The organism is Pseudomonas schmalbachii (assembly GCF_017589465.1).
Taxonomy (GTDB): domain Bacteria; phylum Pseudomonadota; class Gammaproteobacteria; order Pseudomonadales; family Pseudomonadaceae; genus Pseudomonas; species Pseudomonas schmalbachii.
The window spans coordinates 170,968-228,241 of record NZ_JAELYA010000003.1 but is presented as its reverse complement, the minus strand read 5'-3'; the positions used below and the strand labels follow the sequence as shown (position 1 = coordinate 228,241).

Annotated in this window: 50 protein-coding genes (2 of these 50 running past the window's edge); 27 read left to right on the top strand and 23 right to left on the bottom strand. The window is 64.7% G+C overall.

Annotated features, from left to right (window positions below):
- The 3 genes from prpR to JFY56_RS24615 form a co-directional block, all read right to left on the bottom strand.
- Positions 1-1,119, bottom strand: the 5' portion of a protein-coding gene (prpR, locus tag JFY56_RS09905; RefSeq protein ID WP_208313488.1) for a propionate catabolism operon regulatory protein PrpR. Its footprint begins 846 nt before the window's first position; only the first 1,119 of its 1,965 coding nucleotides appear in the window; the start codon lies at positions 1,117-1,119; its stop codon lies beyond the left edge, outside the window.
- Positions 1,120-1,233: 114 nt separating this feature from the next.
- A complete protein-coding gene (locus JFY56_RS24405; RefSeq protein WP_236032525.1) occupies positions 1,234-1,329 on the bottom strand; it encodes an acyl-CoA dehydrogenase N-terminal domain-containing protein in 96 nt (31 codons plus the stop codon).
- Positions 1,330-1,448: 119 nt separating this feature from the next.
- Positions 1,449-4,109 (bottom strand): LuxR C-terminal-related transcriptional regulator, encoded by a 2,661-nt coding sequence (locus tag JFY56_RS24615; RefSeq protein WP_208313487.1) that lies wholly within the window; start codon positions 4,107-4,109, stop codon positions 1,449-1,451.
- A gap of 415 nt (positions 4,110-4,524) precedes the next feature.
- Here JFY56_RS24615 and JFY56_RS09895 point away from each other — a divergent pair, with 415 nt between their 5' ends.
- From JFY56_RS09895 to JFY56_RS09875, 5 genes are all read left to right on the top strand, one after another.
- Positions 4,525-5,541 carry a phosphotransferase family protein gene (locus JFY56_RS09895; RefSeq protein WP_236032538.1) on the top strand — a complete coding sequence of 339 codons (1,017 nt, stop codon included), beginning with the start codon at positions 4,525-4,527 and terminating at the stop codon, positions 5,539-5,541.
- Entirely contained in the window at positions 5,538-5,912 is a 375-nt protein-coding gene (locus JFY56_RS09890; RefSeq protein WP_208313485.1) for a DUF6285 domain-containing protein, read from the top strand. The genes JFY56_RS09895 and JFY56_RS09890 overlap by 4 nt, the downstream gene beginning before the upstream one ends.
- 211 nt (positions 5,913-6,123) lie before the next feature.
- Positions 6,124-6,882, top strand: coding sequence for an SDR family NAD(P)-dependent oxidoreductase (locus JFY56_RS09885; RefSeq protein ID WP_208313484.1), 759 nt, complete (start codon positions 6,124-6,126; stop codon positions 6,880-6,882).
- A 150-nt stretch (positions 6,883-7,032) separates the two neighbouring features.
- Positions 7,033-8,013 carry a quinone oxidoreductase family protein gene (locus JFY56_RS09880; RefSeq protein WP_208313483.1) on the top strand — a complete coding sequence of 327 codons (981 nt, stop codon included), beginning with the start codon at positions 7,033-7,035 and terminating at the stop codon, positions 8,011-8,013.
- A 279-nt stretch (positions 8,014-8,292) separates the two neighbouring features.
- Entirely contained in the window at positions 8,293-9,627 is a 1,335-nt protein-coding gene (locus tag JFY56_RS09875; RefSeq protein ID WP_208313482.1) for an MFS transporter, read from the top strand.
- 203 nt (positions 9,628-9,830) lie between these two features.
- Here JFY56_RS09875 and JFY56_RS09870 read toward each other — a convergent pair whose 3' ends face one another.
- Positions 9,831-10,811 (bottom strand): AraC family transcriptional regulator, encoded by a 981-nt coding sequence (locus tag JFY56_RS09870; protein WP_208313748.1) that lies wholly within the window; start codon positions 10,809-10,811, stop codon positions 9,831-9,833.
- Positions 10,812-11,016: 205 nt separating this feature from the next.
- Here JFY56_RS09870 and JFY56_RS09865 point away from each other — a divergent pair, with 205 nt between their 5' ends.
- From JFY56_RS09865 to nudC, 9 genes are all read left to right on the top strand, one after another.
- The gene (locus JFY56_RS09865; RefSeq protein WP_208313481.1) at positions 11,017-11,244 is read left to right on the top strand and encodes a hypothetical protein; all 228 of its coding nucleotides are present in this window, start codon (positions 11,017-11,019) and stop codon (positions 11,242-11,244) included.
- Positions 11,245-11,385: 141 nt separating this feature from the next.
- Positions 11,386-13,035 (top strand): fatty acid--CoA ligase, encoded by a 1,650-nt coding sequence (locus tag JFY56_RS09860; protein ID WP_208313480.1) that lies wholly within the window; start codon positions 11,386-11,388, stop codon positions 13,033-13,035.
- Between the two features lie 205 nt (positions 13,036-13,240).
- Positions 13,241-14,902 carry a PHA/PHB synthase family protein gene (locus tag JFY56_RS09855; RefSeq protein WP_208313479.1) on the top strand — a complete coding sequence of 554 codons (1,662 nt, stop codon included), beginning with the start codon at positions 13,241-13,243 and terminating at the stop codon, positions 14,900-14,902.
- A gap of 249 nt (positions 14,903-15,151) precedes the next feature.
- The gene (gene dnaQ, locus JFY56_RS09850) at positions 15,152-15,913 is read left to right on the top strand and encodes a DNA polymerase III subunit epsilon (RefSeq protein WP_408004394.1); all 762 of its coding nucleotides are present in this window, start codon (positions 15,152-15,154) and stop codon (positions 15,911-15,913) included.
- 138 nt (positions 15,914-16,051) lie between these two features.
- Complete coding sequence (locus JFY56_RS09845; RefSeq protein WP_208313478.1) at positions 16,052-18,307, top strand: Orn/Lys/Arg family decarboxylase; 2,256 nt, start codon at positions 16,052-16,054, stop codon at positions 18,305-18,307.
- A gap of 30 nt (positions 18,308-18,337) precedes the next feature.
- A complete protein-coding gene (locus tag JFY56_RS09840) occupies positions 18,338-19,690 on the top strand; it encodes an amino acid permease (RefSeq protein ID WP_208313477.1) in 1,353 nt (450 codons plus the stop codon).
- Between the two features lie 189 nt (positions 19,691-19,879).
- The gene (locus JFY56_RS09835) at positions 19,880-20,692 is read left to right on the top strand and encodes a crotonase/enoyl-CoA hydratase family protein (RefSeq protein WP_208313476.1); all 813 of its coding nucleotides are present in this window, start codon (positions 19,880-19,882) and stop codon (positions 20,690-20,692) included.
- A gap of 39 nt (positions 20,693-20,731) precedes the next feature.
- On the top strand, positions 20,732-22,417 hold the full coding sequence (locus JFY56_RS09830) for a ferrous iron transporter B (protein ID WP_208313475.1): 1,686 nt from the start codon (positions 20,732-20,734) through the stop codon (positions 22,415-22,417).
- A complete protein-coding gene (nudC, locus tag JFY56_RS09825) occupies positions 22,417-23,250 on the top strand; it encodes an NAD(+) diphosphatase (protein WP_208313474.1) in 834 nt (277 codons plus the stop codon). Before JFY56_RS09830 ends, nudC begins: the two co-directional genes overlap by 1 nt.
- On the opposite strand, the gene JFY56_RS09820 is transcribed toward nudC, so the two are convergent.
- Positions 23,218-23,997 (bottom strand): TSUP family transporter, encoded by a 780-nt coding sequence (locus JFY56_RS09820; protein ID WP_208313473.1) that lies wholly within the window; start codon positions 23,995-23,997, stop codon positions 23,218-23,220. The two genes, nudC and JFY56_RS09820, sit on opposite strands and share 33 nt — an antisense overlap.
- A 99-nt stretch (positions 23,998-24,096) precedes the next feature.
- Here JFY56_RS09820 and JFY56_RS09815 point away from each other — a divergent pair, with 99 nt between their 5' ends.
- A complete protein-coding gene (locus tag JFY56_RS09815; RefSeq protein WP_208313472.1) occupies positions 24,097-24,741 on the top strand; it encodes a hypothetical protein in 645 nt (214 codons plus the stop codon).
- Positions 24,742-24,856: 115 nt separating this feature from the next.
- Here JFY56_RS09815 and JFY56_RS09810 read toward each other — a convergent pair whose 3' ends face one another.
- The 4 genes from JFY56_RS09810 to JFY56_RS09795 all read right to left on the bottom strand — a co-directional run bounded on the left by JFY56_RS09810 (position 24,857) and on the right by JFY56_RS09795 (position 28,162).
- Positions 24,857-25,624: an SDR family oxidoreductase gene (locus tag JFY56_RS09810; protein WP_208313471.1), complete on the bottom strand. Its 768-nt coding sequence runs from the start codon at positions 25,622-25,624 to the stop codon at positions 24,857-24,859.
- A 25-nt stretch (positions 25,625-25,649) separates the two neighbouring features.
- On the bottom strand, positions 25,650-26,717 hold the full coding sequence (locus tag JFY56_RS09805) for a phosphotransferase family protein (RefSeq protein WP_208313470.1): 1,068 nt from the start codon (positions 26,715-26,717) through the stop codon (positions 25,650-25,652).
- Positions 26,718-27,078: 361 nt separating this feature from the next.
- Positions 27,079-27,393 (bottom strand): SCP2 sterol-binding domain-containing protein, encoded by a 315-nt coding sequence (locus JFY56_RS09800; RefSeq protein ID WP_208313469.1) that lies wholly within the window; start codon positions 27,391-27,393, stop codon positions 27,079-27,081.
- Positions 27,394-27,451: 58 nt separating this feature from the next.
- Positions 27,452-28,162, bottom strand: a complete 711-nt coding sequence (locus JFY56_RS09795; RefSeq protein WP_208313468.1) for a histidine phosphatase family protein — start codon at positions 28,160-28,162, stop codon at positions 27,452-27,454.
- 205 nt (positions 28,163-28,367) lie between these two features.
- Here JFY56_RS09795 and sohB point away from each other — a divergent pair, with 205 nt between their 5' ends.
- On the top strand, positions 28,368-29,393 hold the full coding sequence (gene sohB, locus JFY56_RS09790; protein ID WP_208313467.1) for a protease SohB: 1,026 nt from the start codon (positions 28,368-28,370) through the stop codon (positions 29,391-29,393).
- A gap of 40 nt (positions 29,394-29,433) precedes the next feature.
- Complete coding sequence (locus tag JFY56_RS09785; RefSeq protein ID WP_208313466.1) at positions 29,434-30,426, top strand: YhdH/YhfP family quinone oxidoreductase; 993 nt, start codon at positions 29,434-29,436, stop codon at positions 30,424-30,426.
- 320 nt (positions 30,427-30,746) lie between these two features.
- Here the strand turns inward: JFY56_RS09785 and JFY56_RS09780 are convergent, their stop codons facing one another.
- The 5 genes from JFY56_RS09780 to JFY56_RS09760 form a co-directional block, all read right to left on the bottom strand.
- Complete coding sequence (locus tag JFY56_RS09780) at positions 30,747-31,253, bottom strand: DUF934 domain-containing protein (protein WP_208313465.1); 507 nt, start codon at positions 31,251-31,253, stop codon at positions 30,747-30,749.
- Entirely contained in the window at positions 31,237-32,895 is a 1,659-nt protein-coding gene (locus tag JFY56_RS09775) for a nitrite/sulfite reductase (RefSeq protein WP_208313464.1), read from the bottom strand. The genes JFY56_RS09780 and JFY56_RS09775 overlap by 17 nt, the downstream gene beginning before the upstream one ends.
- A gap of 238 nt (positions 32,896-33,133) precedes the next feature.
- Positions 33,134-33,628: a PaaI family thioesterase gene (locus tag JFY56_RS09770; protein ID WP_208313463.1), complete on the bottom strand. Its 495-nt coding sequence runs from the start codon at positions 33,626-33,628 to the stop codon at positions 33,134-33,136.
- Positions 33,629-33,908: 280 nt separating this feature from the next.
- Positions 33,909-34,127: a DUF2970 domain-containing protein gene (locus tag JFY56_RS09765; protein WP_208313462.1), complete on the bottom strand. Its 219-nt coding sequence runs from the start codon at positions 34,125-34,127 to the stop codon at positions 33,909-33,911.
- A 247-nt stretch (positions 34,128-34,374) separates the two neighbouring features.
- Complete coding sequence (locus JFY56_RS09760) at positions 34,375-35,748, bottom strand: MATE family efflux transporter (RefSeq protein WP_236032523.1); 1,374 nt, start codon at positions 35,746-35,748, stop codon at positions 34,375-34,377.
- 194 nt (positions 35,749-35,942) lie between these two features.
- Here JFY56_RS09760 and JFY56_RS09755 point away from each other — a divergent pair, with 194 nt between their 5' ends.
- Entirely contained in the window at positions 35,943-36,440 is a 498-nt protein-coding gene (locus tag JFY56_RS09755) for a prolyl-tRNA synthetase associated domain-containing protein (protein WP_208313461.1), read from the top strand.
- 197 nt (positions 36,441-36,637) lie between these two features.
- Here JFY56_RS09755 and JFY56_RS09750 read toward each other — a convergent pair whose 3' ends face one another.
- On the bottom strand, positions 36,638-37,027 hold the full coding sequence (locus tag JFY56_RS09750) for a 50S ribosome-binding protein YggL (protein WP_208313460.1): 390 nt from the start codon (positions 37,025-37,027) through the stop codon (positions 36,638-36,640).
- Positions 37,028-37,045: 18 nt separating this feature from the next.
- On the bottom strand, positions 37,046-40,738 hold the full coding sequence (gene metH, locus JFY56_RS09745; RefSeq protein WP_208313459.1) for a methionine synthase: 3,693 nt from the start codon (positions 40,736-40,738) through the stop codon (positions 37,046-37,048).
- A 175-nt stretch (positions 40,739-40,913) separates the two neighbouring features.
- Between metH and JFY56_RS09740 the strand changes: the two genes are divergently transcribed.
- Entirely contained in the window at positions 40,914-43,202 is a 2,289-nt protein-coding gene (locus JFY56_RS09740) for a fatty acid cis/trans isomerase (protein WP_208313458.1), read from the top strand.
- A gap of 205 nt (positions 43,203-43,407) precedes the next feature.
- The gene (gene nfuA / locus JFY56_RS09735) at positions 43,408-43,992 is read left to right on the top strand and encodes a Fe-S biogenesis protein NfuA (RefSeq protein WP_208313457.1); all 585 of its coding nucleotides are present in this window, start codon (positions 43,408-43,410) and stop codon (positions 43,990-43,992) included.
- A gap of 61 nt (positions 43,993-44,053) precedes the next feature.
- Here the strand turns inward: nfuA and JFY56_RS09730 are convergent, their stop codons facing one another.
- Together JFY56_RS09730 and JFY56_RS09725 are read right to left on the bottom strand one after the other, a co-directional pair.
- On the bottom strand, positions 44,054-44,299 hold the full coding sequence (locus JFY56_RS09730; RefSeq protein ID WP_208313456.1) for a DUF1272 domain-containing protein: 246 nt from the start codon (positions 44,297-44,299) through the stop codon (positions 44,054-44,056).
- Positions 44,300-44,392: 93 nt separating this feature from the next.
- Positions 44,393-44,662 (bottom strand): hypothetical protein, encoded by a 270-nt coding sequence (locus tag JFY56_RS09725; RefSeq protein ID WP_208313455.1) that lies wholly within the window; start codon positions 44,660-44,662, stop codon positions 44,393-44,395.
- 242 nt (positions 44,663-44,904) lie between these two features.
- Here JFY56_RS09725 and JFY56_RS09720 point away from each other — a divergent pair, with 242 nt between their 5' ends.
- The 4 genes from JFY56_RS09720 (at position 44,905) to JFY56_RS09710 (ending at position 47,701) form a co-directional block, all read left to right on the top strand.
- Positions 44,905-46,032, top strand: coding sequence for a M14 family metallopeptidase (locus JFY56_RS09720; protein ID WP_208313454.1), 1,128 nt, complete (start codon positions 44,905-44,907; stop codon positions 46,030-46,032).
- A gap of 200 nt (positions 46,033-46,232) precedes the next feature.
- The gene (locus JFY56_RS24515) at positions 46,233-46,367 is read left to right on the top strand and encodes a hypothetical protein (RefSeq protein WP_268968854.1); all 135 of its coding nucleotides are present in this window, start codon (positions 46,233-46,235) and stop codon (positions 46,365-46,367) included.
- A 268-nt stretch (positions 46,368-46,635) separates the two neighbouring features.
- Positions 46,636-47,088, top strand: a complete 453-nt coding sequence (locus tag JFY56_RS09715) for an ester cyclase (protein ID WP_208313453.1) — start codon at positions 46,636-46,638, stop codon at positions 47,086-47,088.
- A 4-nt stretch (positions 47,089-47,092) separates the two neighbouring features.
- Entirely contained in the window at positions 47,093-47,701 is a 609-nt protein-coding gene (locus JFY56_RS09710) for a TetR/AcrR family transcriptional regulator (protein WP_208313452.1), read from the top strand.
- A gap of 213 nt (positions 47,702-47,914) precedes the next feature.
- Here the strand turns inward: JFY56_RS09710 and JFY56_RS09705 are convergent, their stop codons facing one another.
- Complete coding sequence (locus JFY56_RS09705; protein ID WP_208313451.1) at positions 47,915-48,412, bottom strand: hypothetical protein; 498 nt, start codon at positions 48,410-48,412, stop codon at positions 47,915-47,917.
- Between the two features lie 149 nt (positions 48,413-48,561).
- Between JFY56_RS09705 and JFY56_RS09700 the strand changes: the two genes are divergently transcribed.
- Complete coding sequence (locus JFY56_RS09700; protein ID WP_208313450.1) at positions 48,562-49,404, top strand: IclR family transcriptional regulator domain-containing protein; 843 nt, start codon at positions 48,562-48,564, stop codon at positions 49,402-49,404.
- Between the two features lie 7 nt (positions 49,405-49,411).
- Here the strand turns inward: JFY56_RS09700 and JFY56_RS09695 are convergent, their stop codons facing one another.
- The 3 genes from JFY56_RS09695 to JFY56_RS09685 form a co-directional block, all read right to left on the bottom strand.
- Positions 49,412-50,548, bottom strand: a complete 1,137-nt coding sequence (locus JFY56_RS09695; protein WP_208313449.1) for a catalase family protein — start codon at positions 50,546-50,548, stop codon at positions 49,412-49,414.
- A gap of 271 nt (positions 50,549-50,819) precedes the next feature.
- The gene (locus JFY56_RS09690) at positions 50,820-52,718 is read right to left on the bottom strand and encodes a di-heme-cytochrome C peroxidase (RefSeq protein WP_208313448.1); all 1,899 of its coding nucleotides are present in this window, start codon (positions 52,716-52,718) and stop codon (positions 50,820-50,822) included.
- Between the two features lie 142 nt (positions 52,719-52,860).
- Positions 52,861-53,793, bottom strand: coding sequence for a LysR family transcriptional regulator (locus JFY56_RS09685; protein WP_208313447.1), 933 nt, complete (start codon positions 53,791-53,793; stop codon positions 52,861-52,863).
- Between the two features lie 172 nt (positions 53,794-53,965).
- On the opposite strand from JFY56_RS09685, the gene JFY56_RS09680 reads away from it, so the two are divergent.
- On the top strand, positions 53,966-55,174 hold the full coding sequence (locus tag JFY56_RS09680) for an acyl-CoA dehydrogenase (protein ID WP_208313446.1): 1,209 nt from the start codon (positions 53,966-53,968) through the stop codon (positions 55,172-55,174).
- A gap of 284 nt (positions 55,175-55,458) precedes the next feature.
- Here the strand turns inward: JFY56_RS09680 and JFY56_RS09675 are convergent, their stop codons facing one another.
- Positions 55,459-56,532 (bottom strand): TerC family protein, encoded by a 1,074-nt coding sequence (locus JFY56_RS09675; protein WP_208313445.1) that lies wholly within the window; start codon positions 56,530-56,532, stop codon positions 55,459-55,461.
- A 564-nt stretch (positions 56,533-57,096) separates the two neighbouring features.
- Here JFY56_RS09675 and JFY56_RS09670 point away from each other — a divergent pair.
- On the top strand, positions 57,097-57,274 hold the beginning of the coding sequence (locus tag JFY56_RS09670) for a YadA-like family protein (RefSeq protein WP_208313444.1). 2,624 nt of this gene lie beyond the right edge of the window; 178 of the gene's 2,802 nt are visible here — the first part of the coding sequence; it begins with the start codon at positions 57,097-57,099; its stop codon lies beyond the right edge, outside the window.

Below are 57,274 nucleotides of genomic sequence, written 5' to 3'. Positions count from 1 at the left end.
CGCGAGCAACTCCTTGCCGGTGCCGCTTTCCCCGGTGATCAGCACGGTGGAGTCGGTCTGGGCATAGAGCTGCGCCAGATGCACGGTTTCCCGGAAGGCTGGTGCATCACCCAGGATCTGCTCGAAGCGGTAGCGCGCGGTGAAATGGCGCGGCCTCGCCAGGCTGCGGATGTGCCGGTCGGCGCGCTGGATGGCATTGGCTTCCCGGCAGGTGATGACCATGCCGTCCGTCTTGCCGTCTTCGATAATGGGCGTCAGGTTGGCGGCCAGGGTTTTCGTGCCGATCCTGATCAGCTGGTTCTCCTGGCTTTCGCTGCTGCATGGCAGTGCTGCCGGTTCCAGCGCCGGCATGACTTCGCGGAGTGGCCGTCCGCGGGCCCAGTCCGCGGAAATCTCCAGCAGGGTGGCCATCCTGGGGTTGAGTGACTGCACCAGGCCGTCGGCGTCCACGGCGATCACTCCGTCGCTCAGGTTGCGCATCACCGCGTTGAGGCGTTGCTGCTGGATCAGGCTCTGGACCCGGCTGCGACAGATGGACAGGGCGTTATCCAGGGCACGCCGGATGCTGTCGACATTGAGTGCCAACACCCCCTGGACGCCCGCCTCATCGGCGAGCTGCACGACCGTCGAGGAGCCGACGATGACCCGGTAACCCTCGCTCGCCAGGAGCTGGACCTGCTGGCGGGCCTCTTCGAAGCTGGCGTAGGTGGCCTCGCGGATAGCGACCGTGAACAGCGACTGCAGCGCCGCGAGCTCGGGGTAGGTATGGCGAAAACTCAGGATGCCGACCCTGGTGGCTCTGGTCCTGGCCAGGTCCAGGGCGCGGATAAGGTCGAACTCGCCCATGTGGATGGATAACACCGAGGTCGAGATATTCTGCCGCAGGTAATCGGCTGAGGCCCCGGAGCATATGAAGATGTCCGCGCGCTGGTTGCTTTCCAGCTCACGCGCCTCGTCCAGCAGACGCGTGAGCGTGGTTTCGACGATCTCGATCCGTGCCCGGCCGTGAAAGTCGGGAAGCGCCTGCTGGATGATGCGCGCCATGCGGCTCGGTTGTTGCGGCTGGCGACGATGCGTGATCAGGACAACTACGCGCGGCAGGTAATGCTCGACAGACATGTTTGGCTCCACGGGCCGCCAGCGGCGACCCTGAACTCCGGGGGATACAGGCGCTTGAAAGGGGGGAGGCGCGTCTTCACGGATCGCCCGGCGATGATCCGCGGGCGAGGAACGTCACTCAGCGTTGAGCGGCGCGAGTCGCTGGCTCAGGTCGGGCATTTCGTGTGCGACGAAGGCGATGTCGCGCAGAGGGGCGTTGTAGCTGGGCATGCGGCGTTCCCGAGGCTGAACGAAGGATGCCCCGTTGTAGCAAGCAGGCTGTGCCCCGGCATCCAACCCCCCGGTGGATTGGGGGGTGGAATCGGTACCAGGGGGGATGGAGCTCGCAGTCAGTCCAGCAGTTCGAGTTCGCGGGCCGAGCGCAGGGCGCCATTGCGGTCGACGACATCGAGCTTGCGGAACAGGTTGTTGATGTGGGTCTTGACGGTGCTGAGGCTGATGAAGAGTGCGTCGGCGATCTGCTGGTTGGTCTGCCCGCGGGCCATGCGTTGCAGTACGTCCAGCTCACGGCGCGATAGCGGGATCATGAGCGCGGCGCCGGCCCGTTCCATGCCGGCAAGCAGCGGGCGGAACAGCGTGTTGAGCCGTTCGCGGGGCGGTGCCGGTTCGAGCAGTCCGAGCTGCTCGCGGGTGTGTGGGGTCAGCAACTGGCGGAAGGACTCCAGATGGTCGCCGCCCTCGTACTGCAGCATCTGTCCCAGGGCGAAGCGGCTGGCCAGCTGGAGCGCCTGCTCGAGGCTGCCGAGCGCCTCCTGGTGCTTGCCGCGATGCTGGTCGAGGCTGGCATCGAGCAGCAGCGCATCGAGCAACACCCGGTAGTTGGACTGCGCTTGCACCTGCTCCTTGAGATTGGCGTTGATCCGGCGTGCCTTGGCATGCTGTCCCAGATGGCTCTGTACCCGGGCATAGGCCAGCCACTCCTCGGGCAGCAGGCTCTCGCCGTACTGGCGGAAACACCAGTGCCACTCGGCGAGCCAGTCGAGGAGGAAGTCCTGATCGTCCTCGTGCACGGCCAGGCGCGCCCGCCAGGCTCCGGCCTGGCGATAGAGGGTGAAGAGGCGGTATTGCCGGGACATGCGGCGCACCTCCTGCCAGCGGGCCTTGGCCTGGCGCGTATCCCCCTGCGCCCAGCACAGGCAGGCCTGATGGTGGATGACCCAGGCCAGGGCGGCACAGTGGGGGAAGTCGAGCGCCAGTACCTCGGCCTGCCTCAGGCACAGGCGGGCTTCCTCCAACTGGTTGGCCTGGAGCAGGACCAGGCCCTTGCCCAGATGATGGAACAGCTCGTAGAAGCTCCCCGAGGTGCCGCCCTGCGGCTGGCTGGACATGCCGAGGAAACGTTGCCAGGCCTCCTCGCCGCAGCCCTGGGCCAGTTCGATCTGGCCGAGCAGCAGTTGCAGCAGGTTGGTGTAGCCGCTGAGGCCGAAGCCCTGCAGTTCGCCCAGGGCCCGTTCGGCTTCGCTGCGGGCCTGGTCCAGGTATCCCAGCGCGAACAGGCAACTGGCGCGGTCGAAGCGCAGCACCGAGCTGGCCGCGTTGTGCTGGGGGAAGCGCTGCAGGGCGCGGTCGGCCACTTCCATTCCGTGCACCAGGTTGCCGCCGAGGCAGGCCAGGCGGCTGCGCAGGAATGCGATGGTCTGCTGCACCCGCTCGGGATGGCGGGGTACGCCCTGGCTGCGTAGCAGCCCCTGCAGGCGGCGGATGCACTGGCTGGTCTGGGCGATGTCATTGGTGACGATGACCGTGGAGGCCTCGGTGATAGCCAGGGTGAAACTGTCGCCGCCGGCATGTCCGGCGACGTCCCCGAGGAAGTCGACCAGGGTATTGACCTGGCCTTCGCGCAGCAGGTCGAAGGCATGCAGGTCGACGATCGCCAGCACCGCGTCGAAATCCCTGGCCCGACCCAACTGGTAGATGGCTTCGGAGAAGCGCCGCTGTTCCAGCAGCCAGTCCGCGGCCTGGCGATGCAGCTTGCGCAGGCGCTGCGGATCGCGCTGCTCCATACGCTGGTAGAGGCAGTTGCGCAGGACGGGGTGATAGCGGAATTCGCCGCGCTCACCCGCCCGCGCTTCGATGAACAGATCCAGGCGTTGCAACTGGCGGATCGACTCGCCAGCCTCCGCGCGTCCGCCGAGTTCCCTGGCCAGGTTGATGTCGAAGGACTGGACGACCGCAGTCCGTTCGAGAAAGCCCAGGAGATCGGGTTTCAGGCGGCGCAGGCGTTCCTCCTCGAGGAACTGCCGGGCATAGGCATAGGACTGCTGGGTGATCGGCCTCAGGTCGGCCGGTGGAGGCCCGCCCGGTCCTACCGCCTCGCGATAGGCGTCGAGCCAGAACAGCGCACCGCTGATCCAGCCTTCACTGCCGGCGCGCAGCTGGTAGATCGACTCGGCGTCCAGGTGCACGTCCCGGGCCACGGCCAGCTGCCGGGTTTCCTCGCTGTCCAGGGCCAGTTCCTTTGCGCCGATCAGCGTCAGCCGTGCGTCGCGGCGCAGGTGCGCCAGGGGAAGCCGCGGCGGGCCTTCGCTGGCGGCCAGCAGACGCAGCGACGGTGGCGGGAAGTGCAGCAGCTGTTCCAGGTACTGGTAAGCGAGCGGCGAGCTGAGCACCTGCAAATCGTCGATCAGCAGGGTCAGGGGTTCGCCACTGTTTTCCAGGGACTGCTGGATCTCGCTCCACAAGCCGTCCGCGTCCAGCGTCGCGCGGCTGTTGGCCGGCAGCTTGAGTGCCGCGTGCAGGTGGGTGAGCAGGTTGAGCGGCTGGTTTTCCGCAGCGGTCAGCCGCAGCCACGCACAAGGGCCGGGCCGGGAGCGGGCGAACTGGCCGAGCAGGACGCTCTTGCCATAGCCCAATGGAGCCTGGAGCAGGGTGAAGCAGTTTGCCTCGACTGACCTGGCCAGCTGTTGCAACAGGCGTGGGCGCGCGAGCGCCCTGGCTGGCTCGGCGGGCAGGCGTAGCTGGTTCGGCTTGAGCGGCGGTAGTGGGGGCATCGCATTCGATTTCCTAGCAGGCGGCAACCGATCTTTGCCAGACCTGTTCGACGACCGGGCATGTCTCGGAGCGCGCTGGCCCGATCATCTTATCCGAGAGACGTGAGCAAGCGGGTAGAGATAACACTCCATCGTTGCGACCGCGGAGGCCTGTCCCTGCGCTTCCCGTTGCAGGGATGAAACCGAATTTCCCTTCTGCATTTCTGCAATTTCAAGTGTGAATGAAGAGCCGCCGCAAAGCCTTGCACGAATAGCCTGCATGTTGCTCAACCTGTTGATTTTAAATAACTAATAAAACGACGTAGTGAGGCTGGCGCAACTCTTGCCTAGAGGCTGGTGGGAATGAGCCTGCGAGACCGAGTCGACCATGACAACAAGCAACAACAATTCGCTGCGTGAAAGCGCCCGAATCGAGATGGCACATGCGAATGACGCGCTGTCCGCCTACCTGACCGAGCAGCTGGATGGCCAACGCGTCGTCGTCGAGCGGATCGAACGCCTGTCCGGCGGAGCGATCCAGGAGAACTGGCTGCTGGAAGCCCGCGTGGATGACGGCCGCGCGCAGACGCGCCGACGCTGGGTATTGCGCACCGACTCCGCGTCCTCCGTTGAGGTGAGCATGAGCCGGGCGCACGAGTTCGCAGTGCTCAGCGCTGTCCACAAGGCCGGCGTGAAGGTGCCCGAACCGTTGTGGCTGTGCTGTGATCCGCAGGTGATTGGCAGGGACTTCTTCGTGATGGAAGCGCTGTCCGGTACCGCCAGTGGCTATCGCCTGACCACCGACCGCTCGTTGGAGAATCGACGCAGCGCGCTCTGTGCCCAGTTGGGCGCCAACCTTGCACGGCTGCATCGGGTCAGTCCGCCACAGCCCGGTCTGGAGTTCCTTGCCGAACCGGCAAGCGACCCGCTGCAGGCCAGCCTCGACCAATACCGGCGTTTCCTGGACACCCTGCCCGACAGCTATCCGGTGCTGGAGTGGGGGCTGCGCTGGTGCGAAGTGAACAAGCCCGAGGCATTGAGTCCCTGCCTGGTCCACCGCGACTACCGTACCGGCAACTACCTCGTCGAAGACGGAACGCTGACCGGGGTACTGGACTGGGAGTTCGCCGGTTGGGGGGACCCGCGCGAAGACCTTGGCTGGTTCTCCGCACGGTGCTGGCGCTTCGCTCGTCCCGACCTCGACGCCGGCGGCATCGGTCGCCTGGAGGATTTCCTCGAGGGCTATTGCAGCGTTTCCGGCCAGACCCTGACTGCCGATGAACTGGTCTTCTGGCAGGTTCTGGCCCATCTGCGCTGGGCGGTGATTGCGCTTCAGCAAGCCGAACGCCACCTGTCCGGCCAGCAGCGTTCCCTCGAACTGGCCCTGACCGGGCGCCTGGTTCCTGAACTGGAGATCGAGATCCTGGCCCTCACCACCGGAGATAAAGCATGAGTCAGTCCGATGCCCGCGATCTGCTCGCCACCGCCCGGGAACTGCTGCTCAAGCAGCTGTTGCCCGCACTGCCGGAGAGCCTGCACTACGAGACGCGCATGATTGCCAGCGCGATGGCCATGGCGCTGCGCGAGATGGAGCTGGCGCCAGCCATCGCCGAGGCCGAGAAAGAGCCCCTCGTCCGCCTGCCGCACCTGCATGACACGGACGGGTTGACCCTGGAGCAGATACGCGCCCAGGTCGCCCGCAACATCCGCCAGGGCTTGTACGACGAGCCCGGGCCGGCTCAGGAGCGGCTGCTCGATGCCTTGCGGGCGATCACCCGCGGGCAGCTACGGATCAGCAATCCCAAGGTAGTGGCCAACGACTGAGTGCTGTTGGCAGACGCTGCGCCGAGGTCGTCGCTGTCTCGTCCGCCACGGCCATGTGAGCTACTGCGATAACGAAGCGCATCGGATGATGCCTGGCGGCACCGCTCGCCTGAGCCACGCCTTTTCGACGTTTCCCACCGCGGCCACGGCCCGGAGCATTCGCTGCCGGGCCTGCATGGCCGCGCCCCAGTACTGCGATAGAGAGAACGGCATGAGTTTCGACAGTTACAAGGACCAGGTAGTGATGATCACCGGTGCCGCCAGTGGCTTTGGCGAATTGCTTGCACGGCGCCTCGCCGTGGTGGGCGCCAGGCTCGTGCTCGGCGACCGCAATGCGTCGGGCCTGGCGCAGTTGGCCGGGGAGCTGCGCGAGGGCGGCGCCAGCGTCGTCGCCCAGGCTTGCGACGTGACCCGTGAAGCCGAGGTAAAGGCGCTGGTCGAAGCGGCGGTCGGTACCTTCGCGCGACTGGATGTCGGCATCAACAATGCCGGCATTCTCACGCCGATGAAGAGTTTCATCGACACCGAAGAAGACGAGTTGGACCTCAGCTTCGCGGTCAACGCCAAGGGCGTGTTCTTCGGCATGAAGCACCAGATTCGGCAGATGCTCGCGCAAGGCGGCGGGGTCATCCTGAATGTCGCCTCGATGGCAGGTCTCGGGGGCGCGCCCAAGCTGGCGGCGTACGGCGCTGCCAAGCATGCGGTGGTGGGGCTGACGAAAACGGCGGCGATCGAGTACGCCCGCAAGCAGATCCGCATCAATGCGGTCTGTCCGTTCTACACCGCGACCCCGATGGTCACGGCAAGTGCTGTGGGCGAGAAGAGTGACTTCCTCGCCCAGGGTTCGCCGATGAAGCGTCTCGCCACACCCGACGAGATCGTCACGGTCATGCTGATGCTGTGCGCCCGGGAGAATAGCTACATGACCGGGCAAGCCGTTGCTGTCGACGGCGGGATATCGGCCTTTTGAGTCACCCCGTCGTGCCGGTCAGATCGGCGGTGGGTGTCATGAAATGGAAAGAAACCTTCGCCCGATGAGACGCGCAGGCCGGTCCAACGCCCTAAATTTCCCCTACGCCGTGATTGGACATTCAACAAGAACAAGTACTGGAGATCTGCTATGGCCAAAGTCGTACGCTTCCATGAAACCGGTGGGCCTGAAGTCCTGCGCTACGAGGATGCCGAGGTCGGCGATCCCGGTCCGGGTCAGGTCCGGATGCGCCACGTGGCGGTCGGACTCAACTACGCCGATACCTACTTCCGCAACGGCACCTATCCGGTCGACCTGCCCAATGGCATAGGCGTCGAGGCAGCCGGCGTGGTGGTGGCATTGGGCGAGGGCGTGGACAACGTCGCCGTCGGCGACCGCGTGACTTACACCGGCTTCATCAACACTCTCGGCGCCTACAGCACCGAGCGGCTGGTGCCGGCTGCACCGCTGATCAAGCTGCCGGAAACCATCGCCTTCGAGACCGCCGCGGCGATGACCATGCGCGGGCTGACCTCCGCCTACCTGATGCGTCGCATCCATGACTTCAAGGAAGGCGACAGCATCCTCCTGCACGCGGCCGCCGGCGGTGTCGGCCTGATCGTCTCGCAGTGGGCAAAACTGCTCGGCCTGAACGTGATCGGCACCGTTTCCACGGACGAAAAGGCGGAGATAGCGCGCGCCCACGGCTGCGACCACATCATCAACTACAGCCACGAAGACATCGCCAAGCGCGTGCGTGAAATCACCGATGGCGTCGGCGTCAACGTGGTCTTCGACAGCGTCGGCAAGAGCACCTTCATGGCTTCGCTGGACTCGCTCAAGCGTCGTGGCCTGCTGGTCTGCGTCGGCACTGCCTCCGGCCCGATCCCGGCCTTCGATCCGGTGCTGCTGGCAATGAAGGGTTCGCTGTTCGTCACCCGTCCGGCCCTGGCCGACTACATTGCCGACCCGGCCGAAAAGGCTGCGCTGGTCGGCGAGCTGTTCGACCACGTCGGCAGTGGCCGTATCCGCATCGACATCAACCAGCGCTACGCACTGGAGGATGCCGTCCAGGCCCACCGCGACCTGGAGTCGCGCAAGACCACCGGTTCTTCGATCTTCGTCATCTGAGGGGCCGGCCGGATACGTGGCCTTCGCCCGACAAGCGCCTGGCGCTGAGGGCCATGTACCCGGCAGTGCGTACGCGTCGCCCAGGAACCGGGCCGCAAGGTGGCAAACGGCAAGGAAGCAGGTGAGATCTATCGGATCGGCGTGCACTACAGGGATGTCGAAGAAACCCTGCGCAGAACCGGCACCGCGATCGAGGTGGGCAGGAGCTCCGGTTCCTGCGCTATCTGGTCAGGCTTGACCCACAACAACAATACATACTCCAGTCAAAAAGGAGGCAGCATGGCCGCCTACCATCACTCCGCCGCGGACGACGGCGAGGACACTTCAATCGGCATATCGCGTCGCTATGCCTGGATCGTCTTCGCGCTCACCTTTGGTCTCTTGATTTCCGATTACATGTCACGGCAGGTGCTCAATGCCGTGTTCCCCTTGCTCAAGGCCGAATGGACCCTCTCGGACAGCCAGCTCGGCCTGCTGAGCGGCATCGTCGCGATAATGGTCGGCCTCCTGACCTTCCCGCTTTCGCTGGTCGCCGACCGCTTCGGCCGGGTCAGGAGCCTGGCGTTGATGGCCGGGCTCTGGAGCCTGGCGACCCTCGGCTGCGCTCTGGCTGAAAACTACCAGCAGATGTTCCTCGCCCGATTCCTCGTCGGCGTCGGCGAAGCCGCCTATGGCAGTGTCGGCATTGCCGTGGTGGTCGCGGTGTTCCCGCGGGAAATGCGCGCCACCCTGGCAGGCTCCTTCATGGCGGGCGGCATGTTCGGGTCTGTGCTGGGCATCGCCCTGGGTGGCGTGCTGGCCCAGCACCTCGGCTGGCGCTGGGCGTTCGCCGGCATGGCACTGTTCGGGCTGCTGCTGGCCATCCTTTACCCGCTCATCGTCAAGGAGGCCCGCATCGCGCCCAGGCGCCAGGCCGATGAGGCCGGCAAGGCGGCACTCAAGTCCCGGCGCCCGCTGCGTACCCTGTATTCCAGCCGCTCGGTGATCGGCGCCTACGTCGGCAGTGGCCTGCAACTGTTCGTCGGCGGTACCGTGATCGTGTGGATACCGAGCTATCTGAATCGCTACTACGCCATGGGTACTGACAAAGCTGGCGCCGTAGCCTCCATCATCGTGCTGTGCAGTGGCGTAGGGATCATTCTCTGCGGCATGCTCTGCGACCGCCTGGGACGCAGTCGCCCGGACCGCAAGATCAGCCTTGCCATCGGCTACTGCCTGGGCAGTTGCCTGTTGCTGTCCCTGGCATTCTCCCTGCCGCCCGGAACTGCCCAATTGGTACTGATCTGCCTGGGCATGATGGTCGCGGCTGGCACCAATGGCCCTTCCAGCGCCATGGTCGCCAACCTGACCCACTATTCGGTGCACGGCACGGCCTTCGCTACCCTGACCCTGGCCAACAATCTGCTCGGCCTGGCCACCGGGCCGCTGATCACCGGCAAGGTTTCCGACCTGATCGGCCTGGACAAAGCGTTCCAGCTGGTGCCACTGATCAGCATCCTGGCGGCGGCCGTGTTCTTCTATGCCAGGGGCCACTATCACAACGACATGGCCCGGTTGAAGGACGAGAAAGCCGGAGAGACGCCGCGTAATGCCGCATTGGAGAGTCATGCGTGAACCTCCAGCCGTTGGCATTCAAACGCTAATGTGGTCAATCCGCTAAGCGTGGCCTTGCTGCTGGTGATTCCATGTGCCGCCATGATCACCAGCAGGCAGGGCGCTGACCTGGCTGGCAAGCGCCCGCAGCTGCTGCCGCTGTTCTAGTCCAGTACCCCAGAGCGGAACGTCGAGTGTCCGTGCTCCGGGTACAGCAATCGCCTTTACCTTTCCTTGCGCAGCACTATGCCGTGCTGCGCACGCCATGCCGCCGGTGGCGTGCCGAACTGGGCGATGAACCAGCGAGTGAAGGAACTGGGAATGGAGTAACCGAGCATGCCGGCGACGCGCCCCAGCGCGTAGCTGGGGTTCTCCAGGTAGCGGAAGACCATTTCACGGCGCACGCTGTTGAGCAGGTCGCTGAAAGTGGCGCCGCATTCCTCCAGGCGGCCTTGCAGGGTGCGCACACTCATCCCCTGGGTCTGGGCTACCTGCTCGATGGTGGCGCGTCCCATCGGCAGCAGCAGAAAGAGCGTCTTGCGCACTTTGAACACCAGCGAGAGCTCCCCCTCCGTGGGCAACGAGTCGAGATAGTGCCTTACGATGCGCGCCATGGCTTCGTTCGCCTGCGGATTGACTGCGTCCAGATCGGCGGCAGGGCAGACAATACCGTTGAACTCGACGTCGAATTCCAGCCTGCAGCCAAAAATGCGTCTGTGGATGTTCAGGCTTGCCGGGGCGGAGTGGGTGAAGTTCGCGCTGATCGGGCGCCACTGCGCGCCGAGCATGGCGGCGCAGAAGCGGTGCATGATGCCGATCGCCAGTTCGGTAGCCTGGCGACTGTACTCATGCGTGTCGGTGACAACCTCCTCGCGGATGACCACCGTATTGCCGGTCTCCTCGACGTGGATTGCCAATGCGTCGCTGAGCAGATGGCTGTACTGCACGATCACCTGCAGAGCGTCACGCAGGGTGCGCTGATGCCTGAGCAACAGGCTGACTTCGCCGAAGTCCGACAGTTGGCGTAGTTCGGCCATACGCAAGCCGAGGGTCTCGCAACCGCTGACTCGCGCGGATTCATTGAGCAGGGCGACGGCGGCTGTTACCGGGATGCGCTGGCCGGGGGCGTCGAAAATCGTGGAGCTGAGCCCCAACTGCGCCAACAGGCCGGGGGCATCCAGACCCAGGTGGCGAGCGACTTCCATGTAGTTGCTGAGAGTGGCTGCGGGGGCGAGGGCGAGGGGGGCCTTCGTATCGATTACCACGCGTTCTCCATTGGCGACATGCCGCACTGGTAGACGGCAATTTATAGCTTCTGCGTCTCGAAGCGGAAAGCCGTTTCCGCCTGCATCGTGGATGTCGGACTTCTCACCCACTGGGCCTACTGTGCACCATCTGCATGAGTAGCGATTGCCTCTGTCATCAAATGAAAAGCGCGTTACGCCGTATGTGAAGCGCTGGCGGGGGGCGGCATTTACCGTTGCTGTCGAAGCAGTCGGCCGCGCGGCCGATCTGCATTCCGACGGCAAGGGCGCCGACGTGGAAAAACTGCAAACCGCCGCTACCACCCCGATCGTTCCCGCCCCCAACGTCGCCGGATTCCCCTGCAGGGGCTGGCATCCGCTCGCCTCTGCATGACGAGTCCCGTCCACCCCGGCATTCCCCCCGGATGCCGGGGCGGGCGAAGGCTGGCTGCTGCCGGCCGATGATCCGGAAGCCGGCAACGGCCTCCCGTTTGTTGAACACAAGAATCGAAGAGTGAAGCCAGGAGCAATGATCATGGCGAAGACAAAAATAATTCCCCCGGCGCCAGGCGCCTACGACTACCCGCTGCTGATCAAGCGTTTGCTGCTGTCAGGTGTGCGCTACCAGCCCGACCAGGAAATCGTCTACTCCGACAAGCTGCGCTACAGCTACCGGACTCTCAACGAACGCATCCAGCGCCTGGCCAACGTGCTGACGGCAGCCGGCGTCAAGGCTGGCGATACCGTCGCTCTGCTGGACTGGGACAGCCACCGCTCCCTGGAGTGCTTCTTCGCCGTGCCGATGCTTGGCGCGGTGCTGCATACGGTGAATATCCGCCTGTCGCCGGAACAGGTCACCTACACCATGAACCATGCCGAGGACGACATCGTCCTGGTGCACGACGACTTCGTGCCGCTGATGGAGGAGATCCACGGCGATCTGACCTCCGTAAAGGGTTATGTCCAGCTCACCGAGGGCAGCGCCAGGCCGACGCAACTCCCTGTGCTGGGCGAGTACGAGGCGTTGCTGGCCGGGGCCGGAAACCACTTCGAATTCCCCGATTTCGACGAGAATTCGGTGGCGACGATGTTCTACACCACCGGCACGACCGGCAATCCGAAGGGCGTGTTTTTCACCCATCGCCAACTGGTGCTTCACACGCTGAATGAACTGGGCACCTTCGCGGCATATGAAGACCAGGCGCTGCTGCGCTCCAATGACGTGTACATGCCTATTACGCCAATGTTCCATGTGCATGCCTGGGGCGTGCCGTACGTGGCCACGGCGATGGGCGTCAAGCAGGTCTACCCCGGCCGCTACGAGCCGAACATGCTGGTCCGCCTGTATCGCGAGGAGCAGGTGACCTTCTCGCACTGCGTGCCGACCATCCTGCAGATGGTGCTGGACTGCGAGGAAGGCAAGGGCACCGACTTCACCGGCTGGAAGATGCTCCTGGGCGGCAGCGCGCTGACCATCGGCCTGGCCAGCCAGGCGACGAGGAAGGGCATGCGTGTGCACTGTGGCTATGGGATGTCCGAGACCTGTCCGCTGCTGTGCCTGACCTACCTGCGCGAGGACGATCTCGCCCTTTCGATGGAAGAGCAGCTACCCCTGCGGATCAAGACCGGTGTGCCAGTACCCATGGTCGATCTGCGCATCGTCGATGGTAACGGCACCGATGTGCCACACGATGGCGAATCGGTGGGTGAGATCGTCGTCCGTGCGCCCTGGCTGACCCAGGGTTACCTGAAGGAACCCGAGAAGGGCGCCGAGCTCTGGGACGGAGGCTGGCTGCATACCGGCGACATGGCTTCCATCGACAGGCGTGGAGTGGTGGAAATCAAGGACCGCATCAAGGACGTGATCAAGACCGGCGGCGAGTGGATCAGTTCGCTGGAGCTGGAGAACCTGATCAGCCAGCACGCGGGAGTTGCCTCTGTCGCCGTTATCGGCATTCCTGACGATCAGTGGGGGGAACGGCCCCTGGCGCTTGTGGTCTGTGCATCTGGCGAAAACCTCGACCAGGAGGCTATCGAGGCACACCTGCAGCAGTTCGTTGAGTGTGGGCGCATCAACAAGTGGGCAATCCCCCGACAGATCCAGTTCGTCGCCGAAATTCCCAAGACCAGCGTTGGCAAGATCAACAAGAAGCTGATCCGTGAAGCCGTGCTGGCTAAGCTTTGAATGGTGACCGCACGGATTGGTCGATAGGCGACCGAGGGAGTCATGTTGTCGACTTCCACTTGTTGGCTCCCTCACGTTCGCTCGCACGATCCCGCCCGGAGACCCTGGAACGAGAGCAAACCCTCATCAAAGCGGACCATGTGCCAACGACAGGCCTGCTCTACGGTCTTCAAGGCCCAGCTCGTCCCAAACAGGAACCCATGTCATGAACAAAAAAGGAACGTGCAATCCGGCCATTTTTGGCCCGCCGCGTAAAAGAGCCCAGGCCAAGGCAACCAGGAAGGAGTCGCTTTTCGCACGCCTGGCGCGTCTGGCAAAAAACAGCGCCGAGGTCGTCTCGGCCGGTGCCGAACTGACGACCCAACTGGCTTCGATCGGTCTTGGCACTTCACAGATTGAGCCCGAGAAATCCGATAGGCGTTTCAACCACCCGGCCTGGCGTGGGCATCCCGGTTACCGCCGTCTGGGCCAGAGCTATCTGGCCTGGTCACGCAGCGTCAATGGCCTGGCCGATCGACTGGAAATACCTGATTGGCGTGCCAGGGAACAACTGCGCTTTGCCCTCGATCTATGGACCAGTGCCGCCGCACCGACCAACAACTTGCTGGGTAATCCGGCGGCGTTGCAGAAAGCCTTCGAGTCGGGCGGAACCAGCCTGCTGCGAGGGACCAGGAACTGGCTCAACGACCTGCTGCACAATCGCGGCATGCCAACTCAGGTGGACTCCAGCCAATTCAAAGTCGGCGAGAATCTGGCGGTCACCCCCGGCTCGGTGGTGTATCGCAGCGAGGTGTTCGAGCTGATCGAGTATCGCCCGGTCACCCCGACGGTGCGTGAGCGTCCGGTCCTGCTGGTGCCGCCGATGATCGGCAAATACTACTTCCTCGACATGGCGCCGGGACGTAGCTTTATCGAATACGCGGTCAGCCGCGGCTTGCACTTCTTCACTATCAGCTGGCGCAACCCGAATCCCGAACAGGCCGCATGGAATCTCGACACCTATGCCGCCGCCGTGCTCGAAGCGCTGAAGGTGGTGCGGGAGATTGCCGATGGCGCCGAAGTGAATGCCCATGGTTTCTGTGCCGGTGGCCTCATTCTGAGCGCCGCATTGAACCACGGTGTGGCACAGGGTGAGTGCCCGGTGAATGCCGTGTCCTTTGGTGTGATGCTATTGGACTTCGATCATCCAATGTCTCTCGGCGCGTTTTCGCCGCCATCCTTGCTGAAGTTGGCTCGTCGGCGCTCTGCCAAATCCGGCGTGATGAGTTCGAGCGATATGGCCGCGGCTTTTGCCTGGCTGCGTCCCAACGACCTGGTGTGGAATTACTGGCACAACAATTACCTGATGGGTGAATCGCCACCCGCTATCGATGTGATGGCCTGGAATGCCGATGGCACTCGCCTGCCTGCGGCATTGCACAGTCAGTTCCTCGATATCTTCAGCGATAACTCCCTGGTCGACGGGCCATTGACGGTGCTCGGCTCACCCTTCCAGGCAGGCGCTATCCAATGCGACAGCTATTTCATGGCGGCACAGGGAGACCATTTGACGCCCTGGCAAGGCTGTTATCGCTCGGCCCAGCTATTTGGTGGGGAACGTAGTTTCGTGCTCAGCAACGCGGGGCATATTGCCAGCCTGGTCAATCCGCCGAGCAACCCCAAGGCACGCCACTTTACCGGCCCGGCTCCGACCCTGGACGCAGACGACTGGCTGGCACAGGCCAGTGAGCAATCCGGCACCTGGTGGAAACATTGGGCTGACTGGGTTACCGAGCGCGCCGGAGCAGAACGACCGGCACCGGAAATGGCTGGGCGCAAACGCCATGGTGAACTGGAGCCCGCTCCAGGCAGCTACATCCATGAGTGAGAAAGCGGGCTCACAGGCGGGTTGCACAAGAATTCGTACACCCTCGCTCGAGCGTGCCCCTCGAAAGCACTTGCTTCGAAGTTCCCGCTGAGCCCGATCTCTACCTCGTCCCCCGGACGATCTGCCCAAGGGCTGGAACAGCCTGCCGGCGGATCGTCCGAACATGGCATTTGCATCTGATCGTCGGTCGTTGCGAGGGTTTTCGCCCGGCATGTTAAGATTCGGCGCGCGTTTACAGGGGGAAAAACGATGACGGTTTACAAGCCATCTACTAACCGGATGGTAGTACTCGATACCGAAACCACCGGCATGCCGGTCACCGACGGTCACCGGATCATCGAGATCGGCTGCGTCGAGCTGGAAGGGCGCCGCCTCACCGGCCGGCATTTCCACGTCTACCTGCAGCCGGACCGCGAGGTGGACGAGGGCGCCATCGCGGTGCACGGCATCACCAACGAGTTCCTCAAGGACAAGCAGCGCTTCCGTGACGTCGCCGACGAATTCTTCGAGTTCATCAACGGCGCCCAGCTGATCATCCATAACGCCGCGTTCGACGTCGGCTTCATCAACAACGAATTCGCCCTGCTCGGCCAGCAGGAACGCGCCGAGGTTTACGACTACTGCGGCGTGCTCGACACCCTGCGGATGGCCCGTGAGCGCCATCCGGGGCAGCGCAACAACCTCGACGCGCTGTGCAAGCGCTACGGCGTAGACAACTCCGGCCGCGACCTGCACGGCGCACTGCTCGACGCCGAGATCCTCGCCGACGTCTACCTGGCGATGACCGGCGGGCAGACCAGCCTGTCGCTGGCCGGCAATGGTTCGGACGCCGACGGCAGCGGCCGCCCGCAGGCCAGCGCGATCCGCCGCCTGTCCGCCGATCGCGCGCAGACCCGGGTGATCCGTGCCAGCGAGGAAGAACTGGCCGCCCACCTCGTGCGTCTCGCCGTGATCGAAAAATCCGCCGGCGCCCCGGCCCTGTGGGCGCAGATGGAAGCACCGAAGGAATAATCGGTGTGCTGACCCCGTTGGGTTTCGCTGTTCGTAGGTTGGGCTTCGCTGCGCTCAGCGCCAACCTACGGACTTGATTCACGCACTTGCCCGCCGAGCTTCTACCCTGAAAGGAACGATGGAAGCGCGGTACCGGCAATGTACAAAGACCTCAAGTTCCCCATCCTCATCGTTCACCGCGACATCAAGGCCGATACGGTCGCCGGTGATCGGGTCCGCGGCATCGCCCGCGAGCTGGAGCAGGACGGCTTCAGCATCCTCTCCACCGCCAGCTCCGCCGAAGGCCGCATCGTCGCCTCCACCCATCACGGGCTGGCCTGCATCCTGGTCGCGGCCGAAGGGGCGGGGGAGAACCAGCGCCTGTTGCAGGACGTGGTCGAGCTGATCCGCGTAGCACGGGTGCGGGCGCCGCAGATGCCGATCTTCGCGCTTGGCGAGCAGATGACCATCGAGAACGCGCCGGCCGAGTCGGTGGAGGACCTGCACCAGTTGCGCGGCATCCTCTACCTGTTCGAGGACACCGTGCCGTTCCTCGCCCGCCAGGTCTCGCGGGCCGCGCGCACCTATCTGGAGGGCCTGCTGCCGCCGTTCTTCCGCGCGCTGGTCGAGCACACCGCGCAGTCCAACTACTCCTGGCACACGCCGGGGCACGGCGGTGGCGTCGCCTATCGCAAGAGCCCGGTGGGGCAGGCGTTCCACCAGTTCTTCGGGGAGAACACGCTGCGCTCGGACCTCTCCGTCTCGGTGCCGGAACTGGGCTCGCTGCTCGACCACACCGGTCCGCTGGCCGAGGCCGAGGCGCGCGCGGCGCGCAACTTCGGCGCGGACCATACCTTCTTCGTGATCAACGGCACCTCGACGGCGAACAAGATCGTCTGGCACTCGATGGTCTGCCGCGACGACCTGGTGCTGGTCGACCGCAACTGCCACAAGTCGGTGGTCCACGCGATTATCATGACCGGCGCCATCCCGCTCTACCTGTGCCCGGAACGCAACGAGCTGGGCATCATCGGGCCGATTCCGCTGTCCGAGTTCAGCCGCGAGTCGATTGCCGCGAAGATCGCCGCCAGCCCGCTGGCCCAGGGGCGCGAGCCGAGGGTCAGGCTGGCGGTGGTGACCAACTCCACCTACGACGGCCTCTGCTACAACGCCGAGATGATCAAGCAGGCGCTGGGCGACAGCGTCGAGGTGCTGCACTTCGACGAAGCCTGGTACGCCTATGCGGCGTTCCATGACTTCTATTCCGGGCGCTACGGCATGGGCACCAGCCGCAGCGCGTCCGGCCCGCTGGTGTTCGCCACCCATTCGACGCACAAGATGCTCGCCGCCTTCAGCCAGGCGTCGATGATCCACGTGCAGGAAAGCGGCGACCGGCGCATCGACCGCGCGCGCTTCAACGAGGCCTTCATGATGCACATCTCCACCTCGCCGCAGTACGGCATCATCGCCTCGCTGGACGTGGCCTCGGCGATGATGGAAGGGCAGGCGGGCAGTTCGCTGATCCAGGAAACCTTCGACGAGGCGCTGAGCTTCCGCCGTGCCCTGGCCAATGTGCAGCGCAACCTGATCGCCGGCGACTGGTGGTTCAGCGTCTGGCAGCCGCCGGGCGTGGAGGGCACCGACGAGGTGCGCACCCGCGACTGGATACTGGAGCCGAACGCCGACTGGCACGGTTTCGGCGACGCGGTGGAAGACTACGTGCTGCTCGACCCGATCAAGGTCACCCTGGCGACTCCCGGCCTTACCGCCGGCGGCAAGCTGGACGAGAAGGGCATTCCGGCGGCGGTGGTCAGCCGCTTCCTCTGGGAACGCGGGCTGGTGGTGGAGAAGACCGGGCTGTACTCCTTCCTGGTGCTGTTCTCCATGGGCGTGACCAAGGGCAAGTGGAGCACGCTGGTCACCGAACTGCTGGAATTCAAGCGCTTCTACGACCGCAATGCGCCGCTGGGCGAGGCGCTGGCCTGCGTGGCCCAGGCCAGTCCGGCGCGCTATGCCGGCATGGGCCTGCGCGACCTGTGCGACGAACTGCACGCCTGCTATCGCCAGCATGGCACCGCCAAGGCGATGAAAAAGATGTTCACCACGCTGCCGGAAGTCGCCATGCGCCCGGCCGATGCCTACGCGCAACTGGTGCGCGGCGAGGTGGAATCGGTGCCCATCGGCCAGCTCATGGGCCGCGTCGCCGCGGTGATGCTGGTGCCTTATCCGCCGGGCATCCCGCTGATCATGCCGGGCGAGCGCTTCACCGAGGCGACCCGCTCGATCCTCGACTATCTGGCCTTCGCCCAGAGCTTCGAATGCATGTTCCCCGGCTTCGATTCCGACGTTCACGGCCTGCAGGCACAGGACGGCGACGGTGGGCCCTGCTATACCGTTGAGTGCATTAGGGAATAATCACGCCAAGCCAGCAGCTAAGGGGAACAGATGACGGGGGAGAGCGCAGCCAAGAAGGGCAGCATGGGGTTCTGGAGCTGCACGGCCTTGGTGGTCGGCAACATGGTCGGTTCCGGCGTGTTCCTGCTGCCGTCCAGTCTGGCGGCCTTTGGCGGGTTGAGCCTGCTCGGCTGGCTGGTTTCCACCACCGGCGCAGTGCTGCTGGCCTTCACCTTCGCCCGCCTGGCGCGGCTGAATCCCGGTGCGGGCGGGCCGTACGCCTATACCCGCGACGGCTTCGGCGCCTTCGCCGGCTACCTGTGCGCCTGGACCTACTGGAAAGCGGCGTGGATCGGCAACGCGGCCATCGCGGTGACCCTGGTCGGCTATCTGCGGGTGTTCATCCCGGCGCTCGCCGATCCGATGCTGATGGTCGCCACGGCGATCGGCGCGATCTGGTTCTGTACCTTCGTCAACCTGCGCGGCATCGCCGCCTTCGCCGTGATGCAGAACTTCCTCACCGTGCTCAAGCTGGTGCCGCTGCTGCTGGTGGGGATTCTCGGCTGGTTCCATTTCAATCCCGAATACCTGCGTATTCCGGCTCCGGCGGAGCTGCCGGGCATGGGCTACGCCCAGGCCATCGCCACCACGGCAGCGCTGACCCTGTGGTCGTTCATCGGCCTGGAGTCGGCCACCGTGCCGGCCGACGACGTGCGCGACCCGAAACGCACCATTCCGCGCGCCACGCTGTTCGGCACCCTGGCGGCGGCGGCGGTGTACATCCTGTCGATCACCGCGGTGCAGGGCCTGATGGCGCCGGAAGTGCTGGCGCGTTCCACCTCGCCGTTCGCCGACGCGGCGCGCATCCTGCTCGGCGACTGGGGCTACTACTTCGTCGCCGCTGGCGCGGTGATCGCCTGCCTCGGCGCGCTCAACGGCTGGGTGCTGCTGCAGGGCCAGATCCCGGTGGCGCCGGCGCGCGACGGGCTGTTCCCCGAGTCCCTCGGCAAGCTGAACAAGAACGGCGCCCCGGCCAACGGCCTGTGGTCCTCCGGGCTGCTGGTCACCGCGCTGGTGATGATCGACGGCCATGGCGACCTGGTCGACGTGTTCAACGTGATCATCCTGCTCGGCACCATGACCGGCGTCGTGCCCTATGCCTTCTGCACCGCCGCGCTGCTGCAGCAACTGGCGGTCAAGCCGGACGATTTTTCGCCGCGCTCGCGCTCGCGCCTGGTGGCCATCGGCGTGCTGGGTTTCCTCTATTCCATCTGGGCGCTCTACGGCACCGGCCAGCAGGCGATCTTCTGGGGCTTCCTGGTGCTGATGGCGGGGATTCCGATGTACACCTGGCGGCAATGGCGCAATCGCCTGAACGGCGTGCCGGTGATCTCCGACGACTGATCCGTGGCCCGCATGTCAAGAGCCGGACGCCAGATTCGCTGGCTGGTGTCCGTTTTGCTGCCCTCGTCGCAATTCTCCCGGGGTTGTGTCACACCGCCCGACATCGACTTTTGTCCTTGCCTTGTTATAGTGGCGCGACCTTCATCACTATAAGAACTGCCGCCAATCGCGGTGCCGAGGATTGCTGTCGTGTCCGAATACAAAGCCTTTCGTGTCGAGCTTTCCGACAAGATCGCCCATGTGACGATCAACCGCCCCGATAAAGCCAATTCGATGAACGCGGATTTCTGGACGGAAATCATCGACATCTTCCGCTGGGCCGACGAAACCGACGAGGTCCGCGTGGTGGTTCTTTCCGGCGCCGGCAAGCATTTCTCCGCCGGTATCGACCTGATGTTGCTGGCCCAGGCCGGCAGCCGTCTCGGCAAGGACGTCGGCCGCAACGCCCGCGCGCTGCGCAAGGTCATTCTCGACATGCAGGCTTCCTTCAATGCCGTGGACCGCTGCAGCAAGCCGGTGCTCGCGGCGATCCAGGGCTACTGCCTGGGTGGCGGCATCGACCTGATCGCCGCCTGCGACATGCGCTATTCCACGGTGGACGCACAGTTCTCCATCAAGGAAGTCGACATGGGCATGGCCGCCGACGTCGGCACCCTGCAGCGCCTGCCGCGCATCATCGGCGACGGCATGATGCGCGAGCTGGCCTACACCGGGCGCATGGTCGATGGCGAGGAAGCGCGCCAGATCGGCCTGGTCAACCGTACCTATGCCGACCAGTCGGCGCTGCTGGATGGCGTGTTCGAGCTGGCGCGGCAGATCGCGTCGAAGTCGCCGATCGCCGTGCGCGGCAGCAAGGAGATGATTCGCTACGCACGCGACCACCGCGTCGAGGACGGCCTCGAATACATTGCGACCTGGAATGCCGCCATGCTGCAGTCGGTCGACCTGCAGGCGGCAATCGCTGCCCACATGGGCAAGACGCAGCCCGAGTTCGCCGATTGAAGCAGTTGCAGTCATGCGCACAGGAGGCGCACTAGGTCGATGGTTACAGGAGCAACCTCCCTCAATCTGGTACGCGATGAGCTGTTCGCCACCATGGAGCAGGCCGAGCAGAACCTCGAGCACTTCATTGCCGAACGGCAGAACGGCAGTCTGCTGCAGCACGCAGTGGAATGCCTGGCGCAGATCCGCGGCACGCTCAATCTGATCGAACTGATGGGCGCCGAGCTGCTGGCGCAGGAAGCCCTGCGCCTGGCCACCGACATTCCCGCCGACGCCGGCGAGGATCGTGACGGCCAGCTCGCCGCGCTGAGCAATGCGCTCTTCGTGCTGCGTCGCTACCTGGAAAATCTCGAGGTTCAGCAGCAGGAAATTCCCGAGCTGCTGCTGCCGGCGATCAACGAAGTGCGCCAGGCGGCGGGGCATCCGCCGCTGCCGGAAAGCTTCTTCTTCAGCGCCCGGCTCGACAAGCCGCGCCCGCCGGAAGCCTCGGCGCCCGCCGTGCAGGTGTCCGACCTCAACCATGAAATCCGCCGCCTGCGCCACATGTACCAGGTGGGGCTGCTCGGGCTGGTGCGCGAGCAGAATCTCTATCCCGGCATGAAGCTGATGGGCCGCGCCCTGGCGCGTGTTGATGCGCTGCTGGGCGGCACTGCGCGGACCCGCCTGTGCTGGATCGGCGCCGGTGCGCTGGAAGCGCTGGTGGATGCCCGCATGCTGCCGCGCAAGACGCGCAAGCAGCTGTTCGCCCGTATCGACCGCGAACTGCGGCAATTGCTGGCCAACGAGCGCTACGAGGCGCCGCGGCAATTGCTCAAGGAATTGCTCTACCTGACTGCGCTGGCCTGCAGCAACGGGCCGCGCGCCAGCCAGTTGCGCGAGATCTTCGACCTGGAGCGGATGCCGTTCACCGACCAGATGCTGGAGGAAGAATCGCAGCGCCTGTCCGGCCCGGGGCGGGCGGTGTTCCGCTCGTTGTCGGTGGCGATCCGCGAGGAGCTCACCGCGGTCAAGGATCAGCTCGACCTGATGGAGCGCGGGGCGCACCAGGCGGATGCCCTGGCGACCCTGCACGCGCAACTTGGCAAGCTCGGCAAGACCCTGGGCATGATCGGCCTGAAGAATCCGGAGCAGGTCCTGCAGGCCCAGCTCGCGCCGGTATCCTCGTGGGTCGCCAGGGGCGAGGTGGAATCGCCGGCGGCGCTCAACGCCCTGGCCGAGGCGCTGCTTTACGTGGAAAGCGTGATCGGCGGCCTCGAACGCGGCAGCGAACGCCTGTCCGCCCGCAACGAACCGCTGCCGTTGCAGCAGGCCGACTCCTTCGCCAGCCACCAGCTCGCCGAGGCGCGCATCGTGGTGATCGAGGAAGCGCGAGCCGGACTGGCGCTGGCCAAGCGGGCGATTTCCTCCTACCTGGAATCCGATGGCGACAAGCTCCATCTGGCCAACATCCCCGGCAGCCTGCATGCGGTGCGCGGCGGCCTTTGGTTCCTCAGCCAGGAACGCGCGGGCCTGCTGCTCGGCGCCTGCGCGGACTACATTCAACGACACATGATCGAGACGACCCAGATGCCATCCGAGCAGATGCTGGAAACCCTGGCCGACGCGCTGACCGGGCTGGAGTACTACCTGGAAGGCGGCGCCGTGCGCGGCATGGAAGGCCAGCCGGATGTGCTCGACGTCGCCAGTGACAGCGTCAAGGCGCTGGGTATGGAGGTGCCTGCCTGATGCGTACCGGTCGTTGGCAATCCGCACTGATCGACCCCGCCGTTTCCGGAGGCTGGGCGGTCGCCCACTGCCGGCAGCAGTTCCTCGGCGACAGCAATGGCGTGCTGTTCCCCCGCGACTGGCTGAAGCGCCAGGACTTGCCGCTGCTGTCCGAGCACGGCATCGGCCATTTCGATGGCGATCCGGTGTTCCTGCTGGAGATCGACCAGCCCTGTCCCATGGACGGCTGCAGCTGGATCAGTCTGCGCCAGTTCCTGATGGAGGCGGAAAGCGACATCTTCGCCATGCTCGGCTTCGCCACCCAGATCGGCACCTGGGCGCGGGAAAACCGTTTCTGCGGTGGTTGCGGCCAGCCCACGCAGCGCATGCCGCGTGACCGCGCGATGCTCTGCGAGAGCTGCGGCATCCAGCGCTATCCGCTGCTGTCGCCGAGCATGATCGTGCTGGTGACGCGCGGCGACGAACTGCTGCTGGCGCGCTCGCCACGCTTCGTGCCGGGCATGTACAGCACCCTGGCCGGCTTCGTCGAACCGGGCGAGTCGGTGGAGCATTGCGTGGCGCGCGAGGTGCGCGAGGAAGTCGGGCTGGAGATCGGCAACATCCGCTACATGGGCAGCCAGCCCTGGCCGTTCCCGCATTCGCTGATGCTGGGTTTCCACGCCGAATACGTCAGCGGCGAGATCGTGCCGCAGGCGGACGAGATCGAGGATGCCGCCTGGTTCAGCATGGACGCGTTGCCGCGCCTGCCGGCCGAGCGTTCCATCGCCCGCTATCTGATCGATCTGTTCCTGGCGCGCCGCTCAGGCCGCGCTGAACCAGTGCTGCCAGGCTAGGCGCGCAGTCAGCGCCAGCACCACGAGGATGAACACCGGGCGGATGAACTTCGCACCGCCGCCGATGGCGGTGCGCGCGCCAAGGTAGGCGCCGACCATCAGCGAGCCTCCCATGCACAGGCCCATCAGCCAGATCACCTTGCCCGAGGCGATGAACACCGCCAGCGAGACGATGTTGCTGACGAAATTCATGCTGCGCGCCACGCCGCTGGCGCGCACCAGGTCCAGCGGGTACATGAGCAGGGTGCTGACGGTCCAGAAGGCGCCCGTGCCCGGGCCGGCCACGCCATCGTAGAAGCCCAGCGACAGCCCCTGCGGCCACTGGCGGCGCTGCGCCACGTCGGGATTGGCGTCCAGCGGCGCTTCCGGCGTCTTGCCCAGCAGCAGGTAGACGCCACAGGCGAACACCACGACCGGGAGCATCCTGTTCAGCCATTCCGCCGGCATCAGGTGCACGCTCCAGGCACCGACCGCCGCGCCGATGGCGGTGGCGACCAGCGCATTGCGCCACTTCTGCGGGTCGAACAGCTTGCGCCGGTAGAAGGTGAAGCTGGCGGTCGCCGAACCGAAGGTAGCGCTCAGCTTGTTGGTGCCGAGCGCCAGGTGCGGCGGCACGCCGGCGGTGAGCAGGGCAGGGATGGTCAACAGCCCGCCGCCACCGGCGATGGCATCGATGAAACCGGCGAGGAAGGCGACGGCGGCGAGAATGGCGAGCGTGACGGGATCGACGGCGAGTTCGAAGGGCATGAAAGGCAGGTCCTGCATCCGGGCTGCGACGGTCTGGCTGGCCGTACTTCAGCGGGGTGCGCATAATGCCGACAATTCTAGATGGAAGGAACTGACTCCATGCAGTACGACGGTCTCGCCTGGGCATTTGTGCTGATTGCCGTCCTGGCAGTGCTGGTCGCCGCGCGCATCCTGTTCGACCGTCACTGGTTCCTCGGCTGGCTGCGCGGTTGTGCGGGGCTGGCCTTCATTGCCGTGGCAGTGCTGCTGGCGCTGGTCGCCCGCGACCTGCTCAGCTATTCGCCGCTGTCGGAAGAGCGCCCCATAGTGACACTGAGTTTCCACCGGGAAGGGCCGCAGCAGTTCAAGGTGAAGCTGCTGGAGGGCAACGACGAGCGAACGGTCGATCTGGCCGGCGATCTCTGGCAACTGGATGCGCGGATCATGCAGTGGAAGGGACTGGGATCGCTGATCGGGCTGGCGCCGGGCTATCGCCTGCAGGCGCTGAGTGGGCGCTTCCTGGCGATCGAGCAGCAGTACCGGGCACGCCGGGTGCCGCTGGCCGACGGCAAGTATCGTGTGGACCTGTGGCGCTGGCTGCGCGACGGCCGCCACGACCTGCTGCTGTTCGAACCGAAGGCCGGACGGGTGACCTTCCTGCCGATGGCCGACGACGCGGTATTCGCCGTGCGCTACGGGCCTGCCGGACTATCCGCCGAACCGCTCAACCAGGCCGCCACTCAAGCCCTGAAAGACTGGAACTGAACGGTAGGGCGGGTGAAACCCGCCAGCTCAGGCGTATGTGGCGGGTTTCACCCGCCCTACCTCTGGAACTGAAAAAGGGAGCCATGCGGCTCCCTTTTTCATTGTCCCGCTGCAATCAGGCGAGGAAGCCGCCGTCCACGTTCAGCGAGACGCCGGTGGTGTAGCTGGAGGCATCGCTGGCGAGGTAGAGCACCGCGCCGGCCATTTCGCTCGGATCGGCCACGCGCTTCAGCGGGATGTGCTGCATCGCCTCGTTGCGGATCGCGTCGTTGCTCACCAGGGCCGAGGCGAACTTGGTGTCGGTCAGGCCCGGCAGCAGGGCGTTGCAGCGGATGCCGAACTGCGCGCACTCCTTGGCGAACACCTTGGTCATGCTGATCACCGCGGCCTTGGTCACCGAGTAGATGCCCTGGAAGTCGCCGGGGGTGACGCCGTTGATCGAGGCGACGTTGATGATGCTGCCGCCGCCGTTTTCCTTCATCAGCTTGCCGCCTTCGATGGACATGAAGTAGTAGCCGCGGATGTTCACGTCCACGGTCTTCTGGAAGGCCGTCAGGTCGGTATCCAGCACGTGGGCGAACTGCGGGTTGGTGGCGGCGTTGTTGACCAGGATGTCGAGGCGGCCGAACTGCTCGCGGATCTGCGCGAAGACGCTCTGGATCTGCTCCATCTCGCCGATGTGACAGGCGATGGCGGTGGCCTTGCCGCCGTCGGCGATGATCGCGTCGGCTACCGCCTGGCAGCCGTCGATCTTGCGGCTCGATACGATCACATGGGCGCCTTGCTGGGCCAGCAGCTTGGCGATGGCTTCGCCAATGCCGCGGCTGGCGCCGGAAACGAAGGCGATCTTGCCGTCGAGGTCGAACAGATGGGTCTTGGACATGAGATTCCCCTTGTTTTGATCCGGGTTACAGCTGGGATTTGGCGATGACTTGCTGGCTCATCTGCTCCAGCAGCTTGTTCATGTGGATGAACCTGGCGAAGCGCTGATCCTTGGTCTGGCCGTGGAAGAAGCGGTAGTAGATCTGCTGGACGATGCCCGCCAGGCGAAACAGGCCGAAGCAGTAGTAGTAGTCGAAGTTGTCGATGCGGATGCCGGCGCGCTCGGCGTAGTAATCGACGAACTCGCGGCGGGTCAGCATGCCCGGCAGGTGGCTGGGCTGCATGCGCATGCCGTGCACCGGCTGCGGGTCGTTAGCCTCGATCCAGTAGGCGAGGGTGTTGCCCAGGTCCATCAGCGGGTCGCCGATGGTGGTCATCTCCCAGTCCAGCACGCCGATGATTTCCATCGGGTTGTTCGCGTCGAGGATGACGTTGTCGAAGCGGTAGTCGTTATGCACGATGCCCGGTCTGGGATGGTCGGCCGGCATCTTCTCGCGCAGCCAGGCGATCACGTTTTCCCAGCTCGGCGCATCGGGAGTCAGGGCCTTCCGGTAGCGGTCGATCCAGCCGTTCACCTGGCGCTCGACATAACCTTCCGGCTTGCCCAGGTCGGCGAGGCCGCAGGCGTTGTAGTCGACGTTGTGCAGGTCGACCAGCTTGTCGATGAAGCTCTTGCACAGGGAGTGCGCCTGCGCTTCGTCGAGCTGCAGGCCCTCCGGCAGTTCGGAGCGCAGGATGATGCCGTTGACCCGCTCCATCACATAGAACTCGGCGCCGATGACCGACTCGTCGGTGCAGTGCACGTACGCCTTCGGGCAGTACGGGAAGCCGGCATTGAGGCGGTTGAGGATGCGGAACTCGCGGCCCATGTCGTGGGCCGACTTGGCCTTGTGGCCGAACGGCGGGCGGCGCAGGACCAGCTCGTGGCTGTCGTACTGCAGCAGATAGGTCAGGTTCGAGGCGCCGCCGGGGAACTGGCTGATCCGCGGTGTGCCCTGCAGGCCGGGGATGTGCTCCTTGAGATAGGCATCGATAACGGCGGCGTCGAGTTCTTCGCCTTCGCGGCTGCGGATGGTCTGGTCGGTAAGCGACATGCTGGGCCCTTTTGTTATCTGTCAGGCTTCTGGCGGCACGCCCGCCAGGCTGGAAAGCACCACCCGCCGCATCAGTAATGGCAATGATGGCGGCAGGTGATAATTGACTAATCTAATGTCCGTGCCATGCCCTCACAAGCGCGGCGGGCCTTTATTGGCGAGCGTGTTGCAGCCCGATCAAACAGCCTGATTCACTTCCCGCACAATGCTGCGGACGGGAGAAGTTCACCGCGGAAACCGGGTAGGGCGGGTGCAACCCGCCAGTCCGGAAGAGTCATGGCGGGTTGCACCCGCCCTACGGACATAAAAAAACCGGAGCTGGGGACTCCGGTTTTTCTGGCATGGCTCGGCGACTACCGAATCACACCGGGAACAGTTCGCTCAGCTTGAGCGCCAGCATCATGTCGCCTTCGGCGCGCAGCTTGCCGGCCATGAAGGCCTGCATGCCATCGGTCTCGCCGCTGGTGATGCCTTTCAGGGTCTCGGTGTCCATGATCAGGGTGACGTTGGGGTTCTCCGCGTCGCCTTGCTGGACTTCGCAGGTACCGTCCTTGACCACCAGGTAGTGGTTGTCGCCGTCTTCGATGTTGAACTGGAACACCAGGTCCAGGCCGGAGGCCGCGCTGGCGTTGAACTTGCTTTGCATGGTGGAGACGATGTCAGCAACGGAGGTCATGTTCTTTTCCTTTTTCAGGTTTATAGGTGCGATCCGTGACGTCGCAACAGGCCGGTAGTCATCGATAGGTGATGAGCTCCGGCGCCTTCAACAGTTCCAGATGTACGTGACTGTTGAAGGAAGCCAGGGACACTTCGCTGCCACGGAACTTGAGGCGGCTAAGCGAAGTATTGACGATCTGCCAGTTGAGTTCGAACGCCTTCAGCGGCGGAATCCCGGTGACCAGCTGGAGCATGGCGGTGATGGTGCCGCCCGAGGTGAACACGCCGATCCGCTGCCTGCCGCTGGCCTCCTGCAGCAGACGCTGGAGGCCGCCATGCACGCCTTCGACGAAGTGCTGCCAACTGACCAGTCCGTCCTTCTCGTGCTCGCCGGAGGTCCAGCGGGCGATCACCAGGGAGAACAGGCGCTGGAACTCGGCGCGGTTTTCCGCGGCGTGGCGCATTACATGCAGGGCATTCGGCTCGTCGTGGAGCAGGTCGGGCAGGTGCGCGCGGATCACCGCGTCGGCGTCGAACTCGTTGAAGGCCGGGTCGATTTCCAGTGTCGGCATGCCGAAGTCGGCATTGCCCATGCCGGCGAGTGCAAGCTGTGCGGTGTGCTGCTGGCGTTCCAGATCGCCGCTGAGGCAGCGGTCGAAATGCACGCCCAGGCTGGCCAGGTGATTGCCAAGGACTTCAGCCTGCTGGATGCCGGTCGGCGACAGCTTGTCGTAGTTGCTGGCGCCGAACGAGGCCTGGCCATGTCGAATCAGATAGATAGTGCCCACTCGCGAATCTCGGCCGGATTGAAAGTTTCGCGAGGTTATGAGGATCACCTGGGGCTGTCAACGGAAATTCATACGTTTGTTTGAATTGCTGTTTCCATCCGATTCGGCGGGGGGAGGGCGCTGGTCGCTGCGGGGTGGCGTGGTTATGCTTGCTGGATGGAATCGCCCGGTAGACGGGCGCGGGACAGTTGCACGAGGAGGAAGTGTGGAGTTTCTAGCCGATTACGCAAGTTTCCTGGCCAAGACGTTCACCGTGCTGGTGGCGGTGGTCGTGGTGCTGGTGGTTGTCGCGGCCTTGCGGGATCGCGGGCGGCGCTCCGGCGGCGGTCATCTCGACGTACGCAAGCTGAATGACTTCTACAAGGAGCTGCGCGAGCGGCTGCAGCACAGTGTGCTGGAGAAGGACAAGCTGAAGGCCCTGCACAAGGCCGAGGCGAAGGAAGCCAAGCGGGCGAAGAAGGAAGGTATACAGAAGCCACGGGTCTACGTGCTGGACTTCGATGGTGACATCAAGGCGTCCGCCACCGATCACCTGCGCCACGAGGTGACTGCGCTGCTGAGCATGGCGACCGCCGAGGACGAAGTGGTGCTGCGCCTGGAAAGCGGCGGCGGCATGGTGCATGGCTACGGCCTGGCCGCCTCGCAGCTGGCGCGCATCCGCGACGCCGGGGTGCCGCTGACGGTCTGCGTGGACAAGGTCGCGGCCAGCGGCGGCTACATGATGGCCTGCATCGGCCAGAAGATCCTTTCCGCGCCGTTCGCCATCCTCGGCTCCATCGGTGTGGTCGCCCAGTTGCCCAACCTGCACCGGCTGCTGAAGAAGCACGATATCGATTTCGAGGTGCTCACCGCCGGCGAATACAAGCGTACGCTGACCGTCTTCGGCGAGAACACCGAGAAGGGCAGGGAGAAGTTTCAGGAGGACCTGGAAACCACCCATGAACTGTTCAAGGGCTTCGTCGCCCGCTATCGCCCGCAGCTCTCCATCGACGAGATCGCCACTGGCGAGATCTGGCTCGGCCAGGCCGCGCTGGGCAAGCAACTGGTGGACGAGCTCCAGACCAGCGACGAATACCTGGCTACGCGCGCCCGCGTGGCGGATATCTACCAGTTGAGTTTCGTGCGCAAGAAAACCATGCAGGAACGCCTCGGCGTGAGCGTCAGCGCCGTGATCGACCGGGTCCTGGTGACCTGGTGGGAGCGCCTGGGGCGAAGCCGCTTCTGGCAATGAATCCGCGTGCCGACCGAATAACGACAAAGAGGAAGTGGAAATGGGTGCATTCAAGGCACTGTGGGTGACCGAAGGCGAGAACGGCGCATTCGCCCAGCAGGTAGTCGAGCGGCAGATCGCCGATCTGCCGGCAGGCGAAGTGCTGGTGCGGGTGAAGTATTCCTCGCTGAACTACAAGGACGCGCTGTCCGCCAGCGGTAACCGTGGCGTTACCCGCAAGTATCCGCACACGCCGGGGATCGATGCCGCGGGTGTGGTGGAGGAATCGTCGGTAGCGCAGTTCGCCGCCGGCGACGAGGTGATCGTCACCGGTTACGACCTCGGCATGAACACGCCGGGCGGTTTCGGCCAGTACATCCGCGTGCCGGCGGCCTGGCTGATCAAGCGCCCGCAGGGTCTCAGCCAGCGCGAGTCGATGATGCTCGGCACCGCCGGCCTGACCGCCGCACTGTGCGTCGACAAGCTGGAACGCGCCGGAGTGACGCCGGCTTCCGGGCCGGTTCTGGTTACCGGTGCCACGGGTGGCGTGGGCAGCATCGCAGTAATGCTGCTGGCGAAGCTCGGCTACACGGTGGTCGCTTCCACTGGCAAGCCGGAACAGGCGGAGTTTCTCAAGCAGCTTGGCGCACAGGAGATCGTCGACCGTGCTGCGCTGGCTGAAGGCGGGGAACGGCTGCTGCTCAAGGAACAATGGGCCGGCGCGGTCGATACCGTCGGCGGCGACATCCTCTTCAACGTGGTGAAGTCGCTGCAATACGGCGGCAGCGTCGCCGCCTGCGGCCTGACCGCCGGGGCCTCGTTCAAGGCGACGGTTATGCCGTTCATTCTGCGCGGCGTGAACCTGCTCGGCGTCGACTCCGTGGAGCTGCCGCTGGCGGTGAAAATCGCCATGTGGGAGAAGCTGGCCGGCGCGTGGAAGCTGGATGGTCTGGAAACGCTGGTGCGGGAAGTGGGTATCGATGCACTGCCGGCGGAGATCAGGAAAATTCTCGCGGGTGGGCAGACGGGGCGGGTATTGGTCAGCCTTGGTTGAATAGCGGTCGCGGGCATGGCCCGCTCCTACGGTCGGCTGGGGCAATGTCCTGTAGGAGCGAGCTCTGCTCGCGAAGCTTTTGCAGGGCCGATGTTCGCGAGCAGAGCTTGCTCCTACAAAAAATCACCATCGGCGGCAAGACAGTTTTTTATCGTTCCCACGCTCCTGCGTGGCGAATGCAGCCCTCGACGCTCCTGCGTCGAAAAGGGACGCGGGAGCTTCCCCGGATGGGTTCCCACGCGGGAGCGGGGGAACCATGAAATGCCCGCGAATCCCCAAATGAAAACGCCCCGCAATGCGGGGCGTTTTCATTCGTTGCCTCAGGCCGGCTGGTGGCGGCGGCGGAACAGCGGTTGCGGCTGCGCCACGGAGGTCTGGTAGACCTCGCTGAAGTCGTCGAAGCTGGCCAGCGCGGCATGCGGGTCGCGGTCGGCGCGGATGGCGAAGGCGTCGAAGCCGCAGCTGTGCATGAAGAACAGCTGGTCGCGCAGCACGTCGCCGATGGCGCGCACTTCGCCCTTGTAGCCGAAGCGTTCGCGCAGCAGGCGTGCGCTGCTGAAGCCGCGGCCATCGGTGAAGGCGGGGAAGTTCACGGCGATCACCTGGAACTTGTTCAGGTCGCCGGCGATGGCTTCCGGCTCTTCGTCGGCGTCCAGCCAGACGCCCAGGCCGCCGTCGCGGCCGCGCAGGGCGGGGCCGTGTTCGAGCCACAGGGCCAGCGGGATGATCACGTCGTCGCAGTTCGGCACGCTTTCCAGGGGCGCGTCCTTGGGCAACAGGTGCCAGCGGTCGTCGACGACCTCGCGGTTCTTAATGATTCGCTGCATATACGCGCTCCTTGAACGGGTCGATGCCGATGCGGCGGAAGGTATCCAGGAAGGCCTCGTCTTCGCTGCGTTGCTCGACGTAGACCTTGATGATCTTCTCGATCACGTCGGCCATCTGATCCTGGGCGAACGACGGGCCGAGGATCTGCGCCAGGCTGGCGTCGCGCGCGGAGCTGCCGCCGAGGGATACCTGGTAGAACTCCTCGCCCTTCTTGTCCACGCCGAGGATGCCGATGTGGCCGACGTGGTGGTGGCCGCAGGCGTTCATGCAACCGGAGATGTTCAGGTCGATTTCGCCGATGTCGAACAGGTAGTCGAGGTCATCGAAGCGACGCTGGATGGCTTCGGCCACCGGGATCGACTTGGCGTTGGCCAGGGAGCAGAAGTCACCGCCCGGGCAGCAGATGATGTCGGTCAGCAGGCCGACGTTCGGCGTGGCGAAGCCGTTCTCGCGCAGTTCGCCCCAGAGGGTGAACAGCTGCGACTGCTCGACGTCGGCGAGGATGATGTTCTGCTCGTGGCTGTTGCGCACTTCGCCGAAGCTGTAGCGGTCGGCCAGGTCGGCGACGGTATCCAGCTGCTTGTCGGTGAGGTCGCCCGGCGCCACGCCGGTGGGCTTCAGCGACAGGGTCACGGCGACGTAGCCGGGTTTCTTGTGGGCGAAGGTGTTGCGCGCGCGCCAGCGGGCGAAGCCGGGGTGTTCGGCATCGAGGGCGGCGAGGGCGGCATCCTGGTCTTCCAGGGCCTTGTAGGCCGGGTCGACGAAGTGCGCGGCGACGCGCTGGACTTCCTCGGCGGTCAGGGTGCTCGGGCCGTCCTTCAGGTTCGCCCATTCGGCGTTGACGCGCTCGGCGAAGACTTCCGGAGTCAGCGCCTTGACCAGGATCTTGATGCGCGCCTTGTACTTGTTGTCGCGACGGCCATAGCGGTTGTACACGCGCAGGATGGCGTCGAGATAGCCCAGCAGGTGCTGCCAGGGCAGGAATTCGTTGATGAAGCTGCCGACGATCGGGGTACGGCCGAGGCCGCCACCGACGGCGACGCGGAAGCCCAGCTCGCCAGCGGCGTTCTTCACGGCTTCCAGGCCGATGTCATGCACTTCGATGGCAGCGCGGTCGCTCGCGGCGCCGTTGACGGCGATCTTGAACTTGCGTGGCAGGTGGGCGAATTCCGGGTGGAAGGTCGACCACTGGCGGATGATCTCGCACCACGGACGCGGGTCGACGACTTCGTCACGGGCGATGCCGGCGAACTGGTCGGTGGTGGTGTTGCGGATGCAGTTGCCGCTGGTCTGGATCGCGTGCATCTGCACGGTGGCCAGTTCGGCGAGGATTTCCGGTACGTCTTCCAGCTCCGGCCAGTTGAACTGCACGTTCTGCCGGGTGCTGATGTGCGCGTAGCCCTTGTCGTAGTCGCGGGCGATCTGCGCCAGCTTGCGCACCTGGCGCGAGGACAGCAGGCCATAGGGCACGGCGATACGCAGCATCGGTGCGTAGCGCTGGATGTACAGGCCATTCTGCAGGCGCAGCGGGCGGAATTCCTCGCCGGTCAGTTCGCCTGCCAGGTAACGGCGGGTCTGGTCGCGGAACTGCTTGACGCGGTCCTCTACGATCCGTTGATCGTATTCGTCGTATACGTACATGGATGATCCTGTTGTCAGGCTGTTGCAGCGCGCACGGCTACGCGCTCCACGCGGAGTGGGGCGCAAGATACCAGTAAGGGAATATGCGTAAAAGTGATGTTTGAGTATATGGCGAGAACTTAAAGTTCTAAGTCCCCGCCACTAAATGAACGAGTCTGTCGAATCCTGCCGGATTGCCGCCGATGAATGACCGATCCGGCGCTGATCGTGGGCGGAACCGTCCCGATGAGCGGGCGCGTCAGGCGTCCCGGTCGTGTGCAGTATCCGCCAGTTGCCCGGTATCGACACGGACGAAGACCGAGTCGCCCACCGCGGTCAGCACTTCGCCGGCGTAGATCTCGCAGATCACCCGCGTCTTGCGGCCCACCTCGCCATCGACCCGCGCACGCAGGGTCAGCGGCACGCCCATGGGAGTGGGCTTGATGTACTTCACGCCAAGGCTGCCGGTCACGCACTCGATGCGCGGCTGGCTGCCGGGTTCGCGGCCTTCGGCGCGGTAGTGGTAGGCCATGGCGGTCCAGTTCGAGTGGCAATCGACCAGCATGGCGATCAGCCCGCCGTAGACCAGGTCGGGCCAGCCGGTGTACTTGGCTTCCGGCAGGTGCTCGGCCATGACGTGGATGCCGTCTTCGTGCCAGTAGCTCTTGATGTGCAGCCCGTGCGGGTTGCGGCCGCCACATCCGTAGCAGACGCCTTCCGGCGCGGCAGCGTCCTGTAGAGAAACGATTTCCATTGCCTGACCTTCGTTCGCGGAGAAAAGGCGAGACTAGCGTTTTTGCCTCGGGAATTGAAACCACGCTGCCTTGAGGGGCGTGCGCGGCTGGTCTTTACTGCTGGTGTGGTCCGACAACAAGCACAACAGGGGGGAACCATGAGCGAACAATCCAGCAACGATCGCGACAGCGTGGTCGACGCGCGCGCGGCATTCATCCTGATCCTTCTGGTGGTAGCCACCGCCGTTTTCTGGGTCAGCCACCAGTAGGAAAACCCGAGCCCCGCAAGGGGCTCTTCAGTTATATCCCGCTCAGCTTCAGCACCAGTTGCACCACGCCATAGAGCACCAGCACGAAGATTGCCGTGAACAGCAGTCCCAGGCCGATGAAGTGACTGGGCTTGCCATGGCTGAAGTCGCGCGCGCGGTTCTTCCCGCTCTGCACACCGAACGCCGCGGCCAGCACGCTTTGCAGCATCTGCCAGAAGGTTGGCGGTTTGTTCTGGGGATCGTCGTTCATTGTCGCCACTCGTTTCTCCTTCTCTTAATGGTCTCTGATTTCCATTGTAGGAGCGGGCCATGCCCGCGAAAATCCGTGCCGCGTCATTTCGCGGGCATGGCCCGCTCCTACAGGTGACGCTACGTAGGGTGGAAAACGGCGAAGCGGATGGCCGCCCCGCCTTTCCACCATCAAGCGCGGCGCGGCGGTGGACAAGCTTCGCGTTGTCCACCCTACAAAAAGACCCTCGGTCGCAAGACAGTTGCTCCTACAGTTCGATCTGCGTCCACTGCCGCTTCTGCCACATTACCGCGAAGATCAGCGAGGCCACGCCGCGCTGGATGATCTGCATGCTCCAGATCGCCAGCAGCCCGCCGCCCAGCACCGGTCCTACAAGATAGGCCAGCGGCAGGAAGAACAGCCACTGGTTGCCCAGGCTCACCGCCATCACCGTGCGCGTGGCGCCGGCGCCGAGCAGCGCCTGGGTGAGCACCAGTGCGGTGGCGTCGATGACCATGCCGATGCCGGTGATCATCAGCGGCAGGCGCCCCAGTTCGATCAGCCCGGGATCGCTGATGAACAGCCGCAGGACAGTCTCCGGGAACAGCCAGAACGGCGTGCCGAGCAGCGCCAGCCCGCAGGCGGCGACCTTCACCACATCCCAGCCCCAGCGATGGGCGCTGTCGAAGTCGCCTTCGCCCATGCTCTGGCTGACCAGGGTGGTCGCAGCCATGCCCAGGCCGATGCCCGGCAGGATCAGGAACAGCGCCAGGTTGATCAGCACATGGGCCACTGCCAGTTCGCGGGTGCCGACCTGGCCGATGATCCAGAACAGCAGGGTGATGCCGGCGGCGAAGAAGAACTGCTGCAGCGAGTTGGGCAGCGACAGCCGCAGCATGCTGCGCACTTCGCGCTCACATGGGCGCCGGGAGAGGAAGCCATGCTGGCGGGCGTCGCGCCAGGTGATCGAGGCGTAGGTGAGGGTGCCCAGGTACAGCGCCAGGGTGGTGCCGAATCCGCTGCCCACCGCGCCCATGCGAGGCAGGCTGAACAGGCCGTGGATCAGGCTGTAGCTGATCGCCGCATTGGCCAGGTGCATCACCACCAGCGTGCGCATGTACATGCCGGAGCGACGCGTGCCGTTCCAGTAGCCGCGGAAGGAGAAATTCAGGCCGACCGCCAGCACGGACAGCGCCCGCCACTCGAAGTAGGGGGTGGCGACCGCGAGCACCTCGGGATCGCTGGACAGGCTTTGCACGATGGGACCGGCGAACAGCATGCAGATCAGCGTGATCGGCAGGGACACGCCCAGCGCCACCAGCAGGCCGCAGTTCAACGGCCCGGCCAGCTCGCCCAGCCGCCCCTCGCCGCGCCGCCGCGCAACCAGCGCCTGCACCCCGGCACCGAGCCCCATGACCAGCGAGATGGCGACGAAATTGGCGTAGCTGCCGATGCCCACTCCGGCCAGGGACTTCTCGCCGAGGTGCCCGACCATGGCGGCGTCCACCAGGTTGAGCAGGCTCTGGCTGAGCATCCCGCCGATGATCGGCAAGCCCAGACCGAGGATGTTCTGAAGGCGCTGGCGTTCGAGCATGATTCCCTGCCGCTCGTCACTGGTTTCCGGTGTGTTGTCGCTACGCATCGCAGCAGGCCGGTCGCTGCGCGCTTGCCTTGAGCTTAGCCGACAGCTCGGCGACGGGAATGATCCTGGCTGGGTGAATCGACCGGATGGCCTGGATCAATCACCTGTGGAATTTCCGCTGGCGCGCTTTGTCGGTCGGGAGGTCCATGTGATGTACTCCGCCCGGTCATGAGTCATGAAGTGAGCAGGAAACGATGAGCGCGAAGGTCGACGAGCAGGCGCTGCTTTCGATTCTCAGGGAGCTTCGCATCGACAGCGTGCGGGTCGAGCACCCACCGCTGACGACGATCGAGGCGTTCTACGAGCGAGGGATCGAATTGCCCGACCAGGGCATCAAGAATCTCTTCCTGCGTAATCGCAAGGGCAGTCGCTACTACCTGGTGCTGCTGGGGGAGCGCAAGGAGGCCGACCTGTCGGGCATCGCCGAGCAGATCGGCGAGTCGCGGCTGTCGTTCGCCTCGGTGGAAAAGCTGCAGGAGTACCTGGGTGTCGACCTCGGCGGCGTCACGCCATTCGCCCTGCTGAACGATCCGCAGCACAAGGTGACGGTGCTGATGGACGACGAGATCAGCCAGGACGAACTGCTCGGCTTCCACCCGCTGGTGCTTACCGCCACCCAGTGCATCAGCTACGCGGATTTCATGCGGTTCCTCGGCTACACCGGGCATGCGCCGAGGACGATCAGGGTCTAGGCGCCACGCCCTGCAGGAACAACAGTCTTGCATCCTATGTAACTACGTGGCTGTGCCATAACTCGCGTAGGTTGGTGCTGAACGCAGTGAAGCCCAACGATGGCGATGTTGGGCTTCGCGTTGCTCAGCGCCAACCTACGGTGGGCATCGCTCATGGTTCCCACGCGGGAGCGTCGGAACGATAAGAAGCCTCCAGATCAGGCTACGACCTCGTCCGCCTCTTCCCAATCGAAGAAGTTGTGCCAGCAATCGCTCAGCGGGCCGATCTCGAAGCCCTTGCACCACGGCTGCGCTTCCATCCACTCGCGGGTCTTTTCCCGGTCTTCTTCGGTCAGCGTGCCGACGCCAGCCTGGCAGAGGTATCCGGTGACTTCCGTCTCGTCCGGATTGCCGCCGCCACCGAAGGCCCAGCCCTGGGCTTCGACGAAGTCGATCAGCTTGTCCAGCGCGTCATCGAGGTCGATGGCGGCGCTGTCATAGGTCAGTTCGAAGCTGAAGCCGAACTCCTGGAATTCGGCCAGGCGCAGCTTCTTGCGCAGGCGGCGCTTGCGGGGTTTTTCCATTTGTTCGGGGGTGAGGAATTTCATCGCTATCGCTCCTGCGAATCAGTTGTCGTAGCCGAGGTTCGGCGACAGCCAGCGCTCGGTCACCGACAGGTCCTGGCCCTTGCGCGCCGTGTAGCTTTCCACCTGGTCCCTGTCGATCTTGCCGACGGCGAAGTACTGCGCCTGCGGGTGGGCGAAGTACCAGCCGCTGACGGCGGCGGCGGGGAACATGGCGTAGTGCTCGGTGAGGGTCACGCCGGACTGGCCTTGCGGGTCGAGCAGCTGGAACAGCGTGCCTTTCTCGGTGTGGTCCGGGCAGGCCGGGTAGCCGGGCGCCGGGCGGATGCCGACGTACTGCTCCTTGATCAGCGCCTCGTTGTCGAGGTGCTCGTCCTTCGCGTAGCCCCAGTACTCTTTCCGCACGCGCTCATGCAGCCACTCGGCGCAGGCCTCGGCGAGGCGGTCGGCGAGGGCCTTGACCATGATCGCGTTGTAGTCGTCGCCCTTGGCCTCGTAGGCCTTGGCGACTTCCTCGGCGCCGATGCCGGCGGTGGTAATGAAGCCGCCGACGTAGTCGGTCAGGCCGGTTTCCTTCGGCGCGACGAAGTCGGCGAGGGAGAAGTTCGGCTTGCCGTCCGGCTTGATGGTCTGCTGGCGCAGGTGGTGCAGGCGGGCCAGCTTCTCGCCGTTCTCGCCGTAGACTTCCAGGTCGTCATGCTCGACCTGATTGGCCGGCCAGAAGCCGAAGACCGCGCGGGACTTGATCAGCTTCTCGTCGATAAGCTTGCGCAGCATGGCCTGGGCGTCGTTGAACAGTGCGGTCGCCGCTTCGCCCACCACTTCGTCGGTGAGGATGCGCGGGTACTTGCCGGCCAGGTCCCAGGAGATGAAGAACGGCGTCCAGTCGATGTACTCGGCCAGCACGTTCAGGTCGATGTCTTCCAGCACCTTCACGCCGGTGAAGGAGGGGACCGGCGGCTGATAACCCGCCCAGTCGAATGCCGGCTTGTTCTCCACCGACCTGGCGTAGCTCAGGCGCTCGGTGCGCGCGCTGCGGTTGGCGGTGCGCTCGCGGACTTCGGCGTACTCGGTGCGGGTCTTCTCGATGTAGGCCGGCTTGAGTTCCTTCGACAGCAGGGTGGTCGCCACGCCCACCGCGCGGGAGGCGTCGGTGACGTAGACCACCGCGTCGTTGCTGTACTGCGGGTCGATCTTCACCGCGGTGTGCGCCTTGGAGGTGGTGGCGCCGCCGATCATCAGCGGCAGGTTGAAGCCCTGGCGCTGCATTTCCTTGGCGACGTGGACCATCTCGTCCAGCGACGGCGTGATCAGGCCGGACAGGCCGATGATGTCGCACTTCTCGGCGATGGCGGTCTGCAGGATCTTCTCGCAGGGCACCATCACGCCGAGGTCGACGATGTCGTAGCCATTGCACCCAAGTACGACGCCGACAATGTTCTTGCCGATGTCGTGCACGTCGCCTTTCACGGTCGCCATCAGGATCTTGCCCTTGGCTTCCGGCTTGTCGCCTTTCTCCGCCTCGATGAACGGGATCAGGTGCGCCACCGCCTGCTTCATCACGCGGGCGGATTTAACCACCTGCGGGAGGAACATCTTGCCGGCGCCGAACAGGTCGCCGACCACGTTCATGCCGGACATCAGCGGGCCTTCGATGACCTCGATCGGCCGTGCGCATTTCTGCCGGCACTCCTCGGTGTCCTCGACGATATAGGTGGTGATGCCCTTGACCAGCGCGTGCTCCAGGCGCTTCTCGACGCTATGGCTGCGCCATTCCTCGTCCTCGGCTTCCTTGACCGCGCCGCCGCCCTTGTAGTTGTCGGCGATGGCGAGCAGGGCCTCGGTGGCGTCCGGGCTGCGGTTGAGCACCACGTCCTCGACCTTGTCGCGCAGCTCCTTCGGGATCTCGTCGTAGATCTCCAACTGGCCGGCGTTGACGATGCCCATCGTCAGGCCGTTCCTGATCGCGTAGTAGAGGAATACCGAGTGGATCGCCTCGCGCACCGGGTTGTTGCCGCGGAACGAGAACGACACGTTCGACACCCCGCCCGAGGTCAGTGCGTGGGGGAGGTTGTCGCGGATATAGGCGCAGGCGTTGATGAAGTCGACCGCGTAGTTGTTGTGTTCCTCGATGCCGGTGGCGACGGCGAAGATGTTCGGGTCGAAGATGATGTCTTCCGGCGGGAAGCCCACTTCGTTGACCAGAATGTCGTAGGAGCGCTGGCAGATTTCTTCCTTGCGCGCCTGGGTGTCGGCCTGGCCGGCTTCGTCGAAGGCCATCACCACCACGGCGGCGCCGTAGCGCTTGCACAGGCGGGCGTGGTGCTTGAACTGCTCGACGCCTTCCTTCATGGAGATCGAGTTGACGATGCCCTTGCCCTGGATGCATTTCAGGCCCGCTTCGATCACTTCCCACTTGGAGGAGTCGATCATGATCGGCACGCGGGAGATATCCGGCTCGGAGGCGATCAGGTTGAGGAAGGTGACCATGGCCGCCTTCGAATCCAGCATGCCTTCGTCCATGTTGATGTCGATCACCTGGGCGCCGGCTTCCACCTGCTGCTGGGCGACTTCCAGGGCTTCCGCGTAGTTCTCTTCGCGGATCAGCCGGGCGAACTTCGCCGAGCCGGTGATGTTGGTGCGCTCGCCGACGTTCACGAACAGCGAGCTGCGGTCGATGGTGAACGGCTCCAGGCCGGACAGGCGGCAGGCCTTGGGAATCTCCGGAATGACGCGCGGCGGGTATTTGGCGACGGCCTTGGCGATGGCTTCGATGTGCGGCGGGGTGGTGCCGCAGCAGCCGCCGATGATGTTCAGGAAGCCCGATGCGGCGAATTCCTCGACCACTTCGGCCATCTGTGCCGGGGTCTCGTCGTACTCGCCGAAGGCGTTCGGCAGGCCGGCGTTGGGGTGGGCGGAGACGTGGGTCCCGGCCTTGGTCGCCAGTTCTTCCAGATACGGGCGCAGTTCCTTGGCGCCGAGGGCGCAGTTCAGGCCCACGGAGATCGGATTGGCGTGGCGGATCGAGTTCCAGAACGCCTCGGTGGTCTGGCCGGACAGGGTGCGGCCGGAGGCGTCGGTGATGGTGCCGGAGATCATGATCGGCAGCTCGAAGCCGACTTCCTCGAACACGCCCTGCACGGCGAAGATCGCTGCCTTGGCGTTGAGGGTGTCGAAGATGGTTTCGATCAGGATCAGGTCGGACCCGCCCTCGATCAGGCCGCGGGTGGCTTCGCTGTAGTTCTCCACCAGCTCGTCGAAGGTGACGTTGCGGAAACCGGGGTCGTTGACGTCCGGGGAGATCGAGCAGGTGCGGCTGGTCGGGCCGATCACGCCGGCGACGAAACGCGGCTTGGCCGGGTTCTCGGCGGTCTTGGCGTCGGCCACTTCACGGGCCAGGCGCGCGCCTTCGACGTTCAGTTCGTACGCCAGTTCTTCCATGCCGTAGTCGGCCTGGGAGACGCGGGTGGCGTTGAAGGTGTTGGTTTCCAGGATGTCCGCGCCGGCGTCGAGGTAGGCCTTCTCGATGGCCTGGATCACGTCCGGCCGGCTGAGCAGCAGCAGGTCGTTGTTGCCCTTCACGTCGCTCGGCCAGTCGGCGAAGCGCGCCCCGCGGTAGTCCTCTTCCTGCAGCTTGTAGCTCTGGATCATGGTACCCATGCCACCATCGAGGATCAGGATGCGTTCCTTCAGGGCTTGCTGGAGTAATTGCTGGCGGACGGCACGGTCGGACATGGGAACTACCTGGAATTTGGCGTTTTAAGAATGGCGCTGATCATAGCAAACCTGCATGGTTTTTTAGCGGTCAGGCGGTTTTCATGAATTTCATTCATGTTGTTTGGCGCGCCGGCTTTTCATGGCGTGCGGCGATGGGGCTAGAATCAGCCTTTCATGCTGTCTGGAGATTTTCATGCGAGTGCGCGCTGCCGCTGCGATGTCTGCTGTTTTCATGCTGTTCGCTGCATCTTCCGCGGCTCGCGAAATCTCCTACAGCAAGGATGTGCAGCCGATCTTCACCGAGAAGTGCGTGGCCTGCCATGCCTGCTACGACTCGCCCTGCCAGCTCAACCTGAGCGCCGCCGAAGGCTCCCAGCGCGGGGCGAACAAGCTGCCGGTGTACGACGGTACGCGGACCCAGGCGCAGGAAACCACCCGGCTGTTCCTCGATGCCCATGGTGCCGATGCCTGGCGACGCAAGGAGTTCTGGTCGGTTCTGGACGGCCGTGGCAGCCAGGCGGCGCTGCTGGCACGAATGATCGACCTGGGCCACGCGCATCCACTGGAGCCCAACGCGAAGATCCCAGCGGACCTGGATATCTCCATCAACCGCGCCAACCAGTGCCCGACGCCGGACAGCATCGACGAGTTCGTGCAGAAGAATCCGCGCGCCGGCATGCCGTTCGCCGTAACCGGCCTTACCGAGCAGGAGACGGACACGCTGAAGACCTGGCTGGCCCAAGGCGCGCCGGTGGACGAGCAGCCGCTGCAGCCGGGCGCCGGCGAGTTCCGCCAGATAGCCGAGTGGGAAGCCTTCCTCAACCAGCCCGGCGCGCGCGAATCGCTGGTGTCGCGCTGGCTGTACGAGCACCTGTTCCTTGCGCACCTGTACTTCGCCGAGCAGGGCGAGCGGGGGCATTTCTTCCAACTGGTGCGTTCGCGCACGCCCAGCGGCCAGCCGATCGACCCGATCGCCACCCGGCGGCCGAACGACGATCCCGGCAGCTCCTTCTACTATCGCCTGTGGCCGATCCAGGGCGTGATCGTGCACAAGACCCACATCACCTATCCGCTCAGCCCGGCGAAGCTGGAGCATACCCGCCAGTTGTTCTTCGGCAGTGCGTGGGAGGCCGACAAGGTGCCGGGCTACGGTCTGCAACACCGCGCCAACCCGTTCGAGACCTTCGCCGCGATCCCGCCACGAGCGCGTTACCAGTTCATGCTGGACAACGCCGAGTACTTCGTCCGCACCTTCATTCGCGGGCCGGTCTGTCGCGGGCAGATCGCCACCGATGTGATTCGCGACAACTTCTGGGTGTTCTTCCAGGACCCGCAGCACGACCTTTACATCGCCGACCCCGACTATCGCCGCCAGGTCACGCCGCTGCTGGCGCTGCCCGGACAGATCGACGACGTGAGCAAGATGCTCGGCCAGTGGACCTACTACCGCGACAAGCGCAACCGGTACGAGGAGCTGCGCCTGGACGCCTACGAGGAGGCGCCGGCGCCGACCTGGGCGGATATCTGGAGCGGCAACGACAACGCGCTACTGAGCATCTTCCGCCAGTACGACAGCGCCTCGGTGCGCAAGGGCCTGATCGGCGGCGTGCCGCAGACCCTGTGGTGGATGGATTACCCGCTGCTGGAGCGCACCTACTACGGGCTGGTGGTCAACTTCGACGTCTACGGCAATGTTTCCCACCAGGCGCAGACCCGCCTGTACTTCGACCTGATCCGCAACGGCGCCGAGCAGAACTTCCTCCGCCTGATGCCCGTGGCCGCGCGCCAGCCGCTGCTGGACGACTGGTACCAGAGCAGCGGCAAGCTGAAGATGTGGGTGGATTACCAGAAACTCGACAACGATGCGCCGAGCGGGCTGTTCCTGCCGGAGGAGGGCGCGAAGGAGGCTTTCGCATCGCAGCTGCTCAGCCGTTATGCAAACCTCAATGCGCGTCCCGACCCGATCAACCTGTGCCAGGACGGTAATTGCTACCGGCCGAATGTGGCGCCGCCGCTGCAGGCTGCCGAGCAGGTCTTCAGCCGCCTGGTCAGCCGGCCGGCGGCGGGGCTGGAAGTCATCGAGTTCTTCCCCGAGGCGACCGTGCTGCGCGTCGAACTGCCCGGCGGCAAGCGCGAGCTCTATACGGCTCTGCGCAACCGCGCGCACAGCAACGTGGCCTTCATGGCCGGCGAGTCGCTGCGCTACCAGCCGGGCCTGGACAGCCTGACCATCTATCCCGGAGTGCTGTCCAGCTACCCGAACTTCATGTTCGACCTGAAGGCCGATGAGGCGGGCGAGTTCGTTTCCGCGCTGGAGCAGGTGAAGAGCCAGGCCGACTTCGACAGGGTGGTGGAGCGCTGGGGCATCCGTCGCAGCCATCCGCAGTTCTGGGCCTACTTCCACGACCTGGATGCCTACCTGCGCGAAACCGAGCCGGTGGAGGCGGGCGTGCTCGACATGAACCGCTACGAGAACCTCTGATTTGCACCGTAGGGCGGGTGCAACCCGCCACAGTTGCCGGCCGCGAGCGATGGCGGGTTTCACCCGCCCTACAAACAGCATCCCCATCCTACGGTTGTCCGGAGCGGCGGCTGCTTCACCTGAGAACTATTCCTACCAATTTACTAGGCCTTTATCCGAGGTAGCCGAATGGCGTAAACTGGCGCCACGTTTGCGAGGAGTTGCCATGAGCGCCATCACCATTACCGAAGCTGCCCAGGACTATCTGGCCGAGCTGCTGGCCAAGCAGGATACCCCTGGCATTGGCATTCGCGTCTTCATCACCCAGCCGGGCACCCAGTACGCGGAAACCTGCATCGCCTACTGCAAGCCGGGCGAGCAGAAGTCGGAAGACACCCCGGTCGGCCTGAAGGATTTCACCGCCTGGATCGACGGCATCAGCGAGCCGTTCCTGGAAGACGCCGTGGTCGATTACGCGACCGACCGCATGGGCGGCCAGTTGACCATCAAGGCGCCGAACGCCAAGGTGCCGATGGTCAACGAGGACAGCCCGATCACCGAGCGCATCAACTACTACCTGCAGACCGAGATCAACCCGGGTCTGGCCAGCCACGGCGGTCAGGTCAGCCTGGTCGACGTGGTCGAAGACGGCATCGCGGTGCTGCGTTTCGGCGGTGGTTGCCAGGGCTGTGGCGCGGTCGAACTGACCCTCAAGGATGGCGTCGAGAAGACCCTGATCGAGCGCATTCCGGAGCTGAAAGGCGTGCGTGACGTCACCGACCATAGCAACAAGGAAAACGCCTACTACTAAGGCGCGCTCCACGAGAAAGGCGACCCGAGGGTCGCCTTTTTTCATGCCTGCGGAATGGCCGTCAGGCGCCCTGGTAGCCGATCGGCTTGAGCACCCGCCTGGTCGAAGCGGGATTGCGCACCAGGGCATCGCCGGTGCGGCGCGGCCGGGCCAGCAGTTCGCCGCCGCAGTTCGGGCAGCGTCCGCTCAGCAGGGTGGTGGCGCAGTCCCGGCAGAAAGTGCATTCGAACGAGCAGATCAGTGCGTCGGGGCTGTCGCCCGGCAGGTCACGATCGCAGCATTCGCAGTTCGGGCGTAGTTCCAGCATCGCGGGCTCCTTGCATCGTTGCGGATCGTTTCAGTCTAGCCCCGGAAACGACAAGCCCGGCGCGCGGCCGGGCTTGGCTGGAACGGACAACGATCAATCCGGCATGTGCCAGTCCTGCAGCTGGTACCCCTCGCGGTTCAGCTCGTCGCGCGCCTGGGCCAGCAGGCCGGCGAGTCGTTCCGGGTCCGAGTAGGCGGCGCGGGGGATGCGGGTCAGCCCCAGCAGGCGGGTTCCGGTGCGATCCACGACGGACAGGTCGAGGCTGCTGTCGCCGGCCTCATCCACCCAGGTGATGCAGTTGAAGGGTTGAAAGGCTCGTCCGGTGATCAGCAGAGCCTCGTTGAAACGTAGGGTATCGTTCATGGGGTGTGTCTCTCTGCGGTTGTCCATTACTGAAGACTGGCGTGGCGCCAAAGTGTTCGTTCACGCAATTGATGTTTTCAGAACCGAAGAAAGTCACAACGTTCGTCGCTTTCCTGCATCGACGTGTCGCAACGGTATCAATCGGGGGTTGGCGGAAACAGCAGCCGAGCCGGCTATGCTCTTCGACAACTCCGTCCGGGCGCAGGAAAATGGCCCGTTCTGACAGGCGCGAAGGAGCGGTCATGGACATTCGTTGCGATTTCGACAGCGGCAACATCCAGGTCATCGATGCCGGCAACCCGCAGCAGGTGCTGCTGGCGCTGCGGCCGGACCTGAGCAGTGCGCATTTCCAGTGGTTCCACTTTCGCGTGGATGGCCTGCAGGTCGGGCAGGGTTACGGCTTCAGCCTGACCAACGCGGCCCAGTCCAGCTACACCGGCGGCTGGCCCGGCTACCGGGCGGTGGCGTCCTATGACCAGAAGGACTGGTTCCGCGTGCCGACCCGCTACGACGAGGCGGGCCTGCATTTCACCCTCGATGCGCAGCAGCCGCAGGTCTGGTTCGCCTACTTCGAACCCTACAGCCGTGCCCGCCATGACGCGCTGATCGCCCAGGCTATCGACAAGGCCGGCGCCGAATTGCTGGCCTGCGGCAAGAGCGTGCAGGGGCGCGATATCCCGCTGCTGCGCATCAGCCGCAATCCGGCAGCATCACGGCGTATCTGGCTGATCGCCCAGCAGCACCCCGGCGAGCACATGGCCGAGTGGTTCATGGAAGGGCTGATCGAGCGCCTGCAGGCCAGGGGCGATGCCGAGCTGGACCATCTGCTGGCGCATGCCGACCTGTACCTGGTGCCGAACATGAATCCCGATGGTGCCTTCGCCGGCAACCTGCGCACCAACGCCGCCGGCAAGGACCTCAACCGCGCCTGGCAGGCGCCTAGCGCCGAGGAAAGCCCGGAAGTGCTGTTCGTCCAGCAGCAGATGCAGCGCAGCGGCGTCGACCTGTTCCTCGACATCCACGGCGACGAGGAAATCCCCTACGTGTTCGCCGCCGGCTGCGAGGGCAATCCCGGTTTCACGCCGCGTCTTGAACGCCTGGAAAGCGAATTCCGCCAGCGCCTGGAAGCCCGTGGCGAGTTCCAGAGCGTGCATGGCTATCCGAAGGACGAACCGGGGCAGGCCAACCTGACGCTGGCCTGCAATTTCGTCGGCCAGACCTACGACTGCCTGTCGCTGACCCTGGAGATGCCGTTCAAGGACCACGACCTCGCGCCCGACCCGCGCACGGGCTGGAATGGCGCGCGCTCGAAACGACTGGCCGGCGCCGTGCTGTCGACCCTGTCGAGCATGGTGGAAACATTGCGCTGAGCGCGGGAGGTTGCCCGCCACATGAAGGTTGGTGGGCTGAATCGGAGGGAGGTAAATACCCCATCATAACGGCGATTCGGCCCGCATCCACCATGGTTTCGGAATATTCCGCAGGATCGTGAAAATTCACCGGTTTTTCCTTGAATTTTCACATTGCCGGGCGAGTCTAATCGTTAGGGATGCCGCTAACGGAGGTGGACATGACCCGTCGTCGCAAACCCTTGACCCCGCAAACCATCGACGAACTCCAGGGACGTAGCGGTCCGATGGAGGACCTGGATTTCCAGGAACGTCGCGAAGTGAAGAAGTCCCGCAATAGCCATCAAGCCCGCTAGGGTCTGTACGAAAAGTCGCCGAGCGAAGGTCAGGCGAGGCAAAAACCGGTGAGGAAGCGGAGTTTACGAGCTGTAAATGAGCATTCCGAACCGGTTTTTAACGAAGCATCACCGAGCGCAGGCACTTTTCGTGCAGAACCTAGCCAAGGCAACGCCTGCCGTCGGCGAAGTACGCCACGGTGGGCGATTGGCGGAGCCAATGAGATGGTGGTTTCAGATTGAGATAATCATTTTGTCATGAGACAAAAGTCTCATTAGATTCTTCGACATGTCCCATGCCCTGTCGGAGGGTCTGACCATGGCGATGTCACGCGAGGAAATGGACCGCAGGATCGACGAACACTTCCGCTTCGAAGCCGAAGACAACGTCGAAGGTGTATTGGCCACGCTGGCGCTGGATGTCGAGCACGACATCGTCGGCAATCCCGACGGCCCGACCCACGGACGCGAATCCGCGCGTCCCTTCTACCAGAACCTTTTCGCCGATCTCTCCGAAGGCCGGGTGGAAACCCTGCGGCGCTACTACGGTGAGGATTTCCTCGTCGACGAATCCATGTGGTTCGGCCAGGCGCCGGGCAGGCCGTTCGGCGTGGAGGGCAGGGGGCGGCCGCTGCAGTTCCGCCTGTTGCACGTCGTCGAGTTCGCCGGGAATGGCGACATCCACCGCGAGAACGTGTGGGTCGACCTTGCCGCCATCCTTCAGCAACTACCCCAGGACTGACCTCGTGGACGCGCTCAAATCCACCCGCCCGAACCAGAAGCTCAGGACCCGCAAGGACCTGCTGCAGGCCGCCAGCCGCCTGCTGCGCCAGGGCCGCAATCCCAGCCTGGAGGAAATCGCCGAAGAGGCGATGGTTTCGCGGGCGACTGCCTATCGCTATTTCCCGGGCGTCGAGGCCTTGCTGCTGGAAGCTTCGCTGGATGTCGCCGTGCCGGATGTCAGGAGCCTGTTCGCCGGCACGCCGACGGATGATCCGCTGGCGCGGCTGGATCGCCTTGAGGAAGCCTTCCACGAGATGACCCGCAGCAACGAGCTGCAGTTGCGGCTGATGCTGATGAATGCCCTGCGCCAGGGCGCGAGCGGCGAGCAGGATGGCGCCACGCCGATACGGCAGAACCGTCGCAGCACGCTGATCGACGCGGCCCTGGCGCCGACCCGCACGCAATTCCGCCCGGAGGCGCTGGACCGGCTGCGCAAGGCCCTGGCGCTGCTCTACGGCACCGAGGCGATGCTGGTGTTCAAGGACGTCCTGCAGCTGGATGACGCCGAGGCGCGAGAGGTGACGCGCTGGGCCATCCACGCGCTGGTCGAGGCGGCGCGCAGGGAACGCTGACGGCGACGCGAATGTCCGTCGCACTTTTCGCGGGCATGGCCCGCTCCTACAGGAGTTTGCCTTGGCGCCGGGCCATCTGTAGGAGCAACTGTCTTGCCGACTGCGGCCGTGGTGATGGGTATCGCTTCGCTCAACCCATCCTACGACGGCGTTTTTCCTGCGCCTCGTAGGAGCGGGCCATGCCCGCGAAAAGGCTTTCGAATGGGATTGGCGCTACTGACTCGGCTGGCAGGCCTTGCCTTCGTACTGGTGGCGCTGTAGCACATATTGACGGCCATCCCAGCGTTCGACCGGGAAGCAGAAGCCCGGGCCGCCCACCTCGATATCCGGCCAGCCGCCGACGCCCTTGGTGCTCAGGAAATTGGGCATCCCGGTGCCGCTGGTGATCAGCTTCCAGCTGCCGTTGGCCTGCTGGCTGACCACGCTGTAGCCGGCTCCGGTGTGGCCGTAGCAGTAGGTCCCGCCTTCGGTGATGACCGCTTCGATGCGGCCGTCGCCATTCAGGTCGAGTACCTGTTCGATGGCTCCGGGCGTGTACGAGGTGGTGCCGGGGTCCTCGCAGGCGCTCTGCCATTGCTTGCCTTTCAGATTGAATCCCGCGGCCTTGAACGCCGCGGCCTGGTCGGTGGGTGACAGCTGCGCCGCGGTAGCGATTGCCGGTGCGGCGAGCAGGGCCGTGCTTGCGTAGATGAGCCAGATGATCGGTTTCATTGAGCGTTCCTCCCCATACCTTCTGGAGTAAAGCCCACGGGAGCCGGTCGACATCGGCTCTTTCGCATTTCGCTGGTCGTGTTTGCGATAATCGCCCGGTGGATCGATAATCGGTCAGCCGCATTGCAGCCCAGGCCAGGACAACCACCATGACCGATGAAACCCGAGTCAGCCCGCCACCACTGGCGCCGCCCATCATCGCCTCGCCGGCGAAGCGCATCGAAGCCTTCACCGGCGACCCGAACTTCATGACGTCGCTGGCGCGCGGCCTGGCGGTGATCCACGCCTTCCAGGAGCGCAAGCGCCACCTGACCATCGCCCAGATCAGCCATCGCACCGAGATTCCTCGCGCGGCGGTGCGCCGTTGCCTGCATACGCTGATCAAGCTGGGCTACGTGACCACCGACGGGCGCACCTATTCGCTGCTGCCCAAGGTGCTGACCCTCGGCCACGCCTACCTGTCCTCGACGCCGCTGGCAGTCACTGCGCAGCCGATCCTCGACCGCCTCAGCGAACAGCTGCGTGAGGCCTGTTCGATGGCGACGCTGGAAGGCGACGAGATCCTCTACATCGCCCGCTCGGCCACGCCGCAACGCCTGATTTCCGTGGACCTCAGCGTCGGCAGCCGGCTGCCGGCCTACTGCACCTCGATGGGCCGCATCCTGCTCGCCGCGCTGGACGACGCGGCGCTGGACGAGTACCTGGAACACGCCGACCTGCAGGTGAAGACCAGCCGCACCCTGCACACCCCGGACGCGCTGCGCGCCAACCTGGAGGAAGTCCGCCGGCAGGGCTGGGTGATCGTCGATCAGGAACTGGAAGTCGGCCTGCGTTCCCTCGCCGTGCCGCTGAAGGATTCCGCCGGCCAGGTGCTGGCAGCGCTCAACGTCGGCACCCATGTTGGCCGCGTTTCCCGCCAGGAACTGGAGACACGCTTCCTGCCGGTCCTGCTGGAAGCCAGCCGGGAGCTGAGCACCCGGCTGTTCCACTGACGCGCGTTCAGTCCGCCCCATTACGCTGCAGCCGATAGGTGCTCACCGCCTCGTACACGGCCTTGCGCAGGCGGTTGATGCCGCCGATGGGGCGGTGCTCCGGCAGTGCATGCCAGGGGTTGAAGGAGAGGTTGTCGCAGAACAGGTTCTGCTCGCGACTATCGAAATCCTGCGCGGGGATGCGCAGTAGGGCCACGGTTTCGAACGGCGCGTCGTCTTCGCTCCATTCGACGCTGGTGTCCTCGATGGGCATGTACCTACCCGGGTCCTGCCGCTGTATCTGCAGGGCGAAGCAGGCGGGCACGCGGTCCACGGAAAGCTGCTGGTAGAGGGCGTTGCGCAGGAAGTTGGGCAGGTCGCGGTTCTGCTCCGGCAACTGGTACCCAGGGCAGTTCTGCGGATCGGGAACGACGCGGTACTTGATGTTCGCCGGGCCCAGCTTGAATGGCGCGATGGAGTTGTAGCCGATCTGCAGCGGGCTGTCCGGCGCCGGGGCGAGGGTGCGCAGGGCGATGAGCAGGTGGCGGATTTCCCAGCTGTCCGGCTTCCAGCTCGGGAAGAAGGCGCCGATCTTCTGCCCGCTGGCCTGGGCGGCGAAGTTCTGCCGGTATTCGGCGACATCGCGGACGAAGAACACCGGTTGGTTGAACATGACGAAGTCCTGCTCGCCATCGTGGCCGCGGCCGGGCATCAGCTTGGCGCCGGGCACGTCGAGCAGCTTGATCGCCATGCCGCGGGCGTCGCGGGCGCTGTCGAACTGCGGGTAGGCGTTGCCGTTGGACAGGCGCACCCAGGCATTCCAGGCCTTGCCCGGCTCGGCGAACACGCCCTGGCGCAGCGCCGGATCGAGGTCGGCGCGTACCGTCAGTTCCGCTTTCAGACAGCCATGAGCCTTGGCATGGGCGTCGCGTAGCACGCGGGTGTTATCGCGGTGCTGTTCGACGATGCGGATGGCGTCGGCGATGATCGCCTGGGTCATCTGAGCCTCACCGGGCGGAACCTGCTCCTCGGCGGACACTGGACCGGAAAACTTCCAGGCGTAGTAGAGGCTGCCGAAACCCCAGCCGAGCAGGCCGATGGTGACCAGCAAGAGAAGCAGTCGGCCGAGCCATTTGCCGATGAACAGCCAGATTGCCTTGAGCATTGCGTGGGTTCCTTTCCGGGGAAAACGGCTGGGGTGAGCCAACCGCGTAGGAGCAACTGTCCATGCTTCGCCGCGGGGCTACCCCCTCACCCTAACCCTCTCCCTCAAGGGAGAGGGGACTATCCAGAGTTGCCGGTTGGCACGGCATTCATCTCGACGCCAATCTGCTCCCTCTCCCTTCGGGAGAGGGTTGGGGTGAGGGGATCGCAACGCCGACGCATCCGTAGGTGCCATGCCCGCGAATCGCGCGCATGACGCGTCCAGTACATGGTCATTCGCACTTCGGGCCGGGGCGCCAGGGCTGGGTTGGCACGTCCTGCAGACGGCTTTCGTAGTCCGGGTTGCCGAGCACCTTCAGGTATTCCACCAGCGCCCAGCGTTCCTCGGGGCTGAGAGCGCGGCCGATCACGCCGTCCTTGCGGCAGCCGTCGCGGAACTCGTGGCCACGGTTGCTGTTGCCGGTGACGGAAGTCTTGTAGAGGAAGCCGCCGGGGAAGCGTTCGGTGCGGTAGCCGGCGAATTTCGGGTCGTACTCGAAGGTGCCGACGTAGAACTGGCTGTCGCGCTCGGCCACCGGCGAGAGCAGCTGGAACAGGTTGGGCACCGAACCGTTGTGCAGGTACGGCGGGGTGGCCCAGATGCCGTCCAGCGGACGGGCCTTGTAGGCGCGCAGTTCCTGCACGCCGATGGGCAGGCCGTAGCCGTTCATGCGCTGCTGTTCCGCCTCGCCGATGCCGGCGTCGCGGTAGGCGCGGCCTTCGACGAAGGAGGTGACATAGGCCAGGCCCTTGGCGGCGGAAACCTTGCCCAGATCGATCTGCCCGGCATCGCTGCCGACCAGTTGCACGTTCATCCGCTTCAGCTCGGCGGTATCCCACTGCAGCGCGCGCAGGTCGTACTGGTGGGCGGCGATGTTGTCGGCGGTGGTCGGGTCGGTGCCGACTTCGCTGACCGGCACCAGCTTCATCCGCCATTCCGGTACGCGCCCTTCGGCGAGATAGCCATCGGTGCCCGGCGCCTTCACATGCGGGCCGTGGCAATACACGCAATTGGCCTGGAACAGCGCGCGGCCGAGGGATGCGCGCTGCAGGTCGATCTCGCCGAACAGCTCGGCGGGCCAGGTCGGCGGCTTGAGCTGCTTGAGGGTTTCTTCGAGGGTGTAGAGGTCGCGCAGGCGCACGCTGGAGGCATAGCGCTCGTCGCCCAGCACCGGCTGGCCGTCGCTGCCGAACATGCGCAGGGTGGCGCCCACGCCGAGGGCCTCGCCGATGTTGCGCGCCATGGGTTGCATGGCCGAGCCGTTCCACTGCACCCAGTCGAATTTCCAGATGTCCCAGACCTGCGGGTAGCTCACCGGGGCGTTGGCCACGCGGTAGTTGGCCGGGTCGATGCCGTCGCCGAACACGCTGTTGGCGATGCGCCCGAAGGCGTCGGCGCGGCCGGGGCCTTCGAGGGTCGGGTAGAGGCCGCGATGGGTGTCGTTCCAGGCGGTGCCCATCAGCTTGCCGAGCAGGTTGCGCACGTCGCGGCGCAGGGCGGACTTGCCTTTCGGATAGCGGCTGCCGAGCACCTCCCTGGCGAAGCGGTCGAACTTCCACGGCACGTAGTAGGTGGCGGCGAGACTGGCGCCGAGCGCCTGGCCGAAGGCGCCGCCGCGCAGGGTGGGCACGGTGGAGGCGATGGAGTGCATGGCCGCGCCGCCGTCGATGCGCAGCGCCTGGTTGCGGTAGCGCAGCTCGCCGGTGTGGCAGGCCGAGCAGGTGATGTCGAGATACCAGGCGCCGCTCTCGCCGTCCTGATGGCGGGCGAAGCCGACCGGCAGGTTGCCGGGGTTGCGCGGGTCGGGTGCGCGCTCCGCAACCGGCTTGAGCTGCACGGGATCGATCAGGAAACCGAAGCGCGCGAGATTGGCCGGGCTGGCGAACTTCTCGGCGGAGAAGGGCTGTTCGAGGGCGGTGAACCACTCGTAGCGCAGTCCCTTAACCTGGGTGCCCTGGGGCGTGTAGTAGTAGGTCTGGCGGGCCTGCTCGTCCCATTGCGGGAGCAGGTGGAGTTGTTCCGGTGGGCTGTAGTCCGGCAGGTCGGGGTGGGCGGTGTACCAAGCGATGACACCGACCGACACCAGAGCCAGCAGCAGGATGGCAAGCAGGACACGTCCGATGATGCGCATCGAAACTTCCTTGTTCATGGCGGAAACCATCGACCGTTATGCCAACCACAGGGGCGGTTGGCAAGATGATGTCATCCGCTCGATGAGCTGATCGTGATGAAGGCGCCCGGACGGTGCCGTTGTGGACCGGCGCCAGGCGCGGTCAGGACGTCGCCTGCTGCTCCCGCGCCTCGCGTGCCGCCACCTGCTGGCAGAGCTCGATGATCTGCTCGCGCATCCAGCGGTTGGCCGGGTCCTGGTCGGTGCTTTCGTGCCAGTAGAGATGGGTCTCCAGCGGCGGCACGTCCTTCACCGGCAGCTCGGTGAAGAACAGGTTGTGCTGGCGGGCGAAGCGCTCGGGAACGGTCACCACCATGTCGGTCTGCTGCACCACGTTCGAGGCCATCAGATAGTGCTGCGAGCGCAGGGCGACCTTGCGCTGCAGGCCCATCTTGCCCAGCGCCAGGTCGGTGTAGCCGAGGCCGCTGCGGCGCGTGGAGATGTGGATGTGGGGCAGCGACATGTATTCGTCCAGGCTGATCTTCGCCTTCGCCAGCGGATGGCCCTGGCGCATGGCGCAGACGTAGCGGTCTTCCAGCAGCTTGACGTGACGCACCTGCGGGTCGGTGTTCAGCGGTGCGTCCACGGCGAAGTCGAGGCGGCCGGCGGCCAGTTCGGTGGTCATCTCCCGGCGTCTGGCGAGGAAGCTCTCGATGTGCACGTTCGGCGCCTGCCGGCGCAGGCGCTGGAACAGCAGCGGCAGGACGATCGCCTCGGTGAGGTCGGTCATGCTGATGCGATAGGTCTTGTTCGCCTGGGCGGGGGTGAAGGTGCGGCTCTCCTGCACCGACACGCGCAGCAGCTGCAGGGCATTGCGCACCGAACCGATGATGTTCTGCGCCATGGGCGTCGGCACCATGCCCTGGGCGGTGCGCACGAACAGCGGGTCGTTGAAGGTCTCGCGCAGACGGGCGAGGGCGTTGGAGACGGCAGGCTGGGTGATGCCGACGATCTGCCCGGCACGGGTCAGGTTGGCTTCGGTGTAGATCGCGTCGAACACGATGAACAGGTTGAGGTCGACTTTGCTGAGGTTCATGCCGGGGCTCCGCTTGTACTTGTTGTAGGCCGATCATATGGGAGGGTGCCGGCCGCTATATATGAATCGTGAATTTTAGTGGATGTTGCGAATAGGCTGGGTAAATCTTGGTGCCTGTTCTAGCATCTTTGCAGCGAAGCTTTCAAACATTCCGCCAGAAGGTAGCCATCCCATGGATTTCGCATATTCCGCCAAGGTTCAGGATCTGCGTGAGCGCGTCACTGCGTTCATGGAGAGTTACGTCTATCCGGCCGAGAAGGTCTTCGAGCAGCAGGTGGCCGAAGGCGACCGCTGGCAGCCGACGGCGATCGTCGAGGAGCTGAAGGCCAGGGCCAAGGCCGAGGGCCTGTGGAACCTGTTCCTCCCCGAGTCCGAGTACGGCGCCGGCCTGACCAATATGGAGTACGCGCCGCTGGCCGAGATCATGGGCCGCTCGCTGATCGGTTCCGAGCCGTTCAACTGTTCCGCGCCGGACACCGGCAACATGGAAGTGCTGGTCCGCTACGGCAGCGAGGAACAGAAGCGCACCTGGCTGGAGCCGCTGCTGCGCGGCGACATCCGCTCGGCGTTCGCCATGACCGAGCCGGGCGTGGCTTCGTCCGATGCCACCAACATGCAGGCCAACGCCGTGCGCGATGGCGACGAATGGGTCATCAACGGCCGCAAGTGGTGGACCTCCGGCGCCTGCGATCCGCGCTGCAAGATCATGATCTTCATGGGCCTGACCAACCCGGACGGCCCGCGCCACCAGCAGCACTCGATGATCCTGGTGCCGACCGATGCGCCCGGTGTGAAGATCGTCCGTCCGCTGCCGGTGTTCGGCTATGACGATGCCCCGCACGGCCACGCCGAAGTGCTGTTCGAGAACGTCCGGGTTCCCTACGAGAACGTCCTGCTCGGCGAAGGCCGCGGCTTCGAGATCGCCCAGGGTCGCCTTGGCCCGGGCCGTATCCACCACTGCATGCGCTCCATCGGCATGGCCGAGCGTGCTCTGCAACTGATGTGCGAACGCGCCGTCAGCCGCACCGCCTTCGGCAAGCCGCTGGCTCGCCTGGGCGGCAATATCGATGTGATCGCCGACTCGCGCATGGAGATCAACCAGGCGCGCCTGCTGACCCTGAACGCGGCCTACATGATGGACACCGTGGGCAACAAGGTCGCGCAGAGCGAGATCGCCCAGATCAAGGTCGTCGCGCCCAACGTCGCCACCCGGGTGATCGACCGCGCCATCCAGATGCACGGCGGCGCCGGGGTTTCCGACGACTTCCCGCTGGCCTACTGGTACTCGATGCAGCGCACCCTGCGCCTGGCCGACGGCCCGGACGAAGTGCACCGCATGGCGGTCGGCCGCTTCGAGCTCGGCAAGTACATGGCGAAGTAACGGCCGCATGTAGGTTGGGCTGAGCTTGCGAAGCCCAACAGCGTTGTTGGGCTTCACTGCGTACGGTCCCGAGTAACTGTCTTTGTATCGTCGCGAGGCCCCCTCACCCTAACCCTCTCCCTCAGGGAGAGGGGACTATCCGGAGTTGCCGGCTGGCACGGCATACCATTCACACCGTCGCGCCCCCTCTCCCTCCGGGAGAGGGTTGGGGTGAGGGGATCACAACGCCAGAGTATCCATAGCGGGCCATGTCCGCGACCACGCATCGCGTGCATGGCGCGCTCCTACACGTCGGTCCCTTGCTTCTGCCTGGGATCGACACCCCCGTCGACGTTGCCCACCCGCACCTCCCGCTTCTCCTGACTGACGATCTCCAGCGGCTCCTCCCCGGTGCGGCGGGTCTTCAGCAGCGACAACAGAATCCCACCGACCAGCAGGCCAAAGGTCACGCCCAGCGACACCACCGCGGGAATCTTGCCGATGAACCCGTGCAGGAAGATCTTCGTGCCGATGAACACCAGCACCAGTGCCAGCGCGTACTTCAGGTAGACGAAGCGGTGGATCATCGCCGCCAGCGAGAAGTACAGGGCGCGCAGGCCGAGGATGGCGAAGATGTTCGAGGTGTAGACGATGAACGGGTCGGTGGTGATGGCGAAGATCGCCGGCACGCTGTCCACCGCGAACACCAGGTCGGCCAGCTCCACCAGTACCAGCGCGAGGAACAGCGGCGTGGCATAGCGCAGCGTCTTGCCGCTGGCGTCCGGCTGGTGCACGAAGAAATGGTGCTGGTGCAGCGTCGGCGTCACCCGCATGTGCCGGCGCAGGAAGCGCAGTACCGGATTGTGTTCGAGGTCCGGCTCGGAATCGTGCTTGACGAAGAGCATCTTCACGCCGCTGAACAGCAGGAAGGCGCCGAACAGGTACATCACCCATTCGAACTCCTTCACCAGCGCCGCGCCCAGTCCGATCATCACTCCGCGCAGGACGATCGCGCCGAGGATGCCCCAGAACAGCACCTGGTGCTGGTAGCGGCGGGGGATGCCGAAGAAGCCGAAGATCATCGCCATGACGAACACGTTGTCCATCGACAGCGACTGCTCGACGAGGAAACCGGTGAAGTACTCCAGCGCGTGAGTGGCGCCGAACTCGTACCAGACCCAGCCACCGAAGGCCAGACCGCAGGAGAAGTAGCCGCTGTACAGCAGCAGGCTTTCGCGCACGCCGATCTCGTGGTGGTCGCGCTGCAGCACGCCGAGATCGAGCACCAGCAGGAAGATGATGATGGCCAGGAACGCCAGCCAGAACCAGGTGGCGGTGCCAAGGAATGGTGTGGTGAGAAATATATGGAGAGCGGTCATCTGGGCCCCTTCCTTCCAATGGTTGTCGGAGAGTGACTCCGACATGGCGGTCCAGCAGACCGTCAGAGGGGCCCGGCGTCACACCCGAAAAAATAGCAGAGCGGGGCGGAGGGGCAAGCGGCGGGGCGTAACTGAATCCTACGGCGCCGCTCCTGTCGTGTTGCCCCGGGAAGCGCTCAGGCGTGCAGTTTTCGGTCTTTCTGCAGAGCACATTCGTGGACCTGATTCTCTGTAGGGGTTCTCCACTCGGGAGTGTAGGAAATACCTGATGTACAGAGTAATCCTACAGAGTGCTCAGACTAGGCTGAGTTCTTTTCCTGCGCCCGATTCCTACGATTGCCGCCATTGGAACCCAGAGACGGCAAGCGTGACGCACCCTGCGTAACCCCTCCTGACTTTACTGGCACCGCCTCGCGATTCGCCCGCGAGCCAGCAGCAGCTCCGTCGTTCCCGTCTTCCATCCCAATCTGCCGCACTTGCCCGGCCTGACTCCATGAGCGGTCCGCCCAGGCGCAGCGACGAATCCTGAGCATTACCTGGGCCCGGGCCCGACGGAGAACACTCATGAACAAGGCATATCGTCTTATCTGGAATGCCAGCCGCAAGGCCTGGGTGGTTGGTTGCGAGTTCGCCCGGAGCCATGGCAGGAGTGGAGGGCGTCGTGCCATTCGCGCAGTCTGCAACGGCGCTGTCCGTGCCGTTGGTATGGGAGCGGCAATGATACTGGCCGTAGTCGGGGTTC

Bases quoted from the DNA above. Each gene is read 5' to 3' on its own strand.
- JFY56_RS24405 (WP_236032525.1), bottom strand. From the start codon at position 1,329: ATGCCCAGCTACAACGCCCCTCTGCGCGACATCGCCTTCGTCGCACAC.
- JFY56_RS24615 (WP_208313487.1), bottom strand. From the start codon at position 4,109: ATGCCCCCACTACCGCCGCTCAAGCCGAACCAGCTACGCCTGCCCGCC.
- JFY56_RS09895 (WP_236032538.1), top strand. From the start codon at position 4,525: ATGGCACATGCGAATGACGCGCTGTCCGCCTACCTGACCGAGCAGCTG.
- JFY56_RS09890 (WP_208313485.1), top strand. From the start codon at position 5,538: ATGAGTCAGTCCGATGCCCGCGATCTGCTCGCCACCGCCCGGGAACTG.
- JFY56_RS09885 (WP_208313484.1), top strand. From the start codon at position 6,124: ATGAGTTTCGACAGTTACAAGGACCAGGTAGTGATGATCACCGGTGCC.
- JFY56_RS09880 (WP_208313483.1), top strand. From the start codon at position 7,033: ATGGCCAAAGTCGTACGCTTCCATGAAACCGGTGGGCCTGAAGTCCTG.
- JFY56_RS09875 (WP_208313482.1), top strand. From the start codon at position 8,293: ATGGCCGCCTACCATCACTCCGCCGCGGACGACGGCGAGGACACTTCA.
- JFY56_RS09870 (WP_208313748.1), bottom strand. From the start codon at position 10,811: ATGGAAGTCGCTCGCCACCTGGGTCTGGATGCCCCCGGCCTGTTGGCG.
- JFY56_RS09860 (WP_208313480.1), top strand. From the start codon at position 11,386: ATGGCGAAGACAAAAATAATTCCCCCGGCGCCAGGCGCCTACGACTAC.
- JFY56_RS09855 (WP_208313479.1), top strand. From the start codon at position 13,241: ATGAACAAAAAAGGAACGTGCAATCCGGCCATTTTTGGCCCGCCGCGT.
- dnaQ (WP_408004394.1), top strand. From the start codon at position 15,152: ATGACGGTTTACAAGCCATCTACTAACCGGATGGTAGTACTCGATACC.
- JFY56_RS09845 (WP_208313478.1), top strand. From the start codon at position 16,052: ATGTACAAAGACCTCAAGTTCCCCATCCTCATCGTTCACCGCGACATC.
- JFY56_RS09840 (WP_208313477.1), top strand. From the start codon at position 18,338: ATGACGGGGGAGAGCGCAGCCAAGAAGGGCAGCATGGGGTTCTGGAGC.
- JFY56_RS09830 (WP_208313475.1), top strand. From the start codon at position 20,732: ATGGTTACAGGAGCAACCTCCCTCAATCTGGTACGCGATGAGCTGTTC.
- nudC (WP_208313474.1), top strand. From the start codon at position 22,417: ATGCGTACCGGTCGTTGGCAATCCGCACTGATCGACCCCGCCGTTTCC.
- JFY56_RS09820 (WP_208313473.1), bottom strand. From the start codon at position 23,997: ATGCCCTTCGAACTCGCCGTCGATCCCGTCACGCTCGCCATTCTCGCC.
- JFY56_RS09815 (WP_208313472.1), top strand. From the start codon at position 24,097: ATGCAGTACGACGGTCTCGCCTGGGCATTTGTGCTGATTGCCGTCCTG.
- JFY56_RS09810 (WP_208313471.1), bottom strand. From the start codon at position 25,624: ATGTCCAAGACCCATCTGTTCGACCTCGACGGCAAGATCGCCTTCGTT.
- JFY56_RS09805 (WP_208313470.1), bottom strand. From the start codon at position 26,717: ATGTCGCTTACCGACCAGACCATCCGCAGCCGCGAAGGCGAAGAACTC.
- JFY56_RS09800 (WP_208313469.1), bottom strand. From the start codon at position 27,393: ATGACCTCCGTTGCTGACATCGTCTCCACCATGCAAAGCAAGTTCAAC.
- JFY56_RS09785 (WP_208313466.1), top strand. From the start codon at position 29,434: ATGGGTGCATTCAAGGCACTGTGGGTGACCGAAGGCGAGAACGGCGCA.
- JFY56_RS09780 (WP_208313465.1), bottom strand. From the start codon at position 31,253: ATGCAGCGAATCATTAAGAACCGCGAGGTCGTCGACGACCGCTGGCAC.
- JFY56_RS09775 (WP_208313464.1), bottom strand. From the start codon at position 32,895: ATGTACGTATACGACGAATACGATCAACGGATCGTAGAGGACCGCGTC.
- JFY56_RS09770 (WP_208313463.1), bottom strand. From the start codon at position 33,628: ATGGAAATCGTTTCTCTACAGGACGCTGCCGCGCCGGAAGGCGTCTGC.
- JFY56_RS09765 (WP_208313462.1), bottom strand. From the start codon at position 34,127: ATGAACGACGATCCCCAGAACAAACCGCCAACCTTCTGGCAGATGCTG.
- JFY56_RS09760 (WP_236032523.1), bottom strand. From the start codon at position 35,748: ATGCGTAGCGACAACACACCGGAAACCAGTGACGAGCGGCAGGGAATC.
- JFY56_RS09755 (WP_208313461.1), top strand. From the start codon at position 35,943: ATGAGCGCGAAGGTCGACGAGCAGGCGCTGCTTTCGATTCTCAGGGAG.
- JFY56_RS09750 (WP_208313460.1), bottom strand. From the start codon at position 37,027: ATGAAATTCCTCACCCCCGAACAAATGGAAAAACCCCGCAAGCGCCGC.
- metH (WP_208313459.1), bottom strand. From the start codon at position 40,738: ATGTCCGACCGTGCCGTCCGCCAGCAATTACTCCAGCAAGCCCTGAAG.
- JFY56_RS09740 (WP_208313458.1), top strand. From the start codon at position 40,914: ATGCGAGTGCGCGCTGCCGCTGCGATGTCTGCTGTTTTCATGCTGTTC.
- nfuA (WP_208313457.1), top strand. From the start codon at position 43,408: ATGAGCGCCATCACCATTACCGAAGCTGCCCAGGACTATCTGGCCGAG.
- JFY56_RS09730 (WP_208313456.1), bottom strand. From the start codon at position 44,299: ATGCTGGAACTACGCCCGAACTGCGAATGCTGCGATCGTGACCTGCCG.
- JFY56_RS09725 (WP_208313455.1), bottom strand. From the start codon at position 44,662: ATGAACGATACCCTACGTTTCAACGAGGCTCTGCTGATCACCGGACGA.
- JFY56_RS09720 (WP_208313454.1), top strand. From the start codon at position 44,905: ATGGACATTCGTTGCGATTTCGACAGCGGCAACATCCAGGTCATCGAT.
- JFY56_RS24515 (WP_268968854.1), top strand. From the start codon at position 46,233: ATGACCCGTCGTCGCAAACCCTTGACCCCGCAAACCATCGACGAACTC.
- JFY56_RS09715 (WP_208313453.1), top strand. From the start codon at position 46,636: ATGTCCCATGCCCTGTCGGAGGGTCTGACCATGGCGATGTCACGCGAG.
- JFY56_RS09705 (WP_208313451.1), bottom strand. From the start codon at position 48,412: ATGAAACCGATCATCTGGCTCATCTACGCAAGCACGGCCCTGCTCGCC.
- JFY56_RS09700 (WP_208313450.1), top strand. From the start codon at position 48,562: ATGACCGATGAAACCCGAGTCAGCCCGCCACCACTGGCGCCGCCCATC.
- JFY56_RS09695 (WP_208313449.1), bottom strand. From the start codon at position 50,548: ATGCTCAAGGCAATCTGGCTGTTCATCGGCAAATGGCTCGGCCGACTG.
- JFY56_RS09690 (WP_208313448.1), bottom strand. From the start codon at position 52,718: ATGCGCATCATCGGACGTGTCCTGCTTGCCATCCTGCTGCTGGCTCTG.
- JFY56_RS09685 (WP_208313447.1), bottom strand. From the start codon at position 53,793: ATGAACCTCAGCAAAGTCGACCTCAACCTGTTCATCGTGTTCGACGCG.
- JFY56_RS09680 (WP_208313446.1), top strand. From the start codon at position 53,966: ATGGATTTCGCATATTCCGCCAAGGTTCAGGATCTGCGTGAGCGCGTC.
- JFY56_RS09675 (WP_208313445.1), bottom strand. From the start codon at position 56,532: ATGACCGCTCTCCATATATTTCTCACCACACCATTCCTTGGCACCGCC.